Origin of the sequence: Sphingobium sp. TB-6, from assembly GCF_012927365.1 — a bacterium.
Taxonomy (GTDB): Bacteria; Pseudomonadota; Alphaproteobacteria; order Sphingomonadales; family Sphingomonadaceae; genus Sphingobium.
Genome location: NZ_JABBGL010000025.1, coordinates 1 through 53,632, shown reverse-complemented (window position 1 = coordinate 53,632; position 53,632 = coordinate 1). Strand labels below are relative to the sequence as shown.

Sequence of the window (53,632 nt, the reverse complement as noted above, 5' to 3'; positions counted from 1 at the left end):
GAAATTCAGCAAAATAATGACGTGACTTTCCGGCTCTATGACTATGGACGCCCGCGCGAATTGCATCTCGAACAGGGAATAGAAGTCAGCGTGGCGGAGCCATACGCCATGCCCGACCGGATCATTCCGTTGACAGCAGAAGAACAACTGGTCGTCTCTGGAGCGCCCTTCACTCTCGATATAATTCAGGGGGCAGCCCAAACCCTCCGGCAGGTGGAAGGAGAAATGCTGTGGTTCATTCCACTGGCTGGCTCCGGGACGATAGATGATCAGGCCTGGCGCCCAGGTGAATGCTGGCTGATAGAGGGCGGCGCTGCATTCGCGGTTGCCGAACAGATGAGCGGCCTGATCGCCCGCCCCATCTTTAGCGGACCAGACGCTAATCAACACAGCGTTGAGGTCATCGAAACTGTGCTTCGGAGAGCTGTTTGTGGATCGGCCTGGAGACGGAACCCGCTTAGATTTCGGCCAAGCCGCTGAAAGTGAACTAAAAATGCTACGGCGCCGGGGTCCCGATCGGCGCCGGTTCGAACCCCAGCACTATCTCAATTTCGCACGTTATTTCAGATAGTTGTGCTGCGCAAGGGCAGGGTTACGCATCGGCGCCGATCCACATCGATAGGCTAACATCTGAGAACATCGGCTGCATGGCCAAGCTGTTCGTGCAGCAATGGCACGCCGCCGACGAAGTGTCCCTCCAAGCTCGTGGTGACGGCTTCGCGATCCCGTCGCGCCACTTCTGGGAGGAGAAGCTCTCGAATTATGTCTGCGGGCAAGGCGAGAGTGACACAGACGCAATCATGGAGGAGTGGATCGACCGCGCCGAACAGCTCCTTAAGGCGCAACGGTTTGTTCGGAACCCGGAGGACGCGCTGGGCTTCGAGCGGCCCTGTAAGGCTCTCAAGGCCGCCGTGGCTGACTGGCTCCAGCTCCTCGGGCAGCGACCCGAAGCTCCCAGCTTCTCAGCGGGACTTGCCGCTCCGTGACGTTGCCGAGCTGTATCGCGACCAGGACGCCCCCCGGGCTCTCGCATAACAGCACGGTGAATCCGGGGTTATCAATGTCCCTACCAACTTGCTCCTAGTGATGTAGCGACATTTTCTTAAGAAACGGGCGCCCCGTCGAAAATCAGGTTAAAAGCGATGCGGGGCAGCTACGCGACGGCCTGCAAGCCCTTGCGCTGGATGATGGACAGCAGACGCAAGGCGGAGCCACCGGGGCGCTTCACGCCGCGCTCCCAATCGGATACCAGATTGCGCGATACGTTGAGATAGTCCGCAAACACCGGCTGTGAGACATGCTCGCGCTCGCGGATCGCGCGGATTTCATCGCCCGCGAGTGTCGGAGCGGGAGCAAGGCGCGCCTCGTCAAAAGTGCGAAGCGTTGCACGCGACACTACGCCCGCGTCGTGCGCGTCACTCATCATTTCATGGATCGCGCCTGCGATCTCGCTGCGATAGCCTTTATCCTTCGTCGCCATCTTCGATCTCCACCAGCATTCCCGACGCCCCCAGCCGGTCCCGTTCCTCGCCATTCCATTTCAACGCTTTGGTTGCCGCTTCACGCAACAGCGCCACGTCGGCTTTCGATATGTTCCCCGTTTTCGCAGAAACCATAGGCGCGCGCCCAAGCCCCGATCATAAAGTCCGCGTGGGATGCCGAGCATAAGGCATGTGCCGAGCCCCAGGGAACTTGCAAGCGCCATTCCGCATGAGCGGCATCACGGATCGATGGAAACCTGTATCCTAACAACACAGTCCCAGTCATTATCCGAATTGCGCCCAGGGCGCCTTCTGGAGAAGGAATGGATCGCTATGTCATTGAAAAATGGTGCTGCCGGTGAGGATTGAACTCACGACCTCAGCCTTACCAAGGATGCGCTCTACCACTGAGCTACGGCAGCACTATTTCATCCATCTGGCTATATCGCGCCAGCGGAGCCGGGCCTATGGCCGCCTCATCGGCCCATGTCAAGGCGGCTTGCGGCGGAAGATGCAATTTGATTAAGGGCGGGCCATGGCAAACGATCAGGACGAACGAAAAGAGCGTTTGGCGCAGGCATTGCGGGACAATCTGCGTCGCCGCAAGGCCCAGTCACGCGAATCGCGCGACGCGGACAGCCCTCGAAACTCCACCGACGCCAAAGAGTAGACCGGGCCGGTGGAGGCGCTGTGCTCCCGCATGAGCCGCCTACAAAGGCGCGCAGGCAGCCTTTAGCCAGTTGAGCGCATCGCCCTCCAGTTGTGGCCCGACGATCTCGATCACCTTGGCATGATAGGCATCCAACCAGGCGCGCTCTTCGCCGGTCAGCAAGTCCACGGCAATCGCGTTGCGGTCGATCGGCGCGAAGGTCAGCGTCTCGAACCCCAGCATTTCCCGTTCGGCGCCCGGCACGTCGCGCGGTTCGACCAGCACCAGATTTTCGATGCGGATGCCATATTCGCCTGTCTTGTAATAACCCGGCTCGTTGGAGAGGATCATGCCCGCCTGGAGCGCCTCGTCGCCGCCGCCGAAGGTCGCGATCCTCTGCGGACCTTCATGCACCGACAGGAAGCTGCCGACGCCATGGCCGGTGCCATGGGCGTAGTCCAGCCCCTCAGCCCAAAGATACTGCCGTGCCAGCACGTCGAGCTGGCCGCCCCGCGTTCCCCTCGGGAACTGTGCCCGGCCGAGCGCGATATGGCCCTTCAGCACCAGCGTGAAGCGGTGCTTCATTTCCTCAGTTGGCGTGCCGATGGCGATGGTGCGCGTCACGTCGGTGGTGCCGTCGCGATATTGCCCGCCCGAATCGACCAGATAGAGGCTGCCGGTCTCGATCGGCCGGTTCGTCTTTTCCTCGACCCGGTAATGCACCACGGCGCCGTTCGGTCCCGCGCCGGAAATGGTGTCGAAGGACAGATCCTCCAGCAACCCGGTCTCCTTGCGGAACGCCTCCAGCCTGGCCGCCGCGCCCAGTTCATCGACGCCGCCCTTGGGCGCCTCGACCGCGATCCAATGCAGGAAACGGCTCAACGCCGCGCCGTCCCGCGCCTGCGCCGCCTTATGGCCGGCAATCTCGACCGGGTTCTTGACCGCCTTGGGCAGCACCGCAGGATCGCGCAAGGAAAGCACGGTCGCGCCGCCCGCCTCCAGCGCCTCGAAGATCGCCGCCACCGCACGCTCGGGGTCTGCCGCCACGGTCTTCCCCGCAAAGCCCGCCAAGGCTCCGGCGAAATCGGCCCGGTCGTGCACCCGCACCGCATTGCCGAGATGCTTCACCACCGTCTCATCGATCTTTTCCGGCGCGACATAGATGTCCGCCGTCGCATCGGCATGGACGATGGCATAGGCGAGCGCCACCGGCGTCCGCTCCACATCCTTGCCCCGGATGTTGAAGGTCCAGGCCAGCGAATCGAGCGCCGACAGCACCGCCGCATCGGCGTGTTTCGCGGTCAGCCAATCGGCCATCGCCTGCCGCTTCTCCGCCGCCGACTGTCCGGCATAGCGGTCGTCATGCACCACCAGCTTGGCCTCGCTGGGGGCGGGGCGGTCCGGCCACACCGAATCGACCGGATTGGTGTCCACCGCCACCAGCGCCGCGCCGCGTTCGGCCAGCGCCTCGTTCGCCGCCTTCACCCAGGCGCGCGTGTGCAGCCACGGGTCATAGCCGATCCGGCCACCGGCAGGCGCATGCTCGCCCAGCCAGGCCGCCACGGATGTCTGCGGCACGCTCTCATATTGCCAGTGCGCCGCGTCCACCTGCTCGCGCACCTGGAGCGTATAGCGCCCGTCGACGAAGATCGCCGCTTCCTCCGGCAGCACGACGGCGCTGCCCGCCGAGCCCTGAAACCCCGTCAACCAGGCCAGCCGCTGCGCATAGGCGCCGACATATTCGCTCATATACTCATCGGTCAGCGGCACGACAAAGCCATCCAATTTATCGCGCACCAGTTGGGCGCGGAGGGCTTTCAGCCGGTCTTCATGCGTAGACATCAAATTTCCCTTGGACTTGTCGCCCCTCTTGCACAGGGCCTATGGCCGCCAACATAAGCAGACCAATATCGTTTCGCCAGATCAGGATAGTGAATGACCGCTTCCCCCAAAGCCCCCACCGCCGACCGCCGCCCGCACAGCTTCTCCCATCACGGCATCACGGTGGAGGATCCCTATGCCTGGCTGCGCGATCCCGGCTATCCGGAGGTGAAGGACAAGGCGGTGCTGTCCTATCTGGAGGAAGAGAACGCCTTTTTCGAAGCCGCGATGCAACCGCACAAGGCGCTGACTGACGCGCTGTTCGAGGAGATGAAGGGCCGCATCAAGGAAGATGACAGCTCGGTCCCGCAGAAGGACGGCGACTATATCTACTGGCGTGCTTTCGAGATCGGCGCGCAATATCGCAAATGGTATCGCAAGCCCGTCGCCGGGGGGGAGGATCAGCTCATCCTCGATGAACCCGCTCTGGCGGAGGGGCATGAATATTTCCGCCTCGGCGCCATGTCGGTCAGCCCGGACGGGCGTTACCTCGCTTATGCCATCGACAATAATGGCTCGGAGCGGTTCGAGGCGCGGATCAAGGACCTCTTTACCGGCGAACTTCTGCCTGAGATCATCCCTGACACCCTGTCCTCGCTGGTGTGGACGAGCGACAGCAAGGGTCTGCTCTACGGTATCGCCAATGAGCAGTGGCGCACCGACAATGCCCGCCTCCATTGGCTGGGTCAGGGCGTGGAAAGCGACATCGAGCTGTTCCATGAGGATGATGAAGGCTTCCGCGTCTCGGTCGGCCTCACCTCCTCGGAAAAGTGGATCGTGATCGCGACCGGGGACCATGTGACCACCGAAGCCTGGCTGCTCCCCGCCGACAATCCCACCGCGAAACCACTGCTCGTCGCCCCGCGTCAGCCCGGCCGGGAATATGAGGTCGATGAGCATGAGGGCACGCTCTACATCCGCACCAACGACACCCATCCCAATTTCCGGCTGGTGAGGGCGACGCTGGAAACGCCCGACCAGTGGGAAGAGGTGATCGCGTCGGACCCGCATTTCTACCTGACCGATTTCACGCTGTTCAAAGGCTTTTACGTCACCGAAGGGCGGCAGGACGGCCTCGACCAGATCGAGTTGCGCGACTATGCCACCCATAGCCCCAAGCGCATTCCCTTCCCGGAGGCCAGCTATTCGGCCTCGCTGGACGATAATCCCGAATATGACGTGACCAAGCTGCGCATCGGCTATGAATCGATGGTCACGCCGGACACGATCTATGACTATGATTTGGCGACGGGTGAACTCGAAGTCCTGAAGGTGCAGGAAATTCCATCAGGCTATGACGCGACCCGCTACGCTACCGAGCGGCTGATGATCCCGGCCCGCGACGGCACGCCAATCCCGGTGTCGATCGTCTATCCCAAAGACCTCCCCCGCGATGGCAGCGCGCCGCTCAGTCTTTACGGCTATGGCGCTTATGGCATCGCGATGGAGCCGGGCTTCTCCACCAGCCGGCTTTCGCTGCTGGACCGCGGTTTCGCCTTCGCCCTTGCGCATATTCGCGGCGGCGATGATCTCGGCCAGCAATGGTATCTGGATGGCAAGCTCGACAAGCGGATCAACACTTTCACCGATTTTGTGGATGTGGCGAAGAGTCTGATCGACTTGGGCTACACCTCTAAGGGCAAAATCGGCATTTCCGGCGGATCGGCGGGCGGCGAGCTGATGGGTGCGGTCGTCAACAGCAATCCCGATCTCTGGGGCGCGGTGGTGGCGCATGTGCCTTTCGTGGACGTGCTGAACACCATGCTGGACGAGACGCTGCCGTTGACGCCGGGCGAATGGCCCGAATGGGGCAACCCGATCGAGGACAAGGCCGCGTTCGAGACGATCCTCTCCTACGATCCCTACAGCAATGTGAGCGCGCAAGGCTATCCGCCGCTGATGGTCACGGCCGGCCTCAACGACCCCCGCGTGACCTATTGGGAACCCGCCAAATGGGTCGCCCGTTTGCGCGCCACGAAGACGGACGACAATATCCTGATCCTCAAGACCAATATGGGCGCGGGCCATGGCGGCAAGTCGGGCCGTTTCGAAAGCCTCCACGAAACGGCAGAGGAATTCGCTTTCATCCTTTGGCAACTGGGCGTCGCGGACTGATGTCCTCCACCTATACCACCCGGATCACCGCAGGCCCCGAGCATATCGACGTTCTGGGTCATGTGAACAACGCCGTCTGGGTCCAGTGGATGGAGCAGGTCGCGACCGAGCATTGGACCCGCGATGCCGATCCGGCGCATCTCGATGCCTATGTCTGGGTCGTGACCCGGCATGAGATCGACTATCGCGGCAATGTGCAGCAGGGCGAAACCGTTTCTGTCCGGACCTGGATTCCGCAAGGTCCGCGCGGTGCGCGCTTCGACCGTCACATGGAATTCACCGGCCCGGACGGCAAGGTGAAGGTGTCGGCCAAGTCCACCTGGGCGATCATCGACAAGGAAACGGGCCGCATTCTCCGGGTTCCGCCAGAGGTCGCGGCCCGCTTTATCGAGGGCTAGGCGAGCCGCCGCTCCTCCGCCCTCGTCTTCCACAGCGACCAGCCCACACCTGCGCCGATCAGCGCGAAGGTCACGCCCAGGCTCAGCGCGGGCGGGAATTTCCCTTCATCCAGCAGGAAGTCCGCCACGAATATCTTGGCGCCAATGAGCACCAGGATCGCGGCCAGCGCATATTTCAGATAGTGGAAGCGATGCACCATCGCCGCCAGCGCGAAATAAAGCGCCCGCAGGCCCAATATCGCCATCACGTTCGACGTATAGACGATGAAGGTATCGGTCGTGATCGCGAAGATCGCGGGCACGCTGTCCACCGCGAATATCAGGTCGGCAAAGTTGATCACCACCAGCGCCAGCAGCAGCGGCGTCGCCGCCGTCACCACCTTGCCCGTCTTCGGATCAGCCATGCGCGCCAGGAAATGCTCGCCATGCAGCTCCGGCGTCACCCGCATATGCTTTGAAATAAAGCGGATCGCGGGATTCTTGCCGACATCCATCGGCTCATCGCCGCTGAACATCATCTTGATGCCGGTGAAGATCAGGAAGGCGGCGAACAGGTACAGCACCCAATAGGCCTGATGCAGCAGCATCGCCCCGCCCGCGATCATCAGGCCGCGCAGCACGATCACGCCGATGATGCCCCAGAGCAGCGCCCGATACTGATATTTGGCCGGAATGGCGAAATAGGTGAAGATCAGGCTGATGACGAAGACATTGTCGATCGACAGCGCCTTTTCGATGAAGAAGCCGGTAAAATATTGCATTCCCGGCTCCGGCCCGCGCACGAACCAGACCCAGCCGCCAAAAGCCATGGCGATGCTGATGTAGAAGACGGAAAGCTTCAGGCTCTCCCTGATGCCGATTTCCTTATTCTCCTTGTGCAGGAAACCGAGGTCGAAGGCCGTCAGCGCCGCGACGATGGCGAAAAAGGCCAGCCAGAACCAGGCGGGCGTCCCCAGCCAGTCCATGAAGAGAAATTCCATGGGATATGCTCCTCTCGTTCAACAACAAAGGTTGATCGGAGAATCCGCTGCGATGGTTGGGGGTGGTGAGAGCCAAGCCGTCATGCGCATCGGAATGTCCGATGCGGTCCGACATCACGCGCTGTTTCAACATCAGCGCGCCAGAGGGGCCCGGTCCGCGAGGGAGAGAATAAGCGAGAGAGCCCCCGAAATCAAATCCTCCCTATGCAAAGCGTGGGAAGGATTTGGAGAGGTCAGCCCCTGCCGCCCGGCACGACCACCTCGAACAGGTCTTCGATCTTCGGCTCGATCCCCGGCTCGACCGGCATATCGTCTCGCTCGGTCGCCTGTCGCGCCCACATGGCGGCGTAGAGACCATCGGCCCGCACGAGATCGCCATGCCGCCCGCGCTCGACGATCCGGCCCTGCTCCAGCACGATGATTTCATCCGCATCCACAACGGTGGACAGCCGATGCGCGACGATCAAGGTCGTCCGCTTGCGCGATATGCTGCGCAGCACGTCCTGGATTTCCGTTTCTGTTCGGCTGTCGAGCGCGCTGGTCGCCTCGTCCAGCACCAGCACCGGCGGGTCTTTCAACAGCGTCCGCGCAATCGCCACCCGCTGCTTCTCGCCGCCGGATAGTTTCAGCCCGCGCTCGCCCACCCGCGTGGCATAGCCTTGCGGCAGCCCCATGATGAAATCGTGGATCGAAGCCGCCCTGGCCGCCGCCTCGATCTCCGCCTGCGTCGCGCCCTCGCGCCCATAGCCGATATTATAGCCGACCGTGTCGTTGAACAGCACCATGTCCTGCGGCACGATGCCGATGGCGGCGCGCAGGGATTGCTGCGTCACCCCGGCTATATCCTGCCCGTCGATCAGGATGCGCCCGCCCTGAATGTCGTAGAAGCGGAACAGCAGCCGCGCGATGGTCGACTTGCCCGCGCCCGAAGGCCCGACAATGGCGAGGGTCTTGCCCGCCGGTACGGTGAAGCTCACCCCATGCAAAATCTCGCGCTCCGGATCATAGCTGAAATGCACATGGTCGAAGCACACTTCGCCCGCATGGGTTTGCAGCATCGGCGCGCCGTGCGCATCGCTGATCTCCGTTTCGGTATCGATCAGCTTGTACATCGCCTCCATGTCGATCAACCCCTGCCGGATCGTCCGATAGACCATGCCCAGCAGGTCGAGCGGCCGGAAAAGCTGGGCGAGCAGCGTGTTCACCAGCACCACATCGCCGGTCGAGAATTGCCCCCGGCTCCAGCCCCAGACGGTATAGCCCATGGCGCCCGCCATCATCAGATTGGTGATCAGCGACTGGCCGATATTGAGCCAGGCGAGGCTGTTCTCCGACTTGACCGCCGCATCGGCATAGCGCCGCATCGCCTTGCTGTAGCGGGCCGCCTCGCGGTCCTCGGCGCCGAAATATTTGACCGTCTCGAAATTGAGCAGGCTGTCGACGGCATGGGCGACGGCGCTTGTGTCCATGTCCACCATGTCGCGGCGGAGCTGGTTGCGCCATTCGGTGATCGCGCGGGTGAACCAGATATAGAGCGCCACCATCACCAATGTCGCCGCGACCAGTCCGGGACCGAATTTCACGAAGAAGATGACGCAGACCGCCGCCAGTTCCAGCACCGTCGGCGCGATGTTGAACAGCAGGAAATAGAGCATCGTGTCGATGCTCTTCGTGCCGCGCTCGACGATCTTGGTGACGGCGCCGGTGCGCCGGTCGAGATGGAAGCGCAACGACAGCCGGTGCAGATGGACGAACACGTCATCGGCCAGCCGCCGCCCGGCTTCCTGCCCAACGCGTTCGAAAATGGCGTTGCGCAGATTGTCGAACAGCACGCTGCCGAAACGCGCGCCCGCATAGGCGACGACCAGCGCGATGGCGAGGCTTGCGCCGGACTCCATCCCCGGCGCCATGCGGTCGATGGCGCCCTTATAGGCGAAGGGCATGGCCAGGCTGACGATCTTCGCCACCAGCACAAGAGCCATGGCAATTGCGACCCGTCGCCGCAGCGCTGGAGCGTCGGCGGGCCAGAGATAGGGAAAGAAGCGCCGCATCGTCGCCCAGACGGGCGGAAGAGGCGAATTGTCAGGCGTGGATGGCGGCATAGGAGCCTATGTAGGGCTTCCTGCCGCCTCTATCCAGTCACAGAACAATGTGCTCCTGCGAAAGCAGGAGCACATCGCACTTAGTCCCGCAGCAGTTCGTTGATCCCGGTCTTCGACCGCGTCTGCGCATCGACCCGCTTCACGATCACCGCGCAATAGAGGCTCGGCCCCGGCGTACCGTCGGGCAGCGGCTTGCCGGGCAGCGAGCCGGGCACGACCACCGAATAGGGCGGCACTTCACCCAGGAAGACTTCGCCGGTGGTGCGGTCGATGATCTTCGTCGACTGGCTGATATAGACCCCCATCGACAGCACCGAACCCTTGCCGATGCGCACGCCCTCCACGACTTCGGAGCGGGCGCCGATGAAGCAGTCATCCTCGATGATCACCGGATCGGCCTGGAGCGGCTCCAGCACGCCGCCGATGCCGACGCCGCCCGACAGATGAACGTTCTTGCCGATCTGCGCGCAGCTTCCCACCGTCACCCAGGTGTCGACCATCGTGCCTTCATCCACGAAAGCGCCGATGTTGACGAAGCTCGGCATCAGCACGACGTTTTTCGCGATATGCGCACCCGCGCGGGCGAAGCTGCCGGGCACGGCGCGGAACCCGGCGGCGCGGAAGGCCGCTTCGTCCCAGCCGGCGAACTTGCTGGGCACCTTGTCCCACCAATGGCCGGCGCCCGGACCATTGTCGATCATCGCATTGTCGTTGAGTCGGAAGGAGAGCAGCACCGCCTTCTTCAGCCACTGGTTGACCTGCCAGCCCTCCGCGGTCGGTTCGGCCACCCGCGCCTCGCCGCTGTCCAGCATCGCCAGCGCCTTGTCGACCGCCTGGCGCACGGCCCCCTGCGTCGACAGGTTCACATTGGCCCGGTCCTCCCAGGCGGCGTCGATGGTCGCGATCAGTTCGTTGCTCATGGTTGTTCCCCAAAAATATCCGCCAGAAACGGCGTCAGATGGTCGGTTTCGAAATCGATGAAATCGGGATGATGGCCATGGTCGCCCGCTTCCGAGCCGTTATTGACCCAGATGGTGGTCATGCCGATCGCCTTGGCGGGCTTGAGGTTGCGCGCCATATCCTCGAAAAAGGCGGCGCGGGCGGCATCGACCTTGTGCACGCGGCACAGCTCCGCATAGCCTGACGGGTCGGGCTTGGGCACATATTGGCAGGCGTGGATGTCGTGGATCAGTTCGAACGCGCCGGTCAGGCCCAGCTTGTCCAGCACCCGCGTGGCATAGGCGGCGTCGCCATTGGTGAAGATCAGCCGCCGCCCCGGCAGCGCGGCGATATGGGCGTTGAGCGCCTCGTCGACCTCCAGCCGGTCCATCGAAATGTCATGCACATAGTCGAGAAATTCGCGCGGCTCGATGCCGTGATGGTGCATCAGGCCGGAAAGGGTCGTGCCATGCTCCAGGAAATAGCGTTTCTGCGTCTGTTTCGCGATGACCGGATCGCAGCCGAGCAGACCCTGGATGAACTCGCCCATCTTCACGTCGATCAGCGCGAACAGGTCCGCCTTCGCCGGGTAGAGCGTATTGTCCAGATCGAAGATCCAGGTGTCGACATGGGCGAGATCGGCGCGCATGGCCGCGCCCTAGTCCTGTGCGACGGGGAGGGCAAGGATTGCTTGAAGCCGCTCCCCGATGCGGCGAGGATAAGTTTCAGCAACCCGGCGTTTCGCTGTCCTGATAGAAGGTCTGCACCGCCTCCCAGGCATCCTCTGCTGTCTCCACCCAGGTCAGCAGGTTGAGGTCGGACGGCGAGATCACCCCTTCGTCCGCCAGCGCCTCGAAATCCACCACCCGCGACCAGAAATCCTTGCCGAACAGCAGCACCGGGATCGGCTTCATCTTGCCGGTCTGGATCAGGGTCAGCAGTTCGAACATCTCGTCGAACGTGCCGAAGCCGCCCGGAAACACCGCCAGCGCCCGCGCGCGCAATAGGAAATGCATCTTGCGCAGCGCGAAATAGTGGAACTGGAAGCTGAGTTCCGGCGTCACGAAACGGTTGGGTGCCTGCTCATGCGGCAGCACGATATTCATGCCGATGGTGGTCTGGCCGACATCGGCCGCGCCGCGATTGGCCGCTTCCATGATCGAAGGGCCACCGCCCGAGCAAACCACAAAATGGCGGCATCCCGCCTCATTCACCGGATATTGCGCCGCAATCTGCGCCAGCTTGCGCGCTTCATCATAATAGCGCGCCTTCCTGCCCAGATTTTCGGCAATGCGCTTCTGTTCCGGCGTGATGGCGGCATCGATCCGCGCCTGCACCTGATCGGGTTCGGGAATGCGGGCCGAGCCGTAGAAGACGAAAGTCGATTCGATCTTCGCCTCGTCCATCAGCAATTGCGGCTTGAGCAATTCGAGCTGGAACCGCACCGGCCGCAAATCCTCCCGCAACAGGAATTCGGTATCCTGAAAGGCCAAGCGATAGGCGGTGCTGCTGGTTTGCGGTGTTTCCACCCCCTTGCGGGCGTCGGCGGCTTCCTGACGGGCGGGGCGGAATTTGCGTTCTTCGATTTCTTTTCTGGTCATTTCCGTCAAGGTAAGCGGCCAAGGCGACAAAGCCAAGGTGCTTATCGGCAAAAGCCGCCGCTTTCCTGTTCACGCTCAACGGCAAAAGCCGCCGCGGCCGCCCATGTCGAAATGAAAATGATCGTGATGGGCCGCGTTATAATCGGGACTCAGCACCGTGCGGAACCGCTTGCAGGCGCTGGCATGGATGATCTCCAGAAACTGGCGGACGCGCTTGTCGCCGTTCCAGTCATTCTGGATGGTGATATGCCGTCCATCGCTCAGCAGGAAGCCCGACACGTCGACCGCATTGCTGTGCGCATGTTCGGAAAGCTTCCCGCTGCCCGCGATCGGCCGGCAATTATAGGTGCCGAAGGTCTCGATCCGCTCGACCTCCGCCCCCAGGATCAGTCGTGCGGCGGGTTGCACGCCGAAACGCGCCCAGGCCGCGAAATTGGCGGCGAGGCCACAGGTCATTGCCCCCAAATTGGTCGCCGGCACGCCGATGTCGATCAGCTTGACGCTACCCATCGCGTTGCATCCGCCGCCGAAATTCTGGTCGGGCAGCGGCGTGAACAGGATCGATTGCGAGTTCAGCTTCGCCATGCACTGGCGCAACTCCATCGTCGGCGGCGCGGCCGGGCGGGCGGTCCTGACCGGCTTGGACGGGCGCTCGACACGCCCGCGCGGCACCAGGTCGCCGCCACAGCTTGCCAGCGTCAGCGCAACCGTCGCCAGGCCTGCAAAGCCCATGCCGCGAAGGACCGCTTTCCCCCTAACCCGCTCGAACATGGCTCAAGCATTTACCACGTCCGGCTGGCTCAAGGGTTAACGGCCGACTCGGTTCATCGCGTGCAGACATTCAACTTGACTCTTTGGCCGGAGACTTTAGGGCGGCCAGCGGGCCACGCGGTCCCAACGCCGCGCGAGCTCTCTGCAAGGAGAAGCGTACATGACTGATATGATTGCTGCAGACGCCACCATTGCGCCTGCCGCCAAACCCGCAACCAAGCCGGCTCGCCCCTATTTCTCTTCCGGTCCCTGCGCCAAGCCTCCGGGCTGGAGCGCCGACAAGCTGAGCGCTGACTCCCTCGGCCGCTCGCACCGCGCCAAGATCGGCAAGACCCGCCTCGCTTACTGCATCGACCTGATGCGCGAGCTGCTGAACCTGCCCCAAACCCATCGCATCGGCATCGTCCCCGGCTCCGACACCGGCGCCTTTGAAATGGCGATGTGGACCATGCTGGGCGCCCGCCCGGTGACGACGCTGGCCTGGGAAAGCTTTGGCGAGGGCTGGGTGACGGACGCCGCCAAGCAGCTCAAGCTCGATCCGACGATCATCCGCGCCGATTACGGCCAGTTGCCCGATCTGACGCAGGTCGATTTCTCAAACGACGTGCTGTTCACCTGGAACGGCACCACTTCGGGCGTGCGCGTGCCGAACGCCGACTGGATTCCCGCCGACCGCGAGGGACTGGCCTTCGCGGACGCCACCAGCGCGGTGTTCGCCTATGACATCGACTGGGCCAAGATCGACGTCGCCACCTTCTCCTGGCAGAAGGTGCTGGGCGGCGAGGGCGGCCATGGCGTGCTTATCCTCGGTCCCCGCGCGGTCGAGCGTCTGGAAAACTACACCCCCGCCTGGCCGCTGCCGAAGGTCTTCCGCCTTGTCTCGAAGGGCAAGCTGGCCGAGGGCGTGTTCAAGGGCGAGACGATCAACACCCCCTCGATGCTGGCGGTCGAAGATGCGATCTTCGCGCTGGAATGGGGCAAGTCGCTGGGCGGTTCCGCGGGCCTGATCGCGCGCAGCAACGCCAATGCGGCGGCGCTGAACAAGATCGTAGAGGAACGCGATTGGCTCGGCCATCTCGCCGCCGACGAAGCGTCGCGTTCGACCACCAGCGTCTGCCTGACCGTCGAGGGTGCGGACGAGGCCTTCATCAAGACCTTCGCAGGACTCTTGGAGAAGGAAGGCGCCGCTTATGACGTCGCGGGTTATCGCGACGCTCCGGCGGGCCTGCGCATCTGGTGCGGCGCCACGGTCGAGACTGCCGATATCGAGGCGCTCGGTCCGTGGCTCGACTGGGCCTATGCGACGGCCAAGGCTGCTTAACAACTTCACCCCAAATACTACCGTCATTCCCGCGCAGGCGGGAATCCATCTCCCAACCGTCCCGCTTGATGCAACTGATGGGAGATGGACCCCCGCCTTCGCGGGGGTGACGGGTTCATAGGAACGAAGGAGCATTTCCATGCCCAAGGTACTCATCAGCGATAAAATGGACCCCCGCGCCGCCGCGATCTTCCGTGAACGCGGCGTGGAAGTCGACGAAATCACCGGCAAGACGCCCGAAGAGCTGAAGGCGATCATTGGCGACTATGACGGCCTCGCCATCCGCAGCTCGACCAAGGTCACCAAAGACATTCTCGACCACGCGACCAACCTGAAGGTCATCGGCCGCGCCGGCATCGGCGTCGACAATGTCGATATCCCAGCCGCCTCGTCCAAGGGCGTGATCGTCATGAACACCCCGTTCGGCAACTCGATCACCACCGCCGAACATGCCATTGCGCTGATGTTCGCGCTGGCCCGCCAGCTGCCGGAGGCCAACGCCCAGACTCAACAAGGTCTCTGGCCGAAGAACGGCTTCATGGGCGTGGAAGTCACCGGCAAGACGCTGGGCCTGATCGGCGCGGGCAATATCGGCTCGATCGTCGCCAGCCGTGCCCTCGGCCTCAAGATGAAGGTCGTCGCCTTCGACCCCTTCCTGACCCCGGAACGCGCCGTGGAAATGGGCGTGGAAAAGGCCGATCTCGACACGCTGCTGGCGAAGGCCGACTTCATCACGCTGCACACGCCGCTGACCGACCAGACCCGCAACATCCTGAGCAAGGAAAACCTCGCCAAGACCAAGAAGGGCGTGCGCATCGTCAACTGCGCCCGTGGCGGCCTGATCGACGAAGCCGCGCTCAAGGAAGCGATGGATGCGGGCCATGTGGCGGGCGCCGCGCTCGACGTGTTCGTGCAGGAACCGGCGAAGGAATCGCCGCTGTTCGGCACGCCCGGCTTCATCTGCACCCCGCATCTGGGCGCATCGACCGACGAGGCGCAGGTCAATGTCGCGCTTCAGGTGGCCGAGCAGCTGAGCGACTATCTGCTCGACGGCGGCATCACCAATGCGCTGAACGTGCCGAGCCTGTCCGCTGAGGAAGCCCCGAAGCTCAAGCCCTATATGGCGCTGGCGGAAGAACTGGGCAGCCTTGTCGGCCAGCTTGAGGGCGACCGCATCCAGAGCGTCGCGGTCGAGGTCGAGGGCCATGCAGCCGAACTCAACCAGAAGCCGATCACCGCTGCGGTGCTGGCCGGTCTGATGCGCGTCTATTCCGACACGGTGAACATGGTCAACGCGCCCTTCCTGGCAAAGGAGCGCGGCCTTGACGTGCGCGAAGTGCGCCATGACCGCGAGGGTGACTATCAGACCCTCGTTCGCGTCACGGTGAAGACAGAAAGCGGCGACAAATCGGTTGCAGGCACCCTCTTCGGCCATTCGCAGCCGCGCCTGGTCGAGCTGTTCGGCATCAAGGTCGAAGCCGACCTCGCCGGTGACATGCTCTACATCGTCAATCAGGACGCGCCGGGCTTCATCGGCCGCCTGGGTTCTACGCTGGGCGAGGCGAACGTCAATATCGGCACCTTCCACCTCGGCCGCCGCAATCAGGGCGGCGAAGCCGTGTTGCTGCTGTCGGTCGACGGCGCCGTGACCGAAACCGTTCTTGCCGGCATCTGCAAGCTGGCGGGCGTCAAGACGGTGAAGCTGTTGCGCTTCGCCTAATTGGGTCAGGGCTTGAAGATGGTTCGGGCTGGCCTATTGCGTATAATCCGCTAAAGGGCCAGCCCATGACTACGATCCCGCCCGGCCTCCTTCCCGAAGGGCTCTCCGACCGCCTGCCGCCAGAGGCGGAGGCGTCCGCGCGCCTTGTCCGCCGCGTGCTCGATACCGTCGCCGCTCATGGCTATGAACGGGTCATGCCACCGCTCGCGGAGTTTGAGGATACGCTGGTCAGCCGTCTGAAATCGATGCGGGCGGAGGATCTGGTCCGTGCCATCGATCCCGTTTCCCAGCGCAGCCTGGCGCTCCGCCCCGACATGACCGCGCAGGTCGGCCGCATCGCCGCCACCCGTTTGGCGAGTGCCCCGCGCCCGCTGCGCCTGTCCTATGCCGGTCCGGTCATCCGCCTGCGCGCGAATCAGCTCCGCCCCGAACGCGAACGGCTCCAGGTCGGCGCCGAACTGATCGGCAGCGACAGCGTCGCCGCGGCCGTGGAAATCGTCAATGTCGCCATCGAATCGCTGCAGGCGGCCAGCGTCACCGGCATCACCATCGATTTCACCCTGCCCGACCTGATCGACGCCCTCGCTGCTGGCCCGCTGCCTTTGGCGCCGGAAGAGATCGAGGCCGTCCGCGCCGAACTCGACGCCAAGGATGCCGGCGCGCTCGTGGCGATCAGCCCGGCCGCCGCCGCCTATTTCCCGCTGATCGAGGCGACCGGTCCCTTCCACGCCGCGATGGAGCGGCTCGAAACGTTCAACGCCCAACTCGGCGGCGCCATCGACAGTCGTATCGCGGGCCTGCGCGCCATCGCCAAGCCGATCGGCTGGGACGTCACCCTGACGCTCGACCCGACCGAGCGCCATGGCTTCGAATATCAGAACTGGTTCGGCTTCTCGATCTTCGCGGAAGGCTTCACCGGAGAGATCGGCCGGGGCGGCAGCTATGCCATCACCCGCGCCGACGGCTCGGAGGAACCGGCCATGGGCTTCTCGCTCTATCCCGAGCCGCTGATCGACGCGGGCTTCGGCGGGGAGGCTCCCAAGCGCCTGTTCCTGCCGTTGCACCATGATCCCGCTCGCGCCGCCCAATTGCGGGCGGAAGGCTGGCAGACGATCGCGGCGCTCACCCCGCAGGAGAATGGCGAGGCGCTGCGCTGCACCCATTGGCTCGAAGGCGACCGCCCGCGCGCCTACTGACTTGACTTCACCGGGGCAGCGCGGGTAGGCGCGGCCCGCAACAGGGCGACACGCCCATTTGATCCCACCGGCATGCCGAGTCCCGTCGAAGGGCATGGCCGGTCCGCGCGGCGGGCGGAGGACTGTATCCATGGCAAATGTTACCGTGATCGGCGCCCAATGGGGTGACGAAGGCAAGGGCAAGATCGTCGACTGGCTGTCGGAGCGCGCCGACGTCGTCGCCCGTTTCCAGGGTGGCCACAATGCCGGCCACACGCTGGTCGTGGGCGAGAAGGTCTACAAGCTCTCGCTGCTCCCGTCGGGCATCGTGCGCGGCACGCTGTCGGTCATCGGCAATGGCGTGGTGCTGGACCCCTGGCACTTCCGGGATGAGGTCGCCAAGCTCAAGGGCCAGGGGGTCGCCATCACCCCTGAAAACCTCCAGATCGCGGAAACCTGCCCGTTGATCCTGCCCTTCCACCGCGACCTGGACGGGCTGCGCGAGGATGCTTCGGGCGCGGGCAAGATCGGCACCACCCGTCGCGGCATTGGTCCTGCCTATGAGGACAAGGTCGGCCGCCGCGCCATCCGCGTCTGCGACCTGGCGCACCTGGACGATCTCGGCCCGCAGCTCGACCGCCTGACCGCGCACCATGACGCGCTGCGCGCCGGGTTCAACGAAGCGCCGATCGATCGTGACGCGCTGATGGCGGAACTGCGCGACATCGCCAGCTTCATCCTGCCCTTCGTCAAGCCTGTCTGGCTGACGCTCAACAAGGCGAAGGCGGAGGGCAAGCGCATCCTCTTCGAAGGCGCGCAGGGCACGCTGCTCGACATCGACCACGGCACCTATCCCTTCGTCACCTCGTCCAACACGGTTGCGGGCACGGCGGCGAGCGGCACCGGCCTTGGCCCTTCGGGCGCGGGTTTCGTGCTGGGCATCGTCAAGGCCTACACCACGCGCGTCGGCTCCGGTCCCTTCCCGACCGAGCAGGAAAATGACGTCGGCCAGCGGCTGGGCGAACGAGGCCATGAATTCGGCACCGTGACGGGGCGCAAGCGCCGTTGCGGCTGGTTCGACGCCGTGCTGGTACGCCAGTCGGTCGCGGTCTCGGGCGTCACCGGCATCGCCCTTACCAAGCTCGACGTGCTGGACGGCTTCGAGGAACTTAAAATCTGCGTCGGCTACAAGATCGGGGAGCAGAGCTTCGACTATCTCCCCGCCCATGCGCAGGATCAGGCGAAGGCGGAACCGGTCTATGAGACGATCGAAGGCTGGCAGGAAACCACCGCGGGCGCCCGCAGTTGGGCTGAGCTTCCGGCGCAGGCGATCAAATATATCCGCCGCATCGAGGAGTTGATCGGCTGCCCGGTCACGCTCGTCTCCACCAGCCCCGAGCGCGAGGACACCATCCTCGTGCGCGATCCCTTCGCGGATTGATCCGATGGCCGGCGAACGCTTCGAGCGCCACAAGCAACCCTGGACGGCGGATGAGCTGCAAAAGCTCCACACGCTGGCGAAGAAGGGCATGGCGCTCAAGGCGATCGCCAAGGCTCTGACCCGCAGCGAGGAATCGGTGAAGGCCCGCGCCAAGCAGGACGGGCTTTCCATCGCGAAGCTGCGATAGTCGTGCGTGTGCCGGCGAAGCACTCGAACGAGACGAGTGGCTTCGCAGGAATGCATGGAGCGCTTTGAGGCGGAGGCTTTGCCAAGCGCCGCTGGCGATTCCCAAGCGAATCGCTATATGGGCCGCCCATGAGCATTCCTTCCCGCCGTACCTTTGCCATCATTTCCCACCCCGACGCGGGTAAGACCACGCTGACCGAAAAGCTGCTGCTGGAAGGCGGCGCGATTCACCTGGCCGGAGAGGTCAAGGCGCGCGGGGCGAACCGGCGCGCCCGGTCGGACTGGATGAAGATCGAGCAGCAGCGCGGGATTTCCGTGACCTCGTCCGTGATGACCTTCGAACGCGACGGGATCACCTTCAACCTGCTCGACACGCCGGGGCATGAAGATTTTTCCGAAGACACCTATCGTACGCTGACGGCGGTGGATTCGGCGGTGATGGTAATCGACGCGGCCAAGGGCATCGAGCCGCAGACGCGCAAGCTGTTCGAGGTCTGCCGGTTGCGGAACGTGCCGATCATCACCTTCGTCAACAAGGTGGACCGCGAGGGCCGCGATGCCTTTGCGCTGCTGGATGAGGTGGCGGACGCGCTGGCGCTGGACGTATGCCCGATGAGTTGGCCGGTCGGCATGGGCGGCGAGTTTGAGGGGATTTACGACTTCGCGAAGAACCGCCTGCGCCAGCCTTCGGGCGCGAGCAAGGAGTTTGAGGGACGCCAAGCCTTTTTCTCCGGGATCGATGATGACGCATTGGCCGGGCATCTGTCGGGCCAAGGTCTGGCTCGGCTGCGTGAGGAGGCGGAACTGGCCGTCGGGGGCTATGCCGATTTCGATCTGGCGGCCTATCGGCATGGCGATCTGACCCCGGTCTATTTCGGGTCGGCCTTGAAGCTGTTTGGCGTGACCGAGCTGATCGATGCGCTCTCCGCCCATGCGCCGCCGCCGCGTGCCCAGCCCGCCGAACCGGCGCCGGTCGAGCCGGAGGATAGCGAAGTCACCGGCTTCATCTTCAAGGTGCAGGCCAATATGGATCCGCAGCACCGTGACCGGATCGCGTTCATGCGGCTGTGTTCGGGCAAGTTCAAGCGCGGCATGAAGCTGACGCCTTCGGGCAGCGGGAAGCCGATCGCGGTGCATTCGCCGATCCTCTTCTTCGCGCAGGACCGCGAGATTGCGGATGAGGCTTTTCCGGGCGACATTATCGGCATTCCCAACCACGGGACGTTGCGGGTCGGGGATACGCTGAGCGAGAAGGCGGGGGTGCGCTTTACCGGCCTTCCGAACTTCGCGCCGGAAATCCTGCGGCGCGTGGCGCTCAAAGACCCGACCAAGACCAAACAGCTCCGCAAAGCGCTGGACGACCTGTCCGAAGAGGGCGTGATCCAGGTCTTCTATCCCGACATCGGCAGCGCCTGGATCGTCGGCGTGGTCGGGCAGTTGCAGCTCGACGTGCTGATTTCCCGGCTGGAGGCCGAATATAAGGTCGCGGCGGGGCTGGAGGCTTCGCCCTTCGACACGGCGCGGTGGATTTCAGGCGAAGATGCCGCGATCAAGGATTTGGTGTCGTTCAACGGCGCCAATATGGCCAAGGATCGCGACGGCAATCTCGTCTTCATGGCGAAGAGCGCCTGGGACATCGGCTATCAGCAGGAACGGCATCCCAAGGTCAAGTTCAGCGCCACCAAGGAGCGCTGACGCCTTCATCTCCGCAGCAGAAATACCGCATGCTCCGCGAACAAATTGGCGTTCGCGTGGGTGGTTTCCCTGTCGCCCTTGAGGAACCACTGGCCGTCTATGGTCCAGCCGCGATCCTTCACCAATGCGCGGAAATCGTCGACCGTGACATGGTGGATGTTGAGCGTGTCATACCATTTGTCGGGCAGCAACCGCGTCACCGGCATGCGCCCGCCCCAGAACAGCGACAGCCGTCCGCGCCAATGGGCGAAATTGGGGAAGGACACAAAGGCCTGTTTGCCGATCCGCAACAGTTCCTCGACCACCCGGTCCGGGCGGCGGGTGGTCTGGAGCGTCTGGCTGAGGATGGCGTAGTCGAAGCTGGCTTCGGGGTAATAAATCAGGTCGGTGTCGGCATCGCCCTGCACCACGGAAAGACCCCGACCCACGGCGCCGGCGACATTGTGCGGGTCGATTTCGAGGCCTCGGGCATCGACCTGCTTGCTGTCGCGCAGCGCCGCCATCAGCGCGCCGTCGCCACAACCGACATCAAGGACTCTGGCGCCAGGGGAGACGGTGCGCGCAATCAGGGCAAGATCGGGGCGCAGGCTCATGCGCGGCCGCCCTTGAGGAAGCCGTCGACCACGCGGTTGAGTTCGGGACATTCCAGCAGGAAGGCGTCATGGCCGAAGGGGCTGGAGAGTTCGACGAAGCTCGCTTGCGCGCCGCTCGCGTTGAGGGCGTGGACGATCAGGCGGGATTCCGCCGTCGGATAGAGCCAGTCGGTGTCGAAGCTGACGAGGCAGAAGCGCGCTCTGGAGGCGGCGAAGGCCTTGGCGAGGCTGCCGCCATGATCCTCCGCAATGTCATAATAGTCCATGGCGCGGGTGATGAAGAGATAGCTGTTGGCGTCGAAACGCTCGACGAAGCTCAAACCCTGATGGCGCAGATAGCTTTCCACCTGGAAATCGGCGTCGAAGCCGAAGGTCTTGGACCCGTTGGGATTTTCCGGGCGACCCTGTAACCGCCGCCCGAATTTCTCGGTCAGGCCCGCTTCGGAGAGATAGGTGATGTGCGCCGCCATGCGGGCGACAGCCAGGCCCGCGCTGGGAATCTGGCCGTCGGCATAATAGTCGCCGCCGCGCCAGTTCGGGTCGGCCATGATCGCCTGCCGTCCGACTTCGTGGAAAGCGATGTTCTGGGCGCTGTGGCGGGCGGTGGAGGCGATGACGATGCAGCTTTCGACACGCTCGGGGTAGAGGGTCGGCCAGGTTAGCGCCTGCATCCCGCCCATGGAGCCGCCGATGACGGCATGCAGGCGGTCGACGCCCAGATGGTCGAGCAGCATCGCCTGTGCGCGGACCATGTCGGCTATGGTGATGACCGGGAAGCGCATCGCATGGGGTCCGCCGGTCGCGGGATCGAGGCTGGCGGGACCGCTGGAGCCCATGCAACTGCCGATCACATTGGCACAGACCATGAAATGGCGGGCGGGATCGACGGGCTTTCCCTCGCCCACCAGTCGCCACCACCAGCCGGGTTTGCCGGTGACGGGGTGCTCCGACGCGACATATTGGTCGCCGGTCAGCGCATGGCAGATGAGGATGGCGTTGGAGCGGTCCGCATTCATCCGCCCATAGGTTTCATAGGCGATGTCGACCGGACCAAGAAAAGCACCGCTGTCGAGTTGCAGCGGGCCGGTCAGGCGCACCTGACGGCGCAGGCCGAAACGGATGTCATCGGAAAAGGACGCACTGGCCATTATCCGTCCGGGCTAGGCCCGGGGCTGGACTCTGTCAATCGACTGTCCTTTGACCTACATCCGGGCCATGAACGAGAATCCTCTCATCCCGATCGTCGCCTATGGCCCCCTCTATCCCTATCTGGACGACGCGCTGGCGCAGCGCTTTGCCGTTCATGCCGTGGCGGCGGATACCGATCCGGATGCGCTGCCGCCGCAAGTGCGCGAGGCGAGGGCGCTGGTATCCTTCGGGGCGGTGGGGGCATCTGCCGCAATCATGGATGCCCTGCCGAAGCTGGAGATGATCGGGCTGTTTTCCGTGGGCTATGACAAGGTCGATGTCGATCATGCGCGGTCCAGGGGCATCCGCGTCACCAACACGCCGGACGTGCTGACCGATGACGTTGCCGATCTGGCGGTGGGCCTGCTCTATGCGACGGTGCGCAATATTGCGGCCAATGACCGACAGGTGCGCGCGGGGGACTGGGCCCGGGGGGCGAAACCGGCGCTGAGTGGCCGCGTGACGGGCAAGCGGATCGGCATATTGGGACTGGGCCGGATCGGGCGCGCCATTGCCCGGCGGCTGGAACCGGTGGCGGGCGAGATCCTCTATCATAACCGGCGGCCCGCAGCGGACGGCGCCTATCGCTACATCGCCGATCCGCTCGATTTTGCGCGCCAGAGCGATGTCGTCATCGTGGCAACATCGGGCGGACCGGAAGCGCGCAGGCTGGTCGATGCGGCGATGCTGGATGCGCTAGGACCGGATGGCGTCATCATCAACATCAGCCGGGGCAGCGTGATCGATGAAGAGGCGCTGGTGGCGGCGCTGGCGGAAAGACGGATCGGGGGCGCGGGCCTGGACGTGTTCGCAAATGAGCCGCATGTGCCCGAAGCCCTATTCGCCATGGATCATGTGGTGCTGCAACCCCATCAGGGCAGCGCGACGGTCGAGACGCGCAAGGCGATGGCCGATCTGGTGCTCGCCAATCTCGACGCCTGGGCAGCGGGTGAGCCTTTGCTGACGCCTGTCGTGTGAGCCTTTGCCTTTGGCCAAGAAGCCGCTAAAGCGCGGCGCATGACTAAACCTGCCCCCAAAGACTGGATCCTCGGCATTTCGCCCTATGTGCCGGGCAAGTCGGCCGCCGATGACGGCCGCCAACTGGTGAAGCTGTCCGCCAATGAAAATCCGCTGGGCACCGGGGAGGCGGCGCGAGCCGCTCTGGTGGCGGCGACGGCGGACCTGGCCACCTATCCCGATCCCGGCGCGGCCAAGCTGCGCGAGGCGATCGCGGCGGCGCATGGGCTGGACCCGGCGCGGGTGATCTATGGCACCGGGTCAGACGAGCTGCTGCACATCGCGGCGAGCGCCTATGCCGGACCGGGGGATGAGGTTCTCTACGTCCGCTACGGCTTTTCGGTCTATGACATCGCCGCGCGCCGGGTGGGTGCCACGCCGGTGATCGCGCCGGATGCCGACTATGCGACCGATGTGGACGCACTGCTGGCGGCAGTGACGGAGAAGACCAAGCTGGTCTTCCTCGCCAACCCCAATAATCCGACCGGCACCATGACGTCGCGGGAGGAAATCGCCCGGCTGCATGCGGGGCTGCGGCCGGACATATTGTTCGTGCTGGATCAGGCCTATGCCGAATATCTGGACGCCGACGAGGATGATGGCGGGCTGGAGCTGGCGAAGAATGCGGCCAATGTGTTCGTGACGCGGACCTTTTCCAAGATTTACGGGCTCGCGGCGGAGCGGATCGGCTGGGGCTATGCCAGTGCCGAGGTGATCGACGTGCTGCATCGCATCCGTGCGCCGTTCAATGTGACCACCGCAGGGCAGGCTGCGGCGATTGCGGCGGTGAAGGATTCTGCCTGGGTCGAGGCGAGCCGGGGGCATAACCGTGAGTGGCGCGAATGGCTGGCGGCGGAGGTGGCTTCGCTGTCCAATCACGGGCTGCGCGCTGTGCCGAGCAAGGCGAACTTCCTTCTCATCCTGTTCGACGGCAAGCTGACCGCCGAAGCCGCGATGAAGGGGCTGTGGGACGAAGGTTTCGCGACCCGCTGGCTGCCGGGGCAGGGCTTGCCCAACGGCCTGCGTATCACCATCGGCACCGAGGAACAGGTGCGTAAGGTCGCGGCCAAGCTGCGCGCCATGGCGGAAACGGCCTGATGCTGCCCTTCGCCCGCGTCACCATCATCGGGTTGGGCCTGATCGGTTCCTCGCTGGCGCGGGCGATCCGCGAGACGATGCCGACCGTGCGGGTGACCGGCTATGATGCCGACGCGCAGGTGCGGGAGATCGCGCGGGCCATCGACCTGTGCGACGATGTGACCGATACGGCGGGCGCTTCGGTGACGGATGCCGATCTGGTCGTGCTGTGCGTGCCGGTGCGGGCGATGGCCGCGGCGGCGGCGGAGATTGCCGCCGATCTGCCGGCCGAGGCGATCGTCAGCGATGTGGGATCGTGCAAGGGCGACGTGCTGGCGCAATTGAGCGCCGCGCTGCCAGGGCAGACCATCATTCCGGCGCATCCTGTCGCGGGGACGGAGAATAGCGGGCCGGAGGCGGGCTTCGCCTCGCTGTTCCAAGGACGCTGGTGCATCGTGACGCCGCCCGCCGACGCCGATCCGGCGGCGGTCGAGCGCGTGGCCGAGCTGTGGCGGCGCGTGGGCGCCGATGTCGAGATGATGGATCCGGCGCATCATGATCTGGTGCTGGCGGTGACGAGCCATTTGCCGCACCTCATCGCCTATACCATCGTCGGCACAGCGAGCGATCTGGAGGATGTGACCCAGTCGGAGGTGATCAAATATTCCGCCGGTGGCTTCCGCGACTTCACTCGCATCGCGGCGTCCGATCCCACCATGTGGCGCGACGTGTTCCTGGCGAACAAGGATGCGGTGCTGGAGATGCTCCAGCGCTTTTCCGAGGATCTGTCGGCGTTGCAGCGGGCGATCCGCTGGAATGACGGGGATGCGCTGTTCAACCTGTTCACCCGAACGCGGGCGATCCGGCGGTCGATCATCGAACAGGGGCAGGACGATCCCAAGCCCGATTTCGGGCGTTCACACTGAGGCGTTCAACGCATTGATCGCCGCATGGACGCGGGCTTCGGCTTCACGGCGATCCAGGCCGGGCGGAACGATCTCACCGACCTTGTAGGTGATGGTGCCCGGGCGCTTCATGAACTTGCCGCGAGGGGAGACGCGGCCGCTGTCGACCGCGATCGGCACCACCGGCAGGCCCAGCAGCGCATAAAGGCCCGCGAACCCAGCGCGCAAAGGTGGGCTTTCGCCATGGGGGACGCGGGTGCCTTCGGGAAAGAGGCAGACGGCGCGGCCTTGCGCCGTCGTGGCCCTGGCGGCGGTGCGCAGGGCGCGCAGGGCGCTGGCTCCGGCGGTGCGTTCGATCGGGATCAGACCGTAGCGGCGGGCGATGCCGCCCCAGAGCGGGATATCGAACAATTCGCGCTTGGCGGCGATCGCCGGACGATCCAGCAGACAGAGCAGGTCGATCGTCTCGAACATCGATTCATGCTTGAGGATATAGAGATAGGGGCCGTTTTCCAGCGTTCCTTCCACTCGCACCTTCTGCCCGAGCAGCCAGCGCGCGCAGCGTCGATGGAAGCGGCTCCAGTGGGTGGCGACCGCCGGGATCGATCGGGGCGCGACCAGATTGCTCGCCATCGCCGCCAGCACGAACAGCAGCGAGCCGACATAGAAAACCAGCATGAAGGCCAGGGATCGCAGCGCGGTGAACATCGCAAAAACCGTCAGATACCAATCAACGCCGCAGCCCGGCGCAGCAGATATTTATTATATTCCCGCGCCAGCATGGTGAGGCTGGGGCGACTGGGCACGGCGTCGTAGACCAGCGTGACCCGGCCCGGCAAGGCCTGACGCAGTTCGAGAGCGGAGCGGCGCATATGCCAGTCGGTGGTGATGAGGCGCACCGTCTTGAAGTCGCGCCGTTCCAGCCAATGCGCGGTTTCGATGGCGTTGGAGCGGGTGTCGATGGCTTCGCGCCCCAGGGTGATGCAGCAGGTGAAAAGCCGTTCGGGCGCCTTATATTGCGCGGCCAGCTCGACCGGGCGAACCGATCGGTCGACGCCGGAGATCAGCATCCGCTTGGCCGCGCCGTCCTGAAGCAGGGAAAGGCCGCGATCGATGCGCCCCGCCCCGCCCGTCAGCACGACGATGGCGTCTGTCTGTCGCCCGTCCAGCGGTTGCGGCAGGAAAATCGCGAACCAGGCGAAGCCCAGCATCCATCCCAGCAGCATGACGGCGATGAAGCGGACGATCATAGCAGCCGCCCCAGCGATCGCAGCACCGTCCAGCGCGCGGCGATCGTCGCCAGCAGCACGCAGCCGATCGGAATGGCGGCAAGGAGCGCCCAGCTTGTCCATGGCAGATGGATGGCGCTCAACAATTCGGAGCCGGTCGCCAGCAGCCGCACGCCCAGCAACACGATCACCAGCAACGCGACGGTAAAGCCGAGCGCGCCGCCGAACAGCGCATCCAGGCCGATCCGGCGCTGGAACAGCCGGGCGATCTGCACATCGGTCGCGCCCATCAGGTGCAGCACGTCGATGGTACCGCGATGGCTGTCATGCGCGGCGCGGGCGGCCAGCACCACCACCGACCCGGTCGCCAGCGTCATCAGCAGCACGATTCCCGCCGCCAGCCAGCCGAGGGCCGAAAGCAGGCCGGCCAAAGGCGCCAGAAAGGCGGCATGGGGCTCGATGCGGATTTTTGGCGAGACGGCGCTGAGCTGGCGGCGGAGGCGGTCGACCTTCGCGTCCGTCTGGCCGGGCGTCAGTTCGATGTCGATCAGCGCCGGGATCGGCAGGTCGCCGCTCGCCGCATCCTGCCCCAGCCAGGGGCGGATTTGATCGGCAAGGGTTGAGGCCGCGACCGGATGGACGGCGCGGACTATGCTGACTTTGCGCAGTATGTCAGCCACGCTGGCGCTCAGACGGTCGCGCTGCTGCGCATTGGCCTCGACGATCTGCACCGTGGCGCGTCCGGCAAGGTCCGCGCCCATGGCCTTCACCGCCGCGCCCAGGCCCAGCCCGGCGGCGGCCGACAGCACGGTCAGGAACATCATGATCGCGATGATCCACGGCATCGGTCCTGCCACCCTGCCCTCCGGCAGCAGCCGGTGGCGCGCGGCGGCGGCGGCGCGACGGTCGCCCATGCCGTGGGGGGAGGCCATCAGCCGTTCACCTGCGGCCGGGGCGGGTAGCGCAGCGATCCAGTGGGGTCCGACAGGCGGCCCTTGTCCAGCTTCATCATCTGCGCGCTCCCCACCTGCGCGATCAATGGCAGATCGTGGGTGGCGACGACGATGGTGGTGCCGAGGCGATTGAGCGCCTCGAACAAGGTCAGCAGGCGACGGGCCATATCGGCGTCGACGTTGCCGGTCGGTTCGTCCGCGACCAATATTTCCGGGCGGCCGATCACTGCGCGAGCGATGGCGACACGCTGCTGTTCCCCGCCCGACAGGGTAGCGGGGCGCGCCTGACCGCGATCGCCAAGGCCGACCCAGTTCAGCATTTCGCTGACCGGGGCGTCGATCTCGCCCTCCGCCAGGCCCGCGACGCGCAGCGGCAGGGCGATATTGTCATAAACCGACAGATGCGGAACCAGCCGGAAATCCTGGAACACCACGCCGATACGGCGGCGGAATCCGGGCAGGCGCTTGCGGGGCAGCGTCACCACATCCTCCCCGAACAAGCGGATGACGCCGCGACTGGGCCGCTGGGCAAGGTAGAGGAGCTTCAACAGCGAGGTCTTGCCCGCGCCCGACGCGCCGGTCAGGAAATAGAAGCCGCCACTGGCGAGCGAAAAACTGACGTCGGACAGCGTCTCGCTATCCAGACCATAGCGCAGGCCGACATTTTCGAACTGGACGATGGCCGACATGCGTCAATTTCAGCGCCTGCGCGCTCCCTGCTTCCCCGAGCGCTTAGCCATGGCACAGCGGACGGGCGGCCGTAAAGTCTTGTCGGCCTGACTCCGCGAGTCGCGCCCGGATCGGTTGCCATGTTTGAAGCCGCTTGCCCTCGAATCCAACTCATGCCTATGAAGCGTCATGATCCTGGTGTGTCCCAACTGCGCCACGCGCTATATCGTGCCGGACAGCGCCGTCGGCCCGAACGGCCGCCAGGTTCGCTGCGCCGCCTGCAAACATAGCTGGTTCCAGGAAGGGGCTGCGCTCGCGCCCCGCGAGGAAGCGCTGATGACGGCCGGCGCGCCCGAAGTGGCCGCGCCACCGCCACCACCGCCTGCTCCTCCCCCTCCTCCACCCGTTGAGGAGGCTGTCGCCCCGCCGGTCGAACCGGAGGAAGTGGAACCGGTTTCCGCCCCGGCCGAGACACCCGTCAGCGCCAAGGCTGACTATCGGTTCGACGATATTTACGGGCGCGCCGAAGCGGATGCGCGGAACGATTGGGGGGAAGCCGAACCAGCGCCGGTAAAACCGCGTCGCAACCGGCTGAAAATCTGGACCTATGCCGCGTTGCTCTTCTGCCTCGCGGTGGGGGCCGCTGGCGGAGCGCTCTGGTATTTCGGCACGCCGAGCTGGGCGATCAATTTGGGGTTGGTGCCCGAAGAGGGCGATCCTGACCTGCTTTTCTATCTCTCAAAACCCGCCGAGCGGCGTAAATTGCCCACCGGGGAGGAATATTTCGCCTTTGGCGCGCGGATCGTGAACAGTGGGAAGCAGACGCTGCCGGTGCCCCCGGTGCTGGTGCAATTGCGCGACCGGCAGAACCGGCTGGTGTTCAGTTGGACGACCAAGGCCGACCGGACGAACCTGAAGCCGGGCGAGGAAGCGTCGATCAATGAAAGCCGGATCGACATTCCAAAAAATGCCGAGAATCTGTCGCTGACCTTCGTGCAGTGATGACGGTCTGAAAATCAGGGATAGCTGATCGTTTTCGGCCGCCCCTGGGGAATCGGGATGAATTCCTGATCGTCGCCGGGAATCAGGGGAAAGCGCATGGCTTCCCAATCGTCGCGGGCCTGCATCAGCCGTTCCTGGGTCGAGGACACGAAATTCCACCAGACATGGCGCGGCGTCAGGAATGCCTCGCCGCCGCAAAGCATGACACGGCCGCCGTCGACGCTCATCAAAGTCGCGCGGATGCCGGGGCGCAGGACGTAGAGCGTCTGGGGCTGGAGCATCACGCCGTCCAGCGCCGCGTCGCCGCCGGAGACATAGATCGCCCGTTCCTCCGCATCCGCGTCGATGGGGACCGAGCCGCCGGGAGAAAGCTGAATGTCGGCATAGATGGTGTTCGCATAGGTGGTGACGGGCGACGTCTGGCCCCAGAGGCTGCCCATGATCACGCGCGCCCTCGCATGGCCGCCATCGATAATGGGCAGGCCGCCTTCGCTGACATGTTCGAAGGCGGGGTCCATTTCCTCATGGCGGTCGGGCAACGCGAGCCAGGTCTGGATGGCGGAGAGTTTGGAGAGCTTGGCGCGGTCCTCGTCCGGCGAGCGCTCGCTATGGACGATGCCCTTGCCCGCCGTCATCAGGTTCACCGCGCCCGGCTCGATCAACTGCTCCGTGCCCAGGGAGTCGCGATGGAGGAAGCTGCCCTCATACATATAGGTGACGGTGGCGAGGTTGATATGCGGGTGCGGGCGCACGTCCACCCCCTGCCCCGGCGCGATGCGGGCGGGCCCGGCCTGATCGAAGAAGATGAACGGGCCGACCATGGTGCGCCCCTTGGCGGGCAAGGAGCGATGGACCCGAAAGTCGCCCAGATCATGGGTGGTGGGGGTGATGGTCTGGATGATCGGGTCGGTCAGGGTCATGCTGCGTCCAGTTCAGGGTAGTGGCGGAAGACGTCTTCATTGGTGAACGGCAGGTGCCGGTCGCTGCCCAGATAGTCCTGCAATTCGGGGAGCGCCGCAACCCGCTCTTGCAGTTCGGCAAGACGCGGGAAGGAGGGCATCAGCGTCGCCATGCGCAGCGGGAAAGCATAGCGCAGCCCGGCGATCAGCCGCACGAATTCGCCCCGGCCGGGGATGGTGGACCAATACCGGAAATCATAGTCCGTGCGCCGCGCCTCCTTGGACGGCGGCACAACGCCTGAGACGGCTCAAAGTGTCATTCGCCGGGAGCGCGGGCCTTGATCGCGAGGGCATGGACCTTGTCGCGTAACAGGTCGGCCAGCGCGGCGTTGACCAGGCGCTGCCGGGCGACCCGATTCTGGCCGGTGAAGCGGTCGGAGACGATCTCCACGGTGAAGTGGCTTTCGCCCGATCCGTCATGGCCGGCATGGCCGCGATGCTTTTCGCTGTCGTCGATCACGGCGAGCTGTTCGGGGCTGAGGGCGGCCTGCAGGCGGGCTTCGATTTCGGTGGCGACTGGGCCTTTTAGAATCTCGGTCATCGCCCCTATATAGGCTCTTTGCCCGTAGTTGCATCAGGACAATCTTGGCTAGCGATCCCTTCTCGAACCGGCGTTTCAACCGTTTCCATGGCCGCGTGGAAAGCGACCGCCCCTGCGCGGTTCCCGGCTGTCGCGAGCCGGGCGAATTCCGTGCGCCGCCGCTGGAGGGAAGCGGGTCGAGCCATGCCAGTGCCCATCATGAAGGCCCGCGCTGGCGCTGGCTGTGCCTGGAGCATGTGCGGGAATTCAACCAGGGCTATAATTTCTTCACCGGCATGAGCCCGGAGGAAATCAACGCGGCTCAACGCCCCTATGCGGGGTGGGAGCGGGAGACTCGGGCCTTTTCCACCAACGCCGCCAGCCCCCCGCCCAAATGGTCGGATTTTCAGGACCCGCTGGATGCCATCGGCGCCAAGTTCAAGGAGCGCGTGGCGAAGGCGCGGGCCAACAACAAGATGCGGCAAGACGGGAAATTCCTGTCGAAGGAAGACCGCCGGGCGCTGGACGTCATGGGGCTGACGATCGATGCGGACCGCAGAGCCTTGCGGCAGCGCTATACGGAATTGCTGCGGCGCTTTCACCCCGACCATAATGGCGGGGATCGAAGCCATGAGGCGTTGCTGCAGGGGGTGATCGAGGCCTATCAGCTTTTGCGCAAGGCTGAGGCTTTCGCATGATCGGTCAGAGCAGGAGCCAGCCGATGCCGGTGCCCATTTGCACAGCGACGATGAGCAGCAACAGGGTTGAAAAGGGCTGCTTTCGCGTCTTGTGACGGAAGATGTGGCGCGCAAGCAGGGCACCGGGCGAGCCGCCGATCAGCGCCAGGCCGAGCAGGTCTTTTTCCGGAATGCGGCGGCGGCCCACGACCGCGGCAGCCTTGTCCTGCCAGAAGCGCAGCATCGTCCAACCATTCAGCAGCAAGATAAGAAGAGAGAGGATCGCCATTTCCATGATGCTGCGGTAGCGAACGGGCGCTTAATTTCCCATTATAGAGTCCGGGCTTGCTCCCGGCCGCTGCCGCTGTCATAGGCGCCGCCCCTTCCCCGGAGACCAGTATGACGATGCCCCGCGCCCTGGGCCTTGATTTCGGCACGACCAACAGCGTGGCCGCACTCGCCAATGGCAGCGGGTCGGAACTGGTCGAGTTTTCCGGTGCCCAGGCGACCGGGCCGGTATTCCGCTCCGCGCTCTGCTTCTGGCACGACAGCGATGCGAAGGGCGGCATGGCGCATGAGGCAGGCCCATGGGCGATCGCGGAATATCTGGAATTTCCGGAAGACAGCCGCTTCCTGCAAAGCTTCAAGTCAGTGGCGGCCAGCCCGGTCTTCGAAAGCGCCAACGTGTTCGAAAAGCGCTTCCGATTCGAGGAACTGGGGCAGTTGTTCCTGTCGCGCATGGTCGGCCATGCCGGCGGGACGCTGGACCGGCGGCCGGAGCGGATCGTCATCGGGCGGCCGGTCGAATATGCCGGGTCGCGGCCCGATGAAGGGCTGGCACGGCGGCGCTATGACGCCATGTTTGCGGGGTTCGGGGACGAGCTTCATTATGTCTATGAACCGCTGGGGGCCGCGTTCAGCTATGCTAGCCGGCTGACCGAGGCGGCGACCATCCTCGTCGCGGACTTTGGCGGTGGCACCAGCGACTTTTCGATCGTGCGGGTCGAGGCGCCGGGGGCGGCGCGGCGTTGCGTGCCGCTCGGATCGGCGGGCATCGGCCTTGCCGGGGATCGCTTCGACTATCGGATCGTCGATCATCTGGTGCTGCCGATGCTGGGCAAGGGCGGAAGCTACCAGAGCTTCGGCAAGGAGCTGGAGATTCCGCGCAGCTATTTTGCCGATTTTGCCGACTGGTCGCGACTGGCGCTGATGCGCAACCGGCGGACCATGGATGAACTGGCGCGCTTGCAGAAGGCGGCCCATGATCCCGACGCTATCGGACGGATGATCACGGTGATCGAGAAGGAATTGGGCTATCCGCTCTATGATGCGGTGGGGTCATTGAAACGGCGGCTGTCAGAGGCTGAGAGCGCTATTTTCCGCTTCGAAGGCGGCGGGCTTGCCATCGAGGCGGAAGTGACACGCGCCGATTTCGAAGGCTGGATCGCGCCCGACATCGCCCGGATCGAGGCGACGGTGGACAAGGCGCTCGCCAAGGCGGGCGTAGCGCCCGATGCCATCGACCGGGTGTTCCTGACGGGCGGGACTTCGCTGATCCCGGCGATCCGGCGGATATTCGACAGGCGCTTCGGGAAAGACCATATTGCGACCGGCGACGAACTGACCTCTATCGCGCATGGACTGGCGCTGATCGGGCAGGAGGCCAATTTGGCCGAATGGGCTGCTTGATCCTTGCCGCTTAAGGCCCCACTCTATCGACATGCCTGTCCCTGATGGTTAGGGCAGTGCCGACCAGACCGTTCAAAGAGATTAGAAGATGACCGACATCCCGAACGTCCAGCCCGATACCCGCGCCGAAACGCTGTTGGCCTCGCCCGACCGCGAAGTCGATGCGCGCGACGTGTTCGGCATCGATGTCGACATGAAGATCCCGGCCTTTTCGGAAGCCGATGAGCGGGTGCCCGACCTTGACCCCGCCTATGTGTTCGACCCGGACACCACGCTCGCGATCCTGGCGGGCTTTGCCTATAACCGCCGCGTGATGGTGCAGGGCTATCACGGCACCGGCAAGTCGAGCCATATCGAGCAGGTCGCGGCGCGCCTGCGCTGGCCGTGCATCCGCATCAACCTGGACGCGCATATCAGCCGCATCGACCTGGTCGGGCGCGACGCCATCGTCCTGAAGGACGGGCAGCAGGTGACGGAATTCCGCGAAGGCCTGCTCCCTTGGGCGTTGCAGCGGCCGGTCGCTTTGGTGTTCGACGAATATGATGCGGGCCGCCCGGACGTGATGTTCGTGATCCAGCGCGTGCTGGAAACAGACGGCAAGATGACTTTGCTCGACCAGAATCGGGTGATCCGGCCCAATCCCTGGTTCCGTCTGTTCGCGACCGCCAATACCGTGGGTTTGGGCGACACGACCGGCCTTTATCACGGCACGCAGCAGATCAACCAGGGCCAGATGGACCGCTGGAACCTGGTGGTGGCGCTGAACTATCTGCCCGCCGCGACCGAGGCGCAGGTGGTGCTCGCCAAGTCCGGCGAGTACGACCATGAAGGCGGCCGCAAGGAAGTCGAGAATATGATCAAGGTGGCGGAGTTGACCCGCCAGGGCTTCATCAACGGCGATATCTCGACCGTGATGTCGCCGCGCACCGTGATAAGCTGGGCGCAGAATGCGCTGATCTTCAAGAATATCGGCTTCGCCTTCCGCCTGAGCTTCCTCAACAAATGCGATGAGGCAGAGCGGCCGCTGGTGGCCGAATATTATCAGCGCGTCTTCGGCAAGGATCTGCCCGAAAGCGTCGCCCACCGGGCGGCCTGAGCGCCATGATTGTCGTCGAACGGATTTCGCCCGAGGATACGGCTCATCGGATCAGCATTCGCGGCCATGAACTGACCGTCGATATGACGGCGCCGGACGGCCATGATGCCGGGCCGGACCCGCATGATCTTTACGATTCGGCCTTGGGCGCGTGCAAGGCGATGACCATGCTCTGGTATGCGCAGCGCAACGGCATTCCGGTCGAGGGCATCCATGTCGGCGTGGTTCGGGATGCGAGCCAGGAGCGGCAGGGCATCTACAAGCTGACGACGCGCATCGCGCTCTCCGGTCCGTTGAGTGAGGAGCAGCACGACAAGCTGATCGCCGTGGCCGCGAAATGCCCGGTGCACAAGCTGATGAGCGAGGTCGAGACGCAGATCGAAACCATCGCCGTGCCCTATGTCGGGGAGGGCGAGCGGCCATGAGCGAGACTTTCGCCCTGACACCGGAGGAAGGCCGCCTGCCCTTGGAGAACGCGTTCAACCTGCGCGACTTCGGCGGCTATGCGACCGCCGACGGACGCTGCGTGAAGCGCGGCATGCTCTATCGGTCGGGGACGATGGCGCTGCTGACGGATGGGGATGCGGACCATCTCCGTTCGCTCGGCATCAGGGCGATCTGCGATTTTCGCCGCGGCAACGAACGGACGGCCGAACCTACGCGCTGGCACGGGGCGGAGGTCGATTATTTCTGCCGCGATTATACGGAAAGCAGCGGCCTGCTGGGCGAGATGCTGAAGCGCGACGGCGCGACGGCGGACGATATGCGGCAGACGATGATCGCGCTTTATCGCGTCATCCCGGTGGACCATGCCGAATCCTACTGCGCCATGTTCGCGCGGATCGTGGACGGTCGCGTGCCGCTGCTGATCAACTGTTCGGCGGGCAAGGACCGCACTGGGGTCGGCGCAGCGCTGATCCTGGCGGCGCTGGGCGTGCCGCGCCAGACGATCGTCGCGGATTATCTGGCGACCAATGCCCATGCAGATTGGGACTGGCTGCTGGCGCAGCGCAACACGCTGGTGGCGCGGATGCGGTTGACGAAGACCGATATGCTCGAACCCTTGTTGCAGGCCGAAGCCGTCTATCTGGATACGTTGTTCGCGACGCTGGATGAAAAGCATGGCGGCGTGGACGGCTATCTGAACGACGTGCTGGGCGTGGACGCCACGGCGCGGGACGCCATGCGCGGGATGTTGCTGGACTGATGGCCGACCGTTCGCCCCTCGATGCCTTCAAGGACGTGCTGTCGGGCGCGGCGCGTTCGATCGCGCGCGACGCGGAGGTGGAGGTGAACTTCACCGCCGACACCCCGCATATGGCGGGCAAGGCGATCAAGGTGCCGATGCCGGGACGCAACCTGCCCGCCGAACAGGTGGCGCTGGCGCGCGGCTTTGCGGACGCCAATGCGCTGAAATTGCGGCACCATAATGCGAAGATCCACAATGCTGCCGCACCGGCTGATGCGACGGCGCGGGCGGTCTATGACGCGGTCGAACAGGCGCGGGTCGAGGCGATCGGTTCGCGGGCGATGGAGGGGGTGCGGGCGAACCTCAACCATGCGCTCGACCTGAAATTGAAGTCCGATCCGATCCGCCGGGCGCGCTCCGCCGATGAGGTGCCCTTGTCGACGGCGCTGGCGCTCAAGGTGCGCGAACGGCTGACCGGACAGGCCGCGCCCAAGGATGTGCTGCCGGGTCTGGCGATGGTCGACCAGTGGATCGAGGACAAGGCCGGGGCCGATCTCGACGCGCTTGCCATGGCGATCGACAATCAGCGGGCCTTTCAGAAGCTGACCTCGGCCATGCTGGAGCATCTCCAGCTCATCGACGCGGATACGCCGCCTGAAACCGACGATTCGGAAGCCCAGGAAGAGGGCGAGGACGAGGAGCAGCAACAGGAAGAGGGCGACAGCGGCGAGGATCAGGCCGGCGACAGCGACGCCTTTGCCGAGGCGCGGGCCGAGGACCAGGGCGGCGACACCGAGGACGGCGAGACCGAATATAGCGACGAGTTCGACGCCGACAGCGAGGAAGGCGCGGACGATATGGGCGAGGAAGGCATGATGCCGGTCCGCCCGAACCGGCCGATGTCGGACCTGCCGCCGGGCTTCGACTACAAGCCCTATACGCAGCTTCATGATGAGGTCGTGACCGCCGAGGATCTGTGCGACGAGGATGAATTGCTGCGGTTGCGCGGCTTCCTCGACCAGCAGTTGGTGAGCTTGCAGGGCGCGGTGACGAAGCTTGCCAACCGGCTCCAGCGGCGGCTGATGGCGCAACAGTCGCGGTCGTGGGACTTCGATCAGGAAGAAGGCCTGCTCGACGCGGCGCGGCTGGCGCGGATCGTGATCGATCCGACGCGCTCATTGAGCTACAAGATCGAGCGAGATACCGAGTTCCGCGATACCGTCGTGACGCTGCTGATCGACAATAGCGGATCGATGCGCGGGCGGCCGATCTCCATCGCGGCGATCAGCGCCGACATCATGGCACGCACCCTGGAACGTTGCGGGGTGAAGACCGAGATTCTGGGCTTCACTACCCGCGCCTGGAAGGGCGGGCAGAGCCGCGAGGACTGGCTCGCCGCCGGGCGTCCGCCGATGCCGGGGCGTTTGAACGACCTGCGGCACATCGTCTACAAGAAGGCCGACGAACCCTGGCGCCGGGCGCGCAAGAGTCTGGGCCTGATGATGCGCGAGGGGCTGCTCAAGGAGAATATCGACGGCGAGGCGCTGCTCTGGGCGCACAGCCGCCTGATCGCGCGCAATGAGGAGCGCCGCATATTGATGGTGATCTCGGACGGCGCGCCGGTCGACGATTCCACCCTGTCGGTCAACAGCGGCACCTATCTGGAGCGGCATTTGCGTCAGGTGATCGAGTGGATCGAGAACCGCTCGCCCGTGCAGCTCGTCGCCATCGGCATCGGCCATGACGTCACGCGCTATTATCGCCGCGCGGTGACCATCATGGATGCCGAACAGCTCGGCGGGACCATGGTGGAGCAGCTCGCCGGACTGTTCGACGAAGATTAGAAGCCCTGCTCGTTCGGGCTTCCGCGATGTCGAAGCCCCGGGCCTTCCCTTGAAAAGAAGATCGGCAGTTTCGACCTCGTGTCAGCGCGAGTGAGCGTTTTGACAGGAGAGTGCAATGAGTGTCGCCTTTCGTCGCGAGAGTGACGAGGAGCATCTGGAACCCACTTTCGAAATTCCGTTACCGCCCGGCCCCAATTGGGTGACGGCGCGCGGCCTGCGGTTGACGCGGGAGAAGGTGGAAGCGCTGGAGGCGGTCGAAACCGAGGCCATGGCCGAGGAGGACGCCAAGAAGCTGAAGCGCGAGCTGCGTTACTGGCGGACACGGCTGGCGACGGCGGAATTGCGGCCGGTGCCGGATGGGGAGGCTGTCGCCTTCGGCAGCCGTGTGGCCTACCGGCTGGGCGGCAAGGAGAAGCGGATCGACATCGTCGGTGACGACGAGGCCGAACCGACGAAAGGGCGCATCGCTTTTTCGGCGCCGCTCGCCCGCGCGATGATGGATGCCGAGGAAGGCGAAACCGTCGACTTTGGCGGCAAGCCGGGTGCGCTCACGATTCTGGCGATTGAGGTCATCGCGGACGAGTAAGCCCCCCTCAAACAAGGAAGAAGCCCTCCAGTTTCGGCTGGAGGGCTTCTTGCATTCAGTCAGGCGTTGCGCCCGGCTTCGAAGAGGAACCAGGCCCGTTCTTCCGCCTGATCGGTCCAGTCGTCGATAATGCCTTCGGTCGCATTGTCGCCCGCTTCAGTCGCAGCTGCCTTGGCGGCGCGCAACGCTTCGACGAGCTTCAGATTGTCCTCGCGCAGCTCGTTCAGCATGTCGCCGGGGCTGACATAATCGGCATCATTATCCACCACCGACTGGTGGCGGGAAATGTCACCGATCGAGCGCAGCGTGGTGTTGCCCGTCTTGCGCACCCGCTCCGCGATCAGATCGGTGGTGGCCAGAATCTGCGTCGCCTGCTCGTCGAACATCAGATGATAATCGCGGAAATGCGGGCCGGATACGTGCCAGTGGAAATTCTTGGTCTTGAAATACAGCGCATAGCTGTCCGCGAGCACGCCGTTCAGCGCCTGCGCGACCGACTTGGTCGCATTGCTGCGCAGATCCGTCGGAGTCTTGAGGTCGGGGGCTGTCATGCTTGGCTCCTGCTGAGGGGACTTGGTTTCGCAGATATAATGAACTGTCACCGATAAGGTGCCATGCCAAACAACGAATTTTAAGGCGGAATTTTCGGTCAGTCTGATGAAGACGCTCGATCAGGCGAGATGCAGCGCCGATACCGCCACGGCCAGACCGATGAGTAGCACCAGCCCCCCGCCGCCCCGGCGAATGGCGCGTAGCGGGAGCATCTTGAACAGTTGCTCGCGCCATAGGATCACGGGCATCGTCGCGGCGATGATGCCGATGGCACCCCCGGTCGCGGCGAGAAAGGGATCGGCGGTTCGCACGGCTATGCCCAGGATCAGGAATTGCGCGCCGTCGCCAAAGCCCAGGATGAAAAGGCCGAGCGCGGTGGTCACAAACGGCCCCAGCCGCCAGCCCGCCAGCGGATCGGGCTGCTTCGTCGGCCAGAACATGCCAAGAGCCAGGAAGATCAGCGCCAGCGAAAGGAACAACAGCCGGGCATCGGACCCCAGCATCGGCGCCAGAAAGGCGCCCGCCGCCGCGCCGATGGCGGCATTGGCGATGGCGGCCGCGACGACCCCCGCGATCACCGCGCCGTCGCGCTGGAAACGCATGGCCAGCGCCAGGGCGAGCAACTGCCCCTTGTCTCCAATCTCACCCAACAGGCAGCCGAGCAGGGCGATCAGCAATGCGTCCATGCGGCGGCTGTCTTGATTCGGTTCAGGCGGTCAGATGCGCGCCGGTTGCCGACACGGGCTTGGCGACCGCGGGCATCGGGATGACATCCCCCTCCGGCATTTCCGCCGCGATCGCATCGCGCATCAGGTCGAGATAGGACATGACCACCGGCCCCGCCCCCTGCAACGACAGCGCCGATTGCAATGTGCTCGCGAGGCATTCCACCGTATCGAGGTGAAAGGCGCGCGCGATGTGGCGAATCCGGTCGATCTCGTCACGCAGCCGCGCCACCGGCACATGGCCCCGTTCCCCCGCAAGTCCGTCGACCCGCCCCAGCAGATCGACAAGAATGGCCAACATCGGATCATGTCGCATGGAGAAGACTCCCCCCGTTCTCTGGCCTCGTCCTTGAGCCCCGACTCCTTCATGAACCAGAGCCGGTTAAGGCCGCGTAAAGTGTAGCATGGCGGCAGGAGTTAGACCACGCGCCTTGACATGGAACCGAATCTGCCTCATGGGGCACCGCTGAAACGGGGCGGTCCCTTCCTCGCAAGAGATTTGGGGGCCGCTCTTCTTTTTCACGATATTCACGACCAGGGACTAAGGCCATGGCCAAGCCAGCAACCGTCAAGATTCGCCTCGTCAGCTCGGCTGACACCGGCTTCTTCTACGTCACCAAGAAGAATCCGCGCACCAAGACCGAGAAGCTGAGCTTCCGGAAATATGATCCCGTCGTGCGCAAGCATGTCGAGTTCAAGGAAGCCAAGATCAAGTGATCTGACGGCGGCTCACGCCGCCTGACGATTTCAGGGTTTGCGGCCTGAAGCATTTTCAAATTGGCTGTTCGCAGTCGATGACTCGGAAAATGCGACATCCCACAATCTGGCGCCCGAATGAAGAGGCCCGTTCCCTTGAGGGAACGGGCCTTTCCTTGTTGCCTGTGAGGTTCAGAGCGAGGGCGGCGCATCGCCTTCCTCGCGATCGGGCGGTGCAGGCAAGGACGGCTTCCTTGCGCCGGAGAGCAGGGGCGATGCGGCGCCAAATCCTCAGTTCCCGACCGGCTGCCCATCCGTGCGGCGGACGACAATGGTCGAGGAGCGCGGCTGCTGCCCCGAGACCGGCCAGTTGCCGGTCGGATGCTGGATGTTGATGAAGAAGCTCTTGAGGTCCGGCGTGTAAGCGATGCCGGTGATCTCGCAGCCCGCAGGACCGACCAGGAAGCGCTTGGACGCCTTGCTCGTCTGGTCGACATGATACATCGAATTATTGCCGAAGGCCTGCGTCATGTTGACCGCCGCGCCGTTCAGCGTGCCCGCATTGCCGGTGAGGTTATGGTCGGTTTCCACCCACAGACGGCCCTGCGGATCGATGCGCAGACCATCGGGGCTGGAGAAATAATCGCCGCTGATATTCCCCTTGAGGTTCGCTTCGGCAAGGTTGGGATTGCCCGCCAGCAGGAAGACTTCCCAGGTGAAGCGGGTGGCAAGCGGCGAATCGCCATTCTCGCGGAATTTCAGAATATGGCCATGCAGGTTGGTCGTGCGCGGATTGGGATTGTCGGTGACACGGCGGCCGCTGTTATTGGTGAGGGTCACGAAGATCGCTTGGCGGTTCGGCGCGACCGTGATCCATTCCGGGCGGTCCATCAGCGTGCCGCCCGCGACGCGCGCGGCCGACTGGGTGTTGATGAGGACGTCGGCGGTGGTGTTGAAGCTGACCGTCGTCGGGGTCGGCGGCGTGGTCGACTGGCTGACATTGCCCGGATCGGAGGCATTGGCGACAAGGCCGTTCTGCCCCTGCACCAGCGCGCGCCATTCACCCGTGCCGTCGGCGTTGAAGCGCGCGACATAGAGCGTGCCATAATCCAGCATATCGATGTTCGATGCGCGGTTGCTGGTGCTATAGGCGCGGTCGGGCACGAATTTGTAGATGCAGCCCGGCGTCGAATCGTCACCCATGTAGAAGGCGACGCGGTTGTTGCCGTCATTCAGATAGGCGACATTCTCATGGCTGAAGCGGCCCATGGCGGTGCGCTTCGTCGGCGCGGCCAGTTCCTGATAGGGGTCGATCTCGACCACCCAGCCATAATTGTTGTTGGGCTGGGTCGTGTCGATATAGTTGTTGGTCGTTTCCTCGCAGGTCAAATAGGTGCCCCAGGGCGTACGGCCCGAGGCGCAGTTGTTCAGCGTGCCTCTTATGGTCGAGCTGAGCAGGCCCGCGGCCGGACCGCCGGCACGATAATCGGTGTTGCCGGTATAGCGCTTGTTGAAGCGCGAACCCGCTTTGACCGCGAACTTGCCGTCCGTGCCCTTGGCGATCTCCACGACGGAAACGCCAACGGCGGACAGGGCGATCGCCTTCTGATCGGCGGTGGCAGTGGCGGCTGTGTAGGTGCCGCTGGAAAAGAGGATGTTATAGTCCGGCAGCTCATGGTTGATCGCCAGCAGACCACCCGCATTGGGATCGACGCCCGACAGTTCGAAAAATTCCATGCCATCATGATTGCCGCCGGCCCAGAGGTTGGTCTGGGTCGCGCTGTTCGGGAAGCTGCCGGGCGCATAGGCGGTGCCGGTTTCGACCGAATCGCCGGCCTTCAGCAGCACGTCAATGGTGTAACCCGCAGGGACGGTGACGGTGTCGTTGCTGTTGATCGCAACCGACGCGAAATTGATGGCATAGCTGGCCGCAGGAGTCGGTGTCGGTGTGGGGGGGGTCGGCGTCGGCGTGGGGGAGGCCGAAGCATCATCATCGCCGCACGCCGTGAGCGCGCCCAGCATCGGCAGCATGGAAAGGCCCAGTAGGCCGTTCTTCAGGATGGTGCGGCGCGCCGGATTGGCGGCGACGATCGACTCCAGGCTGTCTTCGCCCGTAGTGATCTTGGGCTGCGCATCGCGAAAGGCCGCGCGCGCCTCGTCGGTCAGATGAGACATGGATGATACCCCTATGTACAATTCGGGCTGTCGGCTGGACACCGCGCCCTGGCGGACGGGGCATGGCAGAGGCGGATGACGGCAAGGCTGCGGAAGCGCGACGGATCGATGAAAACCATATGACAGGGTGGCGACAGAGGGAAAATGGGCGGTTTGCGGACCTATACCCCTGCCCACACGCCCTAAAGCAGCGCGTTCACCTGCTCGACGAAGCGCAGCACCGAAATCGGCTTGGACACATAGGCCTGCGCGCCTGCCCCGCGAATCCGATCCTCATCGCCATGGCCCGCATAGGCGGTGACCGCCATGATCGGCACGGCGGATAGTTGCGCGTCCCGCTTCAGCGAGATGATGAGGTCAAGGCCGCTGATATGCGGCAGGTGGATGTCGGTGATCACCAGGTCGGGATGGAACTCCCGCGCCTGCGTCAGCAGGTCGCGCCCGTCGCGCAGCGGCAGCACCTCATGCCCGTGTGCGCGCAACAGGTCGCAAAAAAGTTTGAGATTAAGTTCGTTGTCCTCGACAACGAGCACGCGCTTTGCCACCAGTCACCCGCGTTTGGAGAAATCCGCAAACATATTGGAAGCGCGCCCCCTAAGCCCGCCCTTCGTTGAGATCAATCATGCGTCCCGACATTAACCATGGCAAGCAACATAGTCCAAGCGAGGCTCGAGAGCCATCCGTACTGGCGCTGATGGCGCTGGCCTGGACATTGGCGGACGATCGCCGTGCCGACCGGCTGCTGGCCCTGACTGGACTGGACGCCGATACGCTACGGGCAGGCGTGGGCGATCCGGCGATATTGAGCGCGGTGCTGGCTTTCCTGGCCGATCATGAGCCGGACCTGATCGCCTGTGCCGAGAGCATCGACAGCACGCCAACGGCGCTGATCGCCGCGAAGGAGGCTCTCACCGCATGAACCGCCCACTGATCATCACCGATTGCGACGAGGTGCTGCTGCATATGGTGGTGCCCTTCCGGCAATGGCTGGACGAAAGCCATAATGTCCATTTCGACATGCGCGAGCGCGGCTTTGCAGAGGCTCTGCGTCACAAGGACAGCGGCAAGCCGCTGGAGCGCGCGCTGGTCTGGGAATTGCTGATCGGCTTTTTCGATACGGAAATGCATCGCCAAGCGCCGATCGCGGGCGCGGTGGAGACGATCGGCCGCCTGAGCCAAATCGCGGACATCGTGGTGCTCACCAATATCACACAGCGGCATCACCGGCAGCGCGAGGAACAACTGGCGGCCCACGGTCTGTCATTCCCGGTTCACTGGAACCAGGGCGGCAAGGGGCGGCCGCTGGCGGCCATCGTCGCGGAGCGTCAACCCAGCGTCGCCCTGTTCATCGACGATCTGGCCGAACATCATGGGTCGGTGGCGGATCATGCGCCCGGCGTCTGGCGCCTGCATATGGTGGGCGAGCCGGAGATCGCCGCCGAAGTCGCCGCCGCGCCCCTGGCCCATGCCCGGATCGACGACTGGGCGGCCGCCGAAACCTGGATCGCCGCCCGGCTGGCCGAAGGACCGGCGCCCGACTCTTTCCCAACCATCCAAGGAGCATCCGCATGAGCATCGAAGCCCGCCTCACCGAACTGGGCATTACCCTCCCCGCCGCCGCCGCGCCGGTCGCTGCCTATGTCGCGGCGGTGGAAGCCAACGGCCTGCTGCATATTTCCGGGCAGATTTCCCTGTCCGACGGCCAGTTGATGACGGGACGCCTGGGCGAGGACCGCGACCTCGATTACGGCGTCAAAGCGGCGCGGGCCTGCGGCCTCAACCTGATCGCGCAGATGAAGGCCGCGCTCGGCAGCCTGGACCGGGTCGAACGAATCGTGAAATTGGGCGCCTTCATCAGCAGCACGCCCGAATTCACCGACCAGCCCAAGGTCGCCAATGGCGCGTCCGAACTGATGGTCGAGGTTTTCGGTGACGCGGGAAAGCATGCTCGCAGCGCCGTGGGCGTGCCCGTGCTGCCGCTCGGTGCAGTGGTCGAGATCGACGCGATCGTCCTTGTCCGCCCGGCCTGACGCCTTCCCCTTCCTGACCGCGCGTCCCTTCGCCCATCGCGGGCTGCACGGGGGCAGGGTCAGCGAAAACGGCATGGCGGCTTTCACGGCCGCCATCGCCGGCGGTTTCGGCATCGAATGTGATGCGCGCCTCAGCCGCGACGGCGTTGCGATCGTCTTCCACGACGCCGCGTTGCAACGCATGACCGGCGAAGCGGGCACGGTTTCGGATCATGACGCCGGGGCGATCGACCGGCTGATGCTGCCCGACGGCGGCAGCGTTCCGCGCCTGCGAGCCTTGCTCGATCTGTGCGGGACGGACGTTCCGCTGCTTATCGAGATCAAGGTGGACGGGCGGCATGTCGCCCCCATCTGTGCAGCGGTTGCCGACGATCTGGCGCGGCGGCCCAAGACCCTGGCGGCAGTCATGTCGTTCAATCCCATGGCGATAAGCTGGTTCCGGCGCCACCGGCCCGCAGTCGCGCGCGGGCTGGTCGTCACCGAACAGGGCAAGCGAGGCCAGCGCAGCAGAATCGCGCGCGCTCTTGCACTTTGGACCGCGAAACCCGATTTTATTGCCTGTGATATTCGCGACCTGCCTTCGTCCCTGTCCACCGATGCCCGCCGGCGGGGCATGCTCGTGCTGACATGGACGGTGCGCGGCGAGGAGGAGCGCGCCTGCGCTGCGCTGCACGCCGACCAGATCATCTTCGAGCGGTCGCATGACTGAATGCGTGGCGCGCCTCGCCCAGGGCGTGGCCGAATTGCCGCGCGACCAGTGGGATGCCTGCGCGGGAGATGCCAATCCCTTCATGAGCTGGGATTTCCTTGCCGCGCTGGAACGTTCGGGCAGCGTCGGCGGCAATAGCGGCTGGCAGCCCTTGCCCTTGGTGATCGACGGAGCGGACGGGCGGATCGCCGCCGCCGCGCCGCTTTATGGCAAGACCCACAGCCAGGGCGAATATGTGTTCGACCATGGCTGGGCCGATGCATGGGAACGGGCGGGCGGGCAATATTATCCCAAGATTCAGGTCGCCGCGCCCTTTTCGCCGGTGCCGGGGCCAAGGCTGCTGCTGCGCGACGAAGGCCTCGCCCCGGCGCTGATCGCAGGGATCGAGGCGGTGGTGGAGCAGAATCAGCTCTCCTCCGCCCATGCGACGTTCATCGCGCCGGAGCAGGTTGCGCTGTTCGAGGCCGCGGGCTGGCTGATCCGGGAGGACAGCCAGTTCCATTGGACCAATCGCGGCTATCGCGATTTCAACGACTTCCTGGCCGACCTGTCGAGCGCCAAGCGCAAGAATATCCGCAAGGAGCGCGAACGCGCCGTCGAGGGGCTGGAGATCGTCCACCTGACCGGCGCGGCGCTGACCGAGGCGCATTGGGATATATTCTGGACCTTCTATCAGGATACCGGGGCGCGCAAATGGGGGCGGCCCTATCTGACCCGCGCCTTCTTCTCCATGCTGGGGGAGAGCATGGCCGACCGGGTGCTGCTGGTGCTGGCGTTGCGCCAGGGGCGACCGATCGCGGGAGCGCTCAACCTGATCGGCGCGGATACGCTTTATGGGCGCTATTGGGGCTGCACCGAGGACGTGCCCAATCTGCATTTCGAGCTATGCTATTATCAGGCGATCGACATCGCCATCGCCCGCGGGCTGAAACGGGTGGAGGCGGGCGCCCAGGGCGGGCACAAGCTGGCGCGCGGCTATGCGCCGGAGCCCACCTTTTCAGCGCATTTCATCCCCAATGCCAGTTTCCGCCGGGCGATCGCCGATTTCCTGGCGGCCGAGCGGCAGGGTGTGCAGCGGGACCGGCTCTGGCTGACCGATCGGACTCCCTTTCGCAAGGTCGAAACAGGGAACTGACGCGGAGACTGGATTCCTGCCCTTGCTCCAGCCGGCCATCCCCGCCTTCGCGCGAATGACCGGCTGCAAACAGGCAAACCGCCCTCAGGCCGCGGCGGCAATCCCGCTGACGCCCAGTTCCGCCAGAGCGAACCGGCGGATATGCTCGCCCAAATCCTCGCGCCCCAGCGCCAGCGCCAGGTTCGCCTCGATATAACCCGCCTTCGACCCGCAATCGAACCGCCGCCCATCGAAGGTCACGCCGTGGAAAGGCTGCATCCCGATCATCGAAGCCATGGCGTCGGTAAGCTGAATCTCTCCGCCAGCGCCCTTTTCCTGCGTCTCCAGGATCTTCATCACCTCCGGTTGAAGGATATAGCGCCCCGGCAGGATCAGGTTCGACGGCGCCGTGCCCGGTGCCGGCTTCTCGACCAGCCCCTTCACCTCAGTGAGCGCTCCGTCACGCTTGCCCGGATCGATCACGCCATAGTTCGGCGTCTCCGCCATCGGCACTTCCAGGGCGCAGACCAGATTGCCGCCGACCTTGTCATAAGCCTCAACCATCTGCTTCAGGCAGCCACGGCCCGGCGCACCCTTCATGAACTCGTCAGGCAGCAGGATGGCGAACGGCTCATCGCCCACAATGTCGCGGGCGCACCAGATGGCATGGCCCAGACCCAGCGGCTCCTGCTGGCGCAGGAACACCGCATTGCCCGGCAACAGCCGCGTACCGTCCAGCGAGGACAGATCCTTGCCCCGCTCGCGCTGGGTGGCTTCGGCCTCATAGGCCATGTCGAAATAATCTTCGATCGCGCCCTTGCCGCGGCCGGTGACGAAGATCATCTGCTCGATCCCCGCCTCCCGCGCCTCATCCACCGCATATTGGATCAGCGGTCGGTCGACGACCGGCAGCAGTTCCTTGGGCACCGACTTGGTCGCCGGAAGAAAGCGCGTGCCGAGACCTGCGACAGGGAAAACGGCTTTGCGAATCGGTTTGTAGGACATGAGGCTCCTGTTTTCTCGCTAGGCGCGCGGATAGGCTTCGCCCTCCGCCGCATAAAGATCAAGCACGGAAGATGGCTTACTCCGTTTCAGACGGCCAGCAGGCGCTGTGCCACCCTTTCGAGGGAAGCAATCTCCGCTTCGAGTTGCTCAAGCGAGACATGCGTCTGGTTATTCCGCGCATCGCGGCATGTAAAGCCGCCGGGCGCGGGCTGCTGAAAGCCGCCGATGATGAGCGACCGGAACCGGTCGATCCTCTGCATGTCGCGCTCGATATCCGATATTTCCATCAATGCGCCGGCATTGCGCCGGTCCCGCATCGCCACCATGGTTCGCAGTTCGGTCATCAGCTTCGTCATGCCCGGACGAGTCCGGGCACCCACGGTCCGCACATCCCCCATGGCTTCCCGCATTATCGCGATCTTCGCCTCCAGGCTCTGTTCCAGCATCGTCCAGGCACAGACCAGACGACCCACTGCACACAGAAGCGCCGCATCCTCTGGCGCATAATCCGACACTGATCTTACCGCAATTTCAGCAACCACGTTCACTTCATCCGCGCCCCGGTATATTTTGCTTTCCGCTCGGGACAGAGCCTGCCCGTATTGCAGTGCAAAAGGCTAGGGGGGTGGAGCCGGGTCGCTCGCAGCAGCGGCACAGGCCATCGCCAACTGTGCCCAAACAGCGATGAGCCGTTAACCGTCTTTAACGGCCGGATCAAAAATCGATAGCGATTCCCTTGCGTTCCCAGTCGCCATAGCGAACCGGGCTCAATAACTCGTCATGGCGCGACGGATTGTCGATCGGATCGGGTTGCGGCACCGGCGGGCTTTTCGACAGATGCGCGGGCGGCTTCACATGCGCCGGGCGCTTGCCGTTGAAGGTTCCCATCGATCCATCCTTTCGATTGCGGGGGCGTCATCGTCACCCCATATTCAGGGGCGCCCCATATTCAGAGTAAGGCCGCTATCTGGGCCGCCAAGGAGATTTACGCAAGTGAATGGCATGAAGACGGTGATGCTGTTGTCGGCCCTGACGGCGCTGTTCATGGCATTGGGCTATACGCTGGGCGGCAGCGGCGGGGCGGTGATCGCGCTGCTGGTGGCATTGGGCATGAACCTCTTCACCTTCTGGAACGCCGACAGGATCGTGCTGTCGATGCACCATGCGCGGGAGGTCGACGCGACCAGCGCGCCGGAATTTTACGGCCTCGTCGCGGAACTGGCCCAGCGCGCGAAACTTCCCATGCCGCGCGTCTATCTGATCGACGAGCCGCATCCCAATGCCTTCGCCACCGGCCGCGATCCGCAGCATGCCGCCGTCGCCGCGACCACCGGGCTGCTTTCGATGCTGAGCCGGGACGAAGTGGCTGGCGTCATGGCGCATGAACTGGGCCATGTGCGCAATCGCGATACACTGATCATGACGATGGTCGCGACCATTGCGGGCGCGATCTCGATGCTCGCCAATTTCGGCCTGTTCTTCCGCGGCGGCAATCAGGAGAATGGCCACGGCAACCTGATCGCGACGCTGCTGGCGGTGATCGTGGCTCCTTTCGCCGCGATGATCGTGCAGATGGCGATCAGCCGCACCCGAGAATATGGCGCGGACGCGGCGGGCGCGGAGATCAGCGGCAACCCGCGCGCGCTTGCCTCCGCCCTCGCCAAGATCGCCGGCCGCGCCGAAATGATTCCCAACCCGGTGGCGGAGCGCAATCCCGCCGCCGCCCAGCTCTACATCGTGCCGGTGCATGTGAGCGAGCTCTTCTCCACTCACCCCGCGACGGAAAAGCGCATCGCCGCGCTGGAGGACATGGCGCAGGATATGGGCACGCGCACCTCCGCCCTCTCACCTGCAGCAGCGGCCTCCAAAACGCGCAAATCGAGCGCCCTCGATCCTTTACGGCGCAGCTAAAGCGTCTCGGAATTGGTGGATTGCGGACTTTTTTCCGTCATCCCGGCTTTCGTTGGGATGACGATTGTTGATGTCCGAAACTGAGCATTTCCAGACTCAGCCCCCGAATAAAACCTAAGCGGCGCGCAATTGCGTCGTCGCGATCAGCGCTCGGGCCTGGCGCTGGGCTTCCGCGATTTCTCGTGCCGACATTTCCTCGGCCACTTCCGCCCGCATCGTCTGCCCCTCCTCGCTGCCCTTGAGGGCGGCCAGGTTGAACCATTTATGCGCTTCGATCAGGTCGACGGGCAAACCGCCAGTGCCGCAACTATAGGCGACCCCCAGATCGAAACAGGCTTCCGCAGTTCCGCTTGCCGCACCCGAAAGACGGCTTTGCATCAGAAATTGCGCGCTCTTCAGACCATTGGCCATAACCGAATCCCCCTCATGGATTTCGACTTGCTGGTTTTCGACAAGCGGCAGGCTGCACCGGCGGCGGATAAAAAATGGTTAATGCGCTCAAAACCAATTTCCAGGAAAATGCCAACGATGCGCGGAGGAGCAGGGTTAACGTGCCCGGACGGTACAAAAAGGGTAGCGCGAGCGTCCGATTGTCCCCATAGCCACCGGCATGACCGATCATCCCGAAATCCCCGCAGGACAGGCGAGAAAGGACATAGCTTTCCGCGAGTTCGTGATGCTCTGCGCCTGCCTGATGGCGATGAATGCGCTGTCGATCGATCCGATGCTGCCGGCCCTGCCCGCCATCGGCCGGGATCTGGCGATCCCGCATCCCAATGACCGGCAATTGATCATCAGCGTCTATTTTCTGGGACTGGGGATCGGTTCTCTGCTGTTCGGCGTGCTGTCCGACCGATTCGGGCGAAAGCGCGTGTTGGGGAGCGCCATGGCGCTGTTCATCCTCTCTTCCATCGCCTGCGCCGGCGCGCACAGTTTCACCATGATGCTGGCCGGGCGCGCCTGTGCCGGTTTCTTCGCGGGCGCGAGCCGCGTCATCACCGTCGGCATCGTCCGCGACCGCTTCCGGGGCGATGCGATGGCGCGGGTCATGTCGCTGATCTTTGCGGTGTTCATGCTGATCCCGGTCATGGCGCCGACTTTCGGCCAGGCGATATTGTGGATCGCCCCCTGGCGCTGGATCTTCTGGGCGCTGTCGATCCTGGCGAGCCTGATCCTGCTGTGGATGGCGATGCGCCTGCCGGAAACGCTGCTGCCGGAGAATCGCTTGCGAATGAGCGCGCGCGCGATTTTCCGGACGGTCGGCGCGATCATCCGCACCCGCAGCTCGATCGGCTATATGCTGGCCAGCGGGGTGGTGATGAGCGGCCTGATCGGCTTCATCCTGTCGGTGCAACAAATATTCTTCGACATTTTCGGGGCGCAGAAAATCTTCCCCTTTGCCTTCGCCGCCATCGCCGGCAGCATGGGGATCGGCAGCCTGCTCAACAGCCGCCTCGTCTCCCGCTTCGGCGCGCGGCGATTGAGCCAGACGGCGTTGCTGTGCCTGGTGCTGATCAATGCCGTGCATTTGACGGTGATCCTGACGGGGCATGAAACCATCGTCAGCTTCATGATCCTCCAGGCGTCGACGATGATGACGGTCGCCTTTACCGCGTCCAATTTCAGCGCGATTTCAATGGAGCCCTTTGCCAGAGGCGCGGGCGTCGCCTCCTCCTTTCAGGCTTTTCTCACCACCGCCGTGTCGAGCGCGCTGGGCAGCCTGATCGGCCATGCCTTTGACGGGACGACATTGCCGCTGACATTGGGATTGATGGTGTTCGGCTCGATCTCTTTCCTGATCGTCGCGTGGGCGGAACGGGGGAAAATGTTCACCCGCCCGCATCATGCAGGATTGCGCGATCCCGAATTCGAAGTCTTGCGTTAAAAAAAGGGGCGGTGCTACCCGCCCCCTTTTTTGTAGCTCAGGCGTCCTGGCCGCCCGGCGTATGCGCGCCGGGCATCGGCGGCACCGGCATCGGTGGAATGCCGACATCCTGTTCATGGGTTTCGACCAACCCGCGCCCGACATGGCTCTTGCGATAGCCATAGACGAAATAGAGCACGAGACCCAGGCCACCCCAGATCGGCAGGACGAGCTGCGCATCGACGGGCAGATTGAAGAAGAGGAAGACGCAACCGAAAGCCGCCGTCGGCGCGATCGCCCACACTATGGGCGTGCGGAACGGACGAGCCCGCCCCGGTTCCTTCACCCGCAGCACCAGCACGGCGATCGACACCATGAAGAAGGCGAACAGCGTGCCGGAATTGGAAATGTCCGCGAGCTGACCCACAGGCAGCAGCGCGGCGCCGATGGCGACGAAGACGCCGGTGACCATGGTGACGATATGGGGCGTCTTGAACCTGGGGTGGATGCTGGCGAGCTTTTCCGGCAGCAGGCCGTCGCGCGCCATCACGAAGAAGATGCGGGTCTGGCCGAACATCATCATCAGGATGACCGACGGCAGCGCAAGATTGGCGGCCAAGCCGAGCGCATTGCCCACGACCGTCCAATTGATCGAGCGCAACACATGGGCCAGCGCTTCATTGGAGCAGACGAGATCCTGAGCATGGGCAGCAGTCGCACAGGCGGCGGCAAAACCCTGCGATCCGGGCGCCACCACTGAACCGTCCGGACCCAGCACGGGCTGCGCACCGATCGCGCCGACCGCGCCCGCCGCGACCAACAGGTAAAAAACGGTGCAGATCGCAAGGCTGCCGATCAGGCCGATGGGGACGTTGCGCTGCGGGTTCTTGGTTTCTTCCGCCGCGGTCGAAACCGCATCGAAGCCGACATAGGCGAAAAAGATCGACGCGGCGGCGCCAACGATGCCCATGCCGCTGGTGCCTTCCGGCCCGAACCAGCCATTGGGCGCGAAGGGCGAGAAATTGCCGGTCTTGAGCACGGGCAGCGTCAGGATGATGAAGGCGGTCAGCGCCGCCACCTTGATGGCGACGAGCACGGCATTAACGCGGGCGCTTTCGGTGGTGCCGATGACCAACAGGGCGGTCACGGCGAGCGCCACGACGATCGCCGGGATGTTGATCACGCCATGGGTGAAATCGGCTTGCGGAATGAGGCCGTTCATCGTCCAGACCGGGCCGGCGGAAAGCGCCTGTGGCAGATCAAGCCCGGTTACGCTCTTAACAAGGCCCATGAAATAGCCGGACCACCCCACCGAAACGGCGCTGGCGGCGACCGCATATTCCAGGATGAGCGCCCAGCCCACCATCCAGGCGAGCAGTTCCCCGACGACCGCATAGGTATAGGTGTAGGCGGAACCGGACACCGGCACCATGGAGGCGATTTCGGAATAGCAGAGCGCGGCGAAGGCGCAGACGGCCCCCGCAATCATGAAGCTCCACATCATGCCCGGCCCCGCCTTTTGCGCGGCGGCGGCGGTCAAAACGAAAATGCCGGTGCCGATGATGGCGCCGACCCCCAATAGCGTCAGTTGAACCGGCCCCAATGTGCGGACAAGCGATTTTTTCTCGGCCGTGGCCAATATCGCGTCCAGTGGCTTTATACGCCCGAAGATCATGGTGGAGCCCTTTATCTTGATGTCTTTTGCTCGGGCGGCCGTTGCAGCCGCTCCCCTTTTGTGATGAAGCGGAGACTATCGTCTAATCCGGCGTGCGCAAGTATGTTGCGCATTCAGGACATGGTTCAAAAGCGGTTCCCATGGCGTGATGAAGGAGTGAAGCATGGTCGAATTGCTGCGGGCGGTGGGCTTGGGCGATGTCGTGCACGGTTTTGCCGGGCGACGCGGCGGCGTTTCGACCGGGATTCACGCGGGGCTGAATGTCGGATTAGGGTCGGAGGACGAGCGGGAGGCGGTGTTGCGCAACCGGGATCTGGTGCGGGACGCGCTGTTGCCGGGTGCGACGCTGGTGACGGTGCATCAGGTCCACTCGCCCGATGTGATCACGGTCGCGGCGCCGATTTCCGCCGACGACCGGCCAGCGGCTGACGCCATGGTCACGAATCGACCGGGATTGATATTGGGGATTCTCACCGCCGATTGCGTGCCGGTGTTGTTTGCTGATGCTGCGGCCGGTGTCGTCGGCGCGGCGCATGCCGGATGGAAGGGCGCATTAGGCGGCGTTACGGACCGGACGATCGCTGCTATGGAGGCACTGGGCGCCTCGCGCGACCAGATGGCTTGCGCGATCGGTCCGTGCATCGGGCGTTCGTCCTATGAAGTGACGCTGGATTTCGCGGCACGCTTTATGGCGGAGGATCCGGATAATGATCGTTTCTTCACTGCGGCGCGCACAGGGCATTGCCAGTTCGACATTGCAGCCTATGTGGCGGCACGGCTGGCAGCGGCGGGGATCAGCCGGATCGAGCTGCTGGACGAGGATACCTATAGCCAGCCGGATCGCTTTTACAGCTATCGCCGGTCATGCCATCGCAGCGAGCCAGATTATGGCCGGCAGATTTCGATGATTGCGTTGGGGGAATGAGGCATGCTGTCGGAACCGCCGGCGTATCGAGCAGGGAATGTTCGTCCCGCATGATAATCTGAGAATATCTCAGGCTGACGGAAGCGGCAGCTTTTGCTTAAGGCTGGCTCGAAGATACCCCGAAAGATCGGCATCGTAGGCAGCCTGCTATCATCGAAGATATTTCTGCCGCCTACTCAGGCGCAAACGACTTGTCGCGAGCCTGTTGTTGGGCAGGACCGGCCTTCAAGGAGTTATTGGCAAATACCCTAGCGCCTGAACCCCATCAAGATAGGTTCATAGGCGGAGGATCGTTTCCGTATCGACGAGCGGCATCGCGCGCAATTGCTGGGGTAATCGCAGGACGCGGCGTGACAAACCGACCGAGGGCTATAGAGTATTCTCATGCAAACGCGCCAAGGCCTTGCCAGGCCTCCTGTTCGCTTTGATTAGCGACACGGTCTTTGTTGATGGCTACCGAAAGCTGTTAGGAAAATGGTATCGCTCCGGTGAGGGCCGCCTTGCGGTGATCCGCTGATATTTTGACATGGCACCGGTGCAAGCGCCGGTGTTTGCACCGATACTAAGGACGGTGCGATGAGTCAGATCACGGTAATTTCGGGG

The 53,632-nt window shown here is 64.1% G+C and carries 60 protein-coding genes and 1 tRNA gene (1 of these 61 cut by a window edge); 31 read left to right on the top strand and 30 right to left on the bottom strand.

The annotated features are described in order from the left end of the window. Positions 1 to 480 carry the 3' portion of a class I mannose-6-phosphate isomerase gene (locus HHL26_RS21795; protein ID WP_169576702.1) on the top strand. It extends 441 nt beyond the left edge of the window, so the window shows 480 of its 921 coding nt (coding positions 442–921); its start codon lies beyond the left edge, outside the window; it ends in the stop codon at positions 478 to 480. A gap of 167 nt (positions 481 to 647) precedes the next feature. Next, on the top strand, positions 648 to 986 hold the full coding sequence (locus tag HHL26_RS21790) for a hypothetical protein (RefSeq protein WP_066553009.1): 339 nt from the start codon (positions 648 to 650) through the stop codon (positions 984 to 986). Between the two features lie 167 nt (positions 987 to 1,153). On the opposite strand, the gene HHL26_RS21785 is transcribed toward HHL26_RS21790, so the two are convergent. From HHL26_RS21785 to HHL26_RS21775, 3 genes are all read right to left on the bottom strand, one after another. Continuing rightward, positions 1,154 to 1,480 (bottom strand): DNA-binding transcriptional regulator, encoded by a 327-nt coding sequence (locus tag HHL26_RS21785; protein ID WP_066553008.1) that lies wholly within the window; start codon positions 1,478 to 1,480, stop codon positions 1,154 to 1,156. Beyond that, positions 1,464 to 1,616, bottom strand: a complete 153-nt coding sequence (locus tag HHL26_RS21780; protein ID WP_240962545.1) for a type II toxin-antitoxin system RelE/ParE family toxin — start codon at positions 1,614 to 1,616, stop codon at positions 1,464 to 1,466. Before HHL26_RS21780 ends, HHL26_RS21785 begins: the two co-directional genes overlap by 17 nt. 212 nt (positions 1,617 to 1,828) lie before the next feature. Next, positions 1,829 to 1,903, bottom strand: a tRNA-Thr gene (locus tag HHL26_RS21775). A gap of 113 nt (positions 1,904 to 2,016) precedes the next feature. Here HHL26_RS21775 and HHL26_RS24550 point away from each other — a divergent pair. After that, entirely contained in the window at positions 2,017 to 2,151 is a 135-nt protein-coding gene (locus tag HHL26_RS24550; RefSeq protein ID WP_254911417.1) for a hypothetical protein, read from the top strand. Between the two features lie 39 nt (positions 2,152 to 2,190). Here HHL26_RS24550 and HHL26_RS21770 read toward each other — a convergent pair whose 3' ends face one another. Continuing rightward, positions 2,191 to 3,972, bottom strand: coding sequence for an aminopeptidase P family protein (locus HHL26_RS21770; RefSeq protein ID WP_066553005.1), 1,782 nt, complete (start codon positions 3,970 to 3,972; stop codon positions 2,191 to 2,193). A gap of 93 nt (positions 3,973 to 4,065) precedes the next feature. Here HHL26_RS21770 and HHL26_RS21765 point away from each other — a divergent pair, with 93 nt between their 5' ends. Both HHL26_RS21765 and HHL26_RS21760 read left to right on the top strand, forming a co-directional pair. Next, positions 4,066 to 6,126, top strand: coding sequence for a S9 family peptidase (locus HHL26_RS21765; protein ID WP_066553003.1), 2,061 nt, complete (start codon positions 4,066 to 4,068; stop codon positions 6,124 to 6,126). After that, entirely contained in the window at positions 6,126 to 6,524 is a 399-nt protein-coding gene (locus HHL26_RS21760; protein ID WP_066553001.1) for an acyl-CoA thioesterase, read from the top strand. The genes HHL26_RS21765 and HHL26_RS21760 overlap by 1 nt, the downstream gene beginning before the upstream one ends. Here the strand turns inward: HHL26_RS21760 and HHL26_RS21755 are convergent. From HHL26_RS21755 to HHL26_RS21730, 6 genes are all read right to left on the bottom strand, one after another. Then, positions 6,521 to 7,504: a TerC family protein gene (locus tag HHL26_RS21755; RefSeq protein ID WP_066552998.1), complete on the bottom strand. Its 984-nt coding sequence runs from the start codon at positions 7,502 to 7,504 to the stop codon at positions 6,521 to 6,523. The two genes, HHL26_RS21760 and HHL26_RS21755, sit on opposite strands and share 4 nt — an antisense overlap. A gap of 233 nt (positions 7,505 to 7,737) precedes the next feature. Further along, positions 7,738 to 9,606 (bottom strand): ABC transporter ATP-binding protein/permease, encoded by a 1,869-nt coding sequence (locus HHL26_RS21750; RefSeq protein ID WP_066552995.1) that lies wholly within the window; start codon positions 9,604 to 9,606, stop codon positions 7,738 to 7,740. Positions 9,607 to 9,686: 80 nt separating this feature from the next. After that, on the bottom strand, positions 9,687 to 10,526 hold the full coding sequence (gene dapD / locus HHL26_RS21745) for a 2,3,4,5-tetrahydropyridine-2,6-dicarboxylate N-succinyltransferase (protein WP_066552991.1): 840 nt from the start codon (positions 10,524 to 10,526) through the stop codon (positions 9,687 to 9,689). Continuing rightward, positions 10,523 to 11,194, bottom strand: coding sequence for a pyrimidine 5'-nucleotidase (locus HHL26_RS21740; protein WP_066552989.1), 672 nt, complete (start codon positions 11,192 to 11,194; stop codon positions 10,523 to 10,525). Before HHL26_RS21740 ends, dapD begins: the two co-directional genes overlap by 4 nt. 76 nt (positions 11,195 to 11,270) lie before the next feature. Next, complete coding sequence (locus HHL26_RS21735) at positions 11,271 to 12,146, bottom strand: LOG family protein (protein ID WP_066552987.1); 876 nt, start codon at positions 12,144 to 12,146, stop codon at positions 11,271 to 11,273. 75 nt (positions 12,147 to 12,221) lie between these two features. Then, positions 12,222 to 12,917 (bottom strand): extensin family protein, encoded by a 696-nt coding sequence (locus HHL26_RS21730; protein ID WP_066552985.1) that lies wholly within the window; start codon positions 12,915 to 12,917, stop codon positions 12,222 to 12,224. A 160-nt stretch (positions 12,918 to 13,077) separates the two neighbouring features. Between HHL26_RS21730 and HHL26_RS21725 the strand changes: the two genes are divergently transcribed. The 6 genes from HHL26_RS21725 to HHL26_RS21700 all read left to right on the top strand — a co-directional run bounded on the left by HHL26_RS21725 (position 13,078) and on the right by HHL26_RS21700 (position 20,455). Beyond that, positions 13,078 to 14,238 carry a phosphoserine transaminase gene (locus HHL26_RS21725; protein WP_066552983.1) on the top strand — a complete coding sequence of 387 codons (1,161 nt, stop codon included), beginning with the start codon at positions 13,078 to 13,080 and terminating at the stop codon, positions 14,236 to 14,238. 139 nt (positions 14,239 to 14,377) lie between these two features. Then, on the top strand, positions 14,378 to 15,958 hold the full coding sequence (serA, locus tag HHL26_RS21720; protein WP_066552981.1) for a phosphoglycerate dehydrogenase: 1,581 nt from the start codon (positions 14,378 to 14,380) through the stop codon (positions 15,956 to 15,958). A 65-nt stretch (positions 15,959 to 16,023) separates the two neighbouring features. Beyond that, a complete protein-coding gene (locus HHL26_RS21715) occupies positions 16,024 to 17,154 on the top strand; it encodes an ATP phosphoribosyltransferase regulatory subunit (RefSeq protein ID WP_066552979.1) in 1,131 nt (376 codons plus the stop codon). Between the two features lie 130 nt (positions 17,155 to 17,284). Beyond that, positions 17,285 to 18,574: an adenylosuccinate synthase gene (locus HHL26_RS21710; RefSeq protein ID WP_066552976.1), complete on the top strand. Its 1,290-nt coding sequence runs from the start codon at positions 17,285 to 17,287 to the stop codon at positions 18,572 to 18,574. A gap of 4 nt (positions 18,575 to 18,578) precedes the next feature. Then, positions 18,579 to 18,761 carry a hypothetical protein gene (locus HHL26_RS21705; RefSeq protein ID WP_066526237.1) on the top strand — a complete coding sequence of 61 codons (183 nt, stop codon included), beginning with the start codon at positions 18,579 to 18,581 and terminating at the stop codon, positions 18,759 to 18,761. Positions 18,762 to 18,889: 128 nt separating this feature from the next. Further along, on the top strand, positions 18,890 to 20,455 hold the full coding sequence (locus HHL26_RS21700) for a peptide chain release factor 3 (RefSeq protein WP_066552973.1): 1,566 nt from the start codon (positions 18,890 to 18,892) through the stop codon (positions 20,453 to 20,455). Between the two features lie 5 nt (positions 20,456 to 20,460). Here the strand turns inward: HHL26_RS21700 and metW are convergent, their stop codons facing one another. Together metW and HHL26_RS21690 are read right to left on the bottom strand one after the other, a co-directional pair. After that, the gene (gene metW / locus HHL26_RS21695; protein WP_066552971.1) at positions 20,461 to 21,048 is read right to left on the bottom strand and encodes a methionine biosynthesis protein MetW; all 588 of its coding nucleotides are present in this window, start codon (positions 21,046 to 21,048) and stop codon (positions 20,461 to 20,463) included. Further along, positions 21,045 to 22,196, bottom strand: a complete 1,152-nt coding sequence (locus tag HHL26_RS21690; protein WP_066552970.1) for a homoserine O-acetyltransferase — start codon at positions 22,194 to 22,196, stop codon at positions 21,045 to 21,047. Before HHL26_RS21690 ends, metW begins: the two co-directional genes overlap by 4 nt. A 67-nt stretch (positions 22,197 to 22,263) precedes the next feature. On the opposite strand from HHL26_RS21690, the gene HHL26_RS21685 reads away from it, so the two are divergent. The 3 genes from HHL26_RS21685 to HHL26_RS21675 are packed head-to-tail and all read left to right on the top strand — an operon-like array spanning position 22,264 to position 25,256. Continuing rightward, on the top strand, positions 22,264 to 23,214 hold the full coding sequence (locus HHL26_RS21685; RefSeq protein WP_066552968.1) for a 2-hydroxyacid dehydrogenase: 951 nt from the start codon (positions 22,264 to 22,266) through the stop codon (positions 23,212 to 23,214). A gap of 39 nt (positions 23,215 to 23,253) precedes the next feature. Continuing rightward, on the top strand, positions 23,254 to 24,351 hold the full coding sequence (gene hisC / locus HHL26_RS21680) for a histidinol-phosphate transaminase (RefSeq protein WP_066552966.1): 1,098 nt from the start codon (positions 23,254 to 23,256) through the stop codon (positions 24,349 to 24,351). Beyond that, positions 24,351 to 25,256 carry a prephenate/arogenate dehydrogenase family protein gene (locus HHL26_RS21675; RefSeq protein ID WP_066552964.1) on the top strand — a complete coding sequence of 302 codons (906 nt, stop codon included), beginning with the start codon at positions 24,351 to 24,353 and terminating at the stop codon, positions 25,254 to 25,256. Before hisC ends, HHL26_RS21675 begins: the two co-directional genes overlap by 1 nt. Here the strand turns inward: HHL26_RS21675 and HHL26_RS21670 are convergent. The 4 genes from HHL26_RS21670 to ftsE are packed head-to-tail and all read right to left on the bottom strand — an operon-like array spanning position 25,248 to position 28,106. Beyond that, complete coding sequence (locus HHL26_RS21670; protein WP_066552962.1) at positions 25,248 to 25,943, bottom strand: lysophospholipid acyltransferase family protein; 696 nt, start codon at positions 25,941 to 25,943, stop codon at positions 25,248 to 25,250. The genes HHL26_RS21675 and HHL26_RS21670 overlap by 9 nt on opposite strands. Positions 25,944 to 25,954: 11 nt before the next feature. Further along, the gene (locus tag HHL26_RS21665; protein WP_066552959.1) at positions 25,955 to 26,485 is read right to left on the bottom strand and encodes a YdcF family protein; all 531 of its coding nucleotides are present in this window, start codon (positions 26,483 to 26,485) and stop codon (positions 25,955 to 25,957) included. Beyond that, entirely contained in the window at positions 26,482 to 27,396 is a 915-nt protein-coding gene (locus tag HHL26_RS21660) for an FtsX-like permease family protein (protein WP_066552956.1), read from the bottom strand. The genes HHL26_RS21665 and HHL26_RS21660 overlap by 4 nt, the downstream gene beginning before the upstream one ends. Next, positions 27,396 to 28,106 (bottom strand): cell division ATP-binding protein FtsE, encoded by a 711-nt coding sequence (gene ftsE / locus HHL26_RS21655; protein ID WP_066552953.1) that lies wholly within the window; start codon positions 28,104 to 28,106, stop codon positions 27,396 to 27,398. Before ftsE ends, HHL26_RS21660 begins: the two co-directional genes overlap by 1 nt. Before the next feature lie 169 nt (positions 28,107 to 28,275). On the opposite strand from ftsE, the gene HHL26_RS21650 reads away from it, so the two are divergent. After that, positions 28,276 to 29,088 carry an MJ0042-type zinc finger domain-containing protein gene (locus HHL26_RS21650; RefSeq protein WP_066552952.1) on the top strand — a complete coding sequence of 271 codons (813 nt, stop codon included), beginning with the start codon at positions 28,276 to 28,278 and terminating at the stop codon, positions 29,086 to 29,088. Positions 29,089 to 29,102: 14 nt separating this feature from the next. Here HHL26_RS21650 and HHL26_RS21645 read toward each other — a convergent pair whose 3' ends face one another. From HHL26_RS21645 to HHL26_RS21635, 3 genes are read right to left on the bottom strand one after another with little or no spacing between them, the layout of a single operon-like run. Then, complete coding sequence (locus tag HHL26_RS21645; protein WP_066552950.1) at positions 29,103 to 30,008, bottom strand: pirin family protein; 906 nt, start codon at positions 30,006 to 30,008, stop codon at positions 29,103 to 29,105. Next, entirely contained in the window at positions 30,005 to 30,280 is a 276-nt protein-coding gene (locus HHL26_RS21640) for a glutathione S-transferase family protein (protein WP_066552948.1), read from the bottom strand. The genes HHL26_RS21645 and HHL26_RS21640 overlap by 4 nt, the downstream gene beginning before the upstream one ends. Before the next feature lie 23 nt (positions 30,281 to 30,303). Beyond that, the gene (locus HHL26_RS21635; RefSeq protein WP_066552946.1) at positions 30,304 to 30,588 is read right to left on the bottom strand and encodes a BolA family protein; all 285 of its coding nucleotides are present in this window, start codon (positions 30,586 to 30,588) and stop codon (positions 30,304 to 30,306) included. 44 nt (positions 30,589 to 30,632) lie between these two features. Between HHL26_RS21635 and HHL26_RS21630 the strand changes: the two genes are divergently transcribed. After that, a complete protein-coding gene (locus tag HHL26_RS21630; RefSeq protein ID WP_066552943.1) occupies positions 30,633 to 31,265 on the top strand; it encodes a J domain-containing protein in 633 nt (210 codons plus the stop codon). Between the two features lie 4 nt (positions 31,266 to 31,269). Here HHL26_RS21630 and HHL26_RS21625 read toward each other — a convergent pair whose 3' ends face one another. Then, a complete protein-coding gene (locus HHL26_RS21625; RefSeq protein ID WP_066552940.1) occupies positions 31,270 to 31,539 on the bottom strand; it encodes a DUF1294 domain-containing protein in 270 nt (89 codons plus the stop codon). Positions 31,540 to 31,643: 104 nt separating this feature from the next. On the opposite strand from HHL26_RS21625, the gene HHL26_RS21620 reads away from it, so the two are divergent. From HHL26_RS21620 to HHL26_RS21595, 6 genes are all read left to right on the top strand, one after another. Further along, complete coding sequence (locus HHL26_RS21620; RefSeq protein ID WP_066552937.1) at positions 31,644 to 32,933, top strand: Hsp70 family protein; 1,290 nt, start codon at positions 31,644 to 31,646, stop codon at positions 32,931 to 32,933. A gap of 88 nt (positions 32,934 to 33,021) precedes the next feature. Further along, positions 33,022 to 34,029 (top strand): cobaltochelatase subunit CobS, encoded by a 1,008-nt coding sequence (gene cobS / locus HHL26_RS21615; protein ID WP_066552930.1) that lies wholly within the window; start codon positions 33,022 to 33,024, stop codon positions 34,027 to 34,029. A 5-nt stretch (positions 34,030 to 34,034) separates the two neighbouring features. Further along, positions 34,035 to 34,454, top strand: coding sequence for an OsmC family protein (locus HHL26_RS21610; protein ID WP_066552928.1), 420 nt, complete (start codon positions 34,035 to 34,037; stop codon positions 34,452 to 34,454). Next, positions 34,451 to 35,236, top strand: coding sequence for a tyrosine-protein phosphatase (locus HHL26_RS21605; protein ID WP_066552925.1), 786 nt, complete (start codon positions 34,451 to 34,453; stop codon positions 35,234 to 35,236). The genes HHL26_RS21610 and HHL26_RS21605 overlap by 4 nt, the downstream gene beginning before the upstream one ends. Beyond that, positions 35,236 to 37,062: a cobaltochelatase subunit CobT gene (gene cobT / locus HHL26_RS21600; protein WP_066552921.1), complete on the top strand. Its 1,827-nt coding sequence runs from the start codon at positions 35,236 to 35,238 to the stop codon at positions 37,060 to 37,062. The genes HHL26_RS21605 and cobT overlap by 1 nt, the downstream gene beginning before the upstream one ends. A gap of 115 nt (positions 37,063 to 37,177) precedes the next feature. Next, positions 37,178 to 37,648 (top strand): GreA/GreB family elongation factor, encoded by a 471-nt coding sequence (locus tag HHL26_RS21595; RefSeq protein WP_066552919.1) that lies wholly within the window; start codon positions 37,178 to 37,180, stop codon positions 37,646 to 37,648. Between the two features lie 59 nt (positions 37,649 to 37,707). On the opposite strand, the gene HHL26_RS21590 is transcribed toward HHL26_RS21595, so the two are convergent. From HHL26_RS21590 to HHL26_RS21580, 3 genes are all read right to left on the bottom strand, one after another. Continuing rightward, positions 37,708 to 38,199 (bottom strand): DNA starvation/stationary phase protection protein, encoded by a 492-nt coding sequence (locus HHL26_RS21590; protein WP_066552916.1) that lies wholly within the window; start codon positions 38,197 to 38,199, stop codon positions 37,708 to 37,710. 120 nt (positions 38,200 to 38,319) lie between these two features. Beyond that, a complete protein-coding gene (locus HHL26_RS21585) occupies positions 38,320 to 38,886 on the bottom strand; it encodes a TMEM165/GDT1 family protein (protein WP_066552915.1) in 567 nt (188 codons plus the stop codon). 22 nt (positions 38,887 to 38,908) lie between these two features. Then, a complete protein-coding gene (locus HHL26_RS21580) occupies positions 38,909 to 39,241 on the bottom strand; it encodes a hypothetical protein (protein WP_066552913.1) in 333 nt (110 codons plus the stop codon). Positions 39,242 to 39,474: 233 nt separating this feature from the next. Here HHL26_RS21580 and rpmG point away from each other — a divergent pair, with 233 nt between their 5' ends. Further along, on the top strand, positions 39,475 to 39,642 hold the full coding sequence (rpmG, locus tag HHL26_RS21575) for a 50S ribosomal protein L33 (protein ID WP_007687342.1): 168 nt from the start codon (positions 39,475 to 39,477) through the stop codon (positions 39,640 to 39,642). 270 nt (positions 39,643 to 39,912) lie between these two features. Here rpmG and HHL26_RS21570 read toward each other — a convergent pair whose 3' ends face one another. Together HHL26_RS21570 and HHL26_RS21565 are read right to left on the bottom strand one after the other, a co-directional pair. Further along, positions 39,913 to 41,796, bottom strand: a complete 1,884-nt coding sequence (locus HHL26_RS21570; protein ID WP_087573674.1) for a PhoX family phosphatase — start codon at positions 41,794 to 41,796, stop codon at positions 39,913 to 39,915. Positions 41,797 to 41,978: 182 nt separating this feature from the next. Then, positions 41,979 to 42,341 (bottom strand): response regulator, encoded by a 363-nt coding sequence (locus HHL26_RS21565; protein ID WP_176392264.1) that lies wholly within the window; start codon positions 42,339 to 42,341, stop codon positions 41,979 to 41,981. 77 nt (positions 42,342 to 42,418) lie between these two features. Here HHL26_RS21565 and HHL26_RS21560 point away from each other — a divergent pair, with 77 nt between their 5' ends. The 5 genes from HHL26_RS21560 to HHL26_RS21540 are packed head-to-tail and all read left to right on the top strand — an operon-like array spanning position 42,419 to position 45,670. Further along, entirely contained in the window at positions 42,419 to 42,715 is a 297-nt protein-coding gene (locus HHL26_RS21560; protein ID WP_066552908.1) for a DUF3572 domain-containing protein, read from the top strand. After that, complete coding sequence (locus HHL26_RS21555; protein ID WP_066552906.1) at positions 42,712 to 43,368, top strand: hypothetical protein; 657 nt, start codon at positions 42,712 to 42,714, stop codon at positions 43,366 to 43,368. Before HHL26_RS21560 ends, HHL26_RS21555 begins: the two co-directional genes overlap by 4 nt. Beyond that, positions 43,365 to 43,826 (top strand): RidA family protein, encoded by a 462-nt coding sequence (locus tag HHL26_RS21550; protein ID WP_066552904.1) that lies wholly within the window; start codon positions 43,365 to 43,367, stop codon positions 43,824 to 43,826. Before HHL26_RS21555 ends, HHL26_RS21550 begins: the two co-directional genes overlap by 4 nt. Continuing rightward, on the top strand, positions 43,810 to 44,535 hold the full coding sequence (locus HHL26_RS21545; protein WP_066552901.1) for a glycerophosphodiester phosphodiesterase family protein: 726 nt from the start codon (positions 43,810 to 43,812) through the stop codon (positions 44,533 to 44,535). Before HHL26_RS21550 ends, HHL26_RS21545 begins: the two co-directional genes overlap by 17 nt. Continuing rightward, positions 44,528 to 45,670, top strand: a complete 1,143-nt coding sequence (locus HHL26_RS21540; RefSeq protein WP_066552898.1) for a GNAT family N-acetyltransferase — start codon at positions 44,528 to 44,530, stop codon at positions 45,668 to 45,670. Before HHL26_RS21545 ends, HHL26_RS21540 begins: the two co-directional genes overlap by 8 nt. An 84-nt stretch (positions 45,671 to 45,754) precedes the next feature. Here the strand turns inward: HHL26_RS21540 and HHL26_RS21535 are convergent, their stop codons facing one another. The 3 genes from HHL26_RS21535 to HHL26_RS21525 all read right to left on the bottom strand — a co-directional run bounded on the left by HHL26_RS21535 (position 45,755) and on the right by HHL26_RS21525 (position 47,542). After that, the gene (locus HHL26_RS21535; RefSeq protein WP_066552894.1) at positions 45,755 to 46,654 is read right to left on the bottom strand and encodes a UTP--glucose-1-phosphate uridylyltransferase; all 900 of its coding nucleotides are present in this window, start codon (positions 46,652 to 46,654) and stop codon (positions 45,755 to 45,757) included. Between the two features lie 86 nt (positions 46,655 to 46,740). Beyond that, positions 46,741 to 47,169, bottom strand: a complete 429-nt coding sequence (locus tag HHL26_RS21530) for a hypothetical protein (protein WP_066552892.1) — start codon at positions 47,167 to 47,169, stop codon at positions 46,741 to 46,743. A 199-nt stretch (positions 47,170 to 47,368) separates the two neighbouring features. After that, positions 47,369 to 47,542: a DUF1674 domain-containing protein gene (locus tag HHL26_RS21525; protein ID WP_082748337.1), complete on the bottom strand. Its 174-nt coding sequence runs from the start codon at positions 47,540 to 47,542 to the stop codon at positions 47,369 to 47,371. A gap of 105 nt (positions 47,543 to 47,647) precedes the next feature. Here HHL26_RS21525 and htpX point away from each other — a divergent pair, with 105 nt between their 5' ends. Further along, positions 47,648 to 48,565 carry a zinc metalloprotease HtpX gene (gene htpX, locus HHL26_RS21520; RefSeq protein ID WP_197672739.1) on the top strand — a complete coding sequence of 306 codons (918 nt, stop codon included), beginning with the start codon at positions 47,648 to 47,650 and terminating at the stop codon, positions 48,563 to 48,565. A 114-nt stretch (positions 48,566 to 48,679) separates the two neighbouring features. Here the strand turns inward: htpX and HHL26_RS21515 are convergent, their stop codons facing one another. Then, complete coding sequence (locus HHL26_RS21515; RefSeq protein WP_066552888.1) at positions 48,680 to 48,976, bottom strand: SEL1-like repeat protein; 297 nt, start codon at positions 48,974 to 48,976, stop codon at positions 48,680 to 48,682. A 199-nt stretch (positions 48,977 to 49,175) separates the two neighbouring features. Between HHL26_RS21515 and HHL26_RS21510 the strand changes: the two genes are divergently transcribed. Further along, on the top strand, positions 49,176 to 50,450 hold the full coding sequence (locus HHL26_RS21510) for a multidrug effflux MFS transporter (RefSeq protein ID WP_066552885.1): 1,275 nt from the start codon (positions 49,176 to 49,178) through the stop codon (positions 50,448 to 50,450). Positions 50,451 to 50,487: 37 nt separating this feature from the next. Here the strand turns inward: HHL26_RS21510 and HHL26_RS21505 are convergent, their stop codons facing one another. Continuing rightward, positions 50,488 to 52,104: an amino acid permease gene (locus tag HHL26_RS21505; RefSeq protein WP_066552883.1), complete on the bottom strand. Its 1,617-nt coding sequence runs from the start codon at positions 52,102 to 52,104 to the stop codon at positions 50,488 to 50,490. 163 nt (positions 52,105 to 52,267) lie between these two features. Here HHL26_RS21505 and pgeF point away from each other — a divergent pair, with 163 nt between their 5' ends. Then, positions 52,268 to 53,029, top strand: coding sequence for a peptidoglycan editing factor PgeF (pgeF, locus tag HHL26_RS21500; RefSeq protein WP_066552881.1), 762 nt, complete (start codon positions 52,268 to 52,270; stop codon positions 53,027 to 53,029). The last annotated feature ends 603 nt before the right edge of the window (positions 53,030 to 53,632 follow it).

Excerpts from the sequence above, each read along its gene's own strand:
- HHL26_RS21755 (WP_066552998.1), bottom strand. The coding sequence starts at position 7,504 with ATGGAATTTCTCTTCATGGACTGGCTGGGGACGCCCGCCTGGTTCTGG.
- HHL26_RS21765 (WP_066553003.1), top strand. The coding sequence starts at position 4,066 with ATGACCGCTTCCCCCAAAGCCCCCACCGCCGACCGCCGCCCGCACAGC.
- HHL26_RS21725 (WP_066552983.1), top strand. The coding sequence starts at position 13,078 with ATGACTGATATGATTGCTGCAGACGCCACCATTGCGCCTGCCGCCAAA.
- HHL26_RS21730 (WP_066552985.1), bottom strand. The coding sequence starts at position 12,917 with ATGTTCGAGCGGGTTAGGGGGAAAGCGGTCCTTCGCGGCATGGGCTTT.
- HHL26_RS21625 (WP_066552940.1), bottom strand. The coding sequence starts at position 31,539 with ATGGAAATGGCGATCCTCTCTCTTCTTATCTTGCTGCTGAATGGTTGG.
- HHL26_RS21710 (WP_066552976.1), top strand. The coding sequence starts at position 17,285 with ATGGCAAATGTTACCGTGATCGGCGCCCAATGGGGTGACGAAGGCAAG.
- HHL26_RS21590 (WP_066552916.1), bottom strand. The coding sequence starts at position 38,199 with ATGACAGCCCCCGACCTCAAGACTCCGACGGATCTGCGCAGCAATGCG.
- HHL26_RS21610 (WP_066552928.1), top strand. The coding sequence starts at position 34,035 with ATGATTGTCGTCGAACGGATTTCGCCCGAGGATACGGCTCATCGGATC.
- HHL26_RS21665 (WP_066552959.1), bottom strand. The coding sequence starts at position 26,485 with ATGATCGTCCGCTTCATCGCCGTCATGCTGCTGGGATGGATGCTGGGC.
- dapD (WP_066552991.1), bottom strand. The coding sequence starts at position 10,526 with ATGAGCAACGAACTGATCGCGACCATCGACGCCGCCTGGGAGGACCGG.
- HHL26_RS21585 (WP_066552915.1), bottom strand. The coding sequence starts at position 38,886 with ATGGACGCATTGCTGATCGCCCTGCTCGGCTGCCTGTTGGGTGAGATT.
- HHL26_RS21620 (WP_066552937.1), top strand. The coding sequence starts at position 31,644 with ATGACGATGCCCCGCGCCCTGGGCCTTGATTTCGGCACGACCAACAGC.
- hisC (WP_066552966.1), top strand. The coding sequence starts at position 23,254 with ATGACTAAACCTGCCCCCAAAGACTGGATCCTCGGCATTTCGCCCTAT.
- HHL26_RS24550 (WP_254911417.1), top strand. The coding sequence starts at position 2,017 with ATGGCAAACGATCAGGACGAACGAAAAGAGCGTTTGGCGCAGGCATTG.
- HHL26_RS21675 (WP_066552964.1), top strand. The coding sequence starts at position 24,351 with ATGCTGCCCTTCGCCCGCGTCACCATCATCGGGTTGGGCCTGATCGGT.
- HHL26_RS21595 (WP_066552919.1), top strand. The coding sequence starts at position 37,178 with ATGAGTGTCGCCTTTCGTCGCGAGAGTGACGAGGAGCATCTGGAACCC.
- HHL26_RS21760 (WP_066553001.1), top strand. The coding sequence starts at position 6,126 with ATGTCCTCCACCTATACCACCCGGATCACCGCAGGCCCCGAGCATATC.
- HHL26_RS21645 (WP_066552950.1), bottom strand. The coding sequence starts at position 30,008 with ATGACCCTGACCGACCCGATCATCCAGACCATCACCCCCACCACCCAT.
- serA (WP_066552981.1), top strand. The coding sequence starts at position 14,378 with ATGCCCAAGGTACTCATCAGCGATAAAATGGACCCCCGCGCCGCCGCG.
- HHL26_RS21515 (WP_066552888.1), bottom strand. The coding sequence starts at position 48,976 with ATGGCCAATGGTCTGAAGAGCGCGCAATTTCTGATGCAAAGCCGTCTT.
- HHL26_RS21510 (WP_066552885.1), top strand. The coding sequence starts at position 49,176 with ATGACCGATCATCCCGAAATCCCCGCAGGACAGGCGAGAAAGGACATA.
- metW (WP_066552971.1), bottom strand. The coding sequence starts at position 21,048 with ATGAGCCTGCGCCCCGATCTTGCCCTGATTGCGCGCACCGTCTCCCCT.
- HHL26_RS21540 (WP_066552898.1), top strand. The coding sequence starts at position 44,528 with ATGACTGAATGCGTGGCGCGCCTCGCCCAGGGCGTGGCCGAATTGCCG.
- HHL26_RS21750 (WP_066552995.1), bottom strand. The coding sequence starts at position 9,606 with ATGCCGCCATCCACGCCTGACAATTCGCCTCTTCCGCCCGTCTGGGCG.
- HHL26_RS21770 (WP_066553005.1), bottom strand. The coding sequence starts at position 3,972 with ATGTCTACGCATGAAGACCGGCTGAAAGCCCTCCGCGCCCAACTGGTG.
- ftsE (WP_066552953.1), bottom strand. The coding sequence starts at position 28,106 with ATGTCGGCCATCGTCCAGTTCGAAAATGTCGGCCTGCGCTATGGTCTG.
- rpmG (WP_007687342.1), top strand. The coding sequence starts at position 39,475 with ATGGCCAAGCCAGCAACCGTCAAGATTCGCCTCGTCAGCTCGGCTGAC.
- HHL26_RS21650 (WP_066552952.1), top strand. The coding sequence starts at position 28,276 with ATGATCCTGGTGTGTCCCAACTGCGCCACGCGCTATATCGTGCCGGAC.
- HHL26_RS21740 (WP_066552989.1), bottom strand. The coding sequence starts at position 11,194 with ATGCGCGCCGATCTCGCCCATGTCGACACCTGGATCTTCGATCTGGAC.
- HHL26_RS21705 (WP_066526237.1), top strand. The coding sequence starts at position 18,579 with ATGGCCGGCGAACGCTTCGAGCGCCACAAGCAACCCTGGACGGCGGAT.
- cobT (WP_066552921.1), top strand. The coding sequence starts at position 35,236 with ATGGCCGACCGTTCGCCCCTCGATGCCTTCAAGGACGTGCTGTCGGGC.
- HHL26_RS21735 (WP_066552987.1), bottom strand. The coding sequence starts at position 12,146 with ATGACCAGAAAAGAAATCGAAGAACGCAAATTCCGCCCCGCCCGTCAG.
- cobS (WP_066552930.1), top strand. The coding sequence starts at position 33,022 with ATGACCGACATCCCGAACGTCCAGCCCGATACCCGCGCCGAAACGCTG.
- HHL26_RS21780 (WP_240962545.1), bottom strand. The coding sequence starts at position 1,616 with ATGGTTTCTGCGAAAACGGGGAACATATCGAAAGCCGACGTGGCGCTG.
- HHL26_RS21785 (WP_066553008.1), bottom strand. The coding sequence starts at position 1,480 with ATGGCGACGAAGGATAAAGGCTATCGCAGCGAGATCGCAGGCGCGATC.
- HHL26_RS21550 (WP_066552904.1), top strand. The coding sequence starts at position 43,365 with ATGAGCATCGAAGCCCGCCTCACCGAACTGGGCATTACCCTCCCCGCC.
- HHL26_RS21535 (WP_066552894.1), bottom strand. The coding sequence starts at position 46,654 with ATGTCCTACAAACCGATTCGCAAAGCCGTTTTCCCTGTCGCAGGTCTC.
- HHL26_RS21715 (WP_066552979.1), top strand. The coding sequence starts at position 16,024 with ATGACTACGATCCCGCCCGGCCTCCTTCCCGAAGGGCTCTCCGACCGC.
- HHL26_RS21570 (WP_087573674.1), bottom strand. The coding sequence starts at position 41,796 with ATGTCTCATCTGACCGACGAGGCGCGCGCGGCCTTTCGCGATGCGCAG.
- HHL26_RS21525 (WP_082748337.1), bottom strand. The coding sequence starts at position 47,542 with ATGGGAACCTTCAACGGCAAGCGCCCGGCGCATGTGAAGCCGCCCGCG.
- HHL26_RS21560 (WP_066552908.1), top strand. The coding sequence starts at position 42,419 with ATGCGTCCCGACATTAACCATGGCAAGCAACATAGTCCAAGCGAGGCT.
- HHL26_RS21690 (WP_066552970.1), bottom strand. The coding sequence starts at position 22,196 with ATGGCCAGTGCGTCCTTTTCCGATGACATCCGTTTCGGCCTGCGCCGT.
- HHL26_RS21700 (WP_066552973.1), top strand. The coding sequence starts at position 18,890 with ATGAGCATTCCTTCCCGCCGTACCTTTGCCATCATTTCCCACCCCGAC.
- HHL26_RS21505 (WP_066552883.1), bottom strand. The coding sequence starts at position 52,104 with ATGATCTTCGGGCGTATAAAGCCACTGGACGCGATATTGGCCACGGCC.
- HHL26_RS21580 (WP_066552913.1), bottom strand. The coding sequence starts at position 39,241 with ATGCGACATGATCCGATGTTGGCCATTCTTGTCGATCTGCTGGGGCGG.
- HHL26_RS21790 (WP_066553009.1), top strand. The coding sequence starts at position 648 with ATGGCCAAGCTGTTCGTGCAGCAATGGCACGCCGCCGACGAAGTGTCC.
- HHL26_RS21685 (WP_066552968.1), top strand. The coding sequence starts at position 22,264 with ATGAACGAGAATCCTCTCATCCCGATCGTCGCCTATGGCCCCCTCTAT.
- HHL26_RS21670 (WP_066552962.1), bottom strand. The coding sequence starts at position 25,943 with ATGTTCACCGCGCTGCGATCCCTGGCCTTCATGCTGGTTTTCTATGTC.
- HHL26_RS21605 (WP_066552925.1), top strand. The coding sequence starts at position 34,451 with ATGAGCGAGACTTTCGCCCTGACACCGGAGGAAGGCCGCCTGCCCTTG.
- HHL26_RS21555 (WP_066552906.1), top strand. The coding sequence starts at position 42,712 with ATGAACCGCCCACTGATCATCACCGATTGCGACGAGGTGCTGCTGCAT.
- pgeF (WP_066552881.1), top strand. The coding sequence starts at position 52,268 with ATGGTCGAATTGCTGCGGGCGGTGGGCTTGGGCGATGTCGTGCACGGT.
- HHL26_RS21635 (WP_066552946.1), bottom strand. The coding sequence starts at position 30,588 with ATGACCGAGATTCTAAAAGGCCCAGTCGCCACCGAAATCGAAGCCCGC.
- HHL26_RS21660 (WP_066552956.1), bottom strand. The coding sequence starts at position 27,396 with ATGGCCTCCCCCCACGGCATGGGCGACCGTCGCGCCGCCGCCGCCGCG.